Origin of the sequence: Nonomuraea fuscirosea (genome assembly GCF_003001935.1) — a bacterium.
Classification (GTDB): Bacteria; Actinomycetota; Actinomycetes; order Streptosporangiales; family Streptosporangiaceae; genus Nonomuraea; species Nonomuraea fuscirosea.
This window is the reverse complement of record NZ_PVNG01000002.1, coordinates 516,359-573,449: the sequence shown is the minus strand read 5'-3', so window position 1 is coordinate 573,449 and position 57,091 is coordinate 516,359. Positions and strand designations below refer to the sequence as shown.

Here is a 57,091-nt window from a genome sequence, read left to right as displayed (position 1 = left end):
GGCGAACGAGGCCGCCGCGGCGCGCGACCAGGCCCTGTCCCGTCAGCTGGCCGCGTCCGCGAGCACCGTCAGGGACACCTCGCTCGGCTCCCAGCTCGCCCTGGCCGCCTACCGCGTCTCGGCCACGCCCGAGGCCAGGGGCGCGCTGCTCGGCTCCCTGTCGCGCCCGGTCGGCGCCCGCATGATCGGGCACACCGGCCCGGTCGAGCGGGTCGCCTACCGCCCCGACGGCCGCGTCGCCGTCACCGCCTCCGGCGACGCCACCGCGAGGCTGTGGAACGTCACCGACCCCCTGCGCCCGAAGGCCCTGGGCGTGGCGAAGGGGCACACCGGCGGCGTGCTCGCGGCGGCGTTCAGCAAGGACGGCAAGACGCTGGCCACGGCGTCGGCCGACGGCACGGCCCGGCTGTGGAACGTCTCCGACCCGGCCGAGCCCCGCGCTTCGTCCACCCTCAAGGGGCACAAGGAGCAGGTCACCTCGGTGGCGTTCAGCCCGAAGGACGACGTGCTGCTCACCGCGTCCGCCGACGGCACCGGCCGGCTGTGGAACGTCGAGGACACCGCCAAGCCCGCCGCGGTCTCCGTGCTGAGCCGGCAGTCCGCCCTCACCAGGGCGGTGTTCAGCCCGGACGGCCGCCTGGCCGCGCTGGCCGGCACCGGCGGCACGATCGCCATCCTCGACGTACTCACGCCCGCGCAGCCGAAGAGCCTGGCCACGCTGACCTCGCAGGAGGGCGCCGTGCGCGGCGCGGCCTTCTCACCGAACGGGCTCAACCTGGTCACCTCCTCCGCCACGGGCGCGGTGCAGGTGTGGGACATCACGGCGACCAAGCTGCTCGGCACGGCCCGCGGCCACTCCGCCTCCGTGGACGACGTCGCCTACAGCCCCGACGGCAGCGTCCTGGCCAGCGCCTCGGCCGACGCCACCGTGCGGCTGTGGAGCATGGAGTCGCCGAGCGAGCCCGAGCTCACGGCGACGCTGGCCGGGTTCCCCGATCCGGTGACGGGTGTGGCGTTCAGCCCGAGCGGCCAGAACCTGGCCACCTCCGCCACCGACGGCATCGCCCGCCTGTGGAACGTCTCCAACGCCTCCCGGGTCGCCCCCCGCGCCCGGCTCGACCGGCACACCGCGCCGGTCAACGGGATCGCGATCGCCAAGAGCGGCCGCGTCCTGGCCACGACCTCGGACGACATGAGCGTCAAGCTCTGGGACCTGGCCGACCCGGCGGTGGCCGTCCCGCAGTCCACGCTGTCGGGGCACACCGGGAAGGTCATGGCGGCCTCGTTCAGCCCCGACGGGCGGCGCCTGGTCACAGCCTCGCTCGACCGCACCGCCAAGCTCTGGGACGTCTCGGAGCCGGCCACCCCCAAGCTGCTCGGCACGCTGACCGGGCACACCGACGGCCTGCGCTCGGCCGCGTACGGACCGGCCGGCAAGACCGTGGTGACGACCGCCCGCGACGGCAGGACGATGCTGTGGGACGTCGCCACCCCGGCCACCCCTAAGCGGCTCTCCACGCCGGGCGCCGCCGACAGGCGGCTGAACACCGCCGTGTTCCGCCCCGACGGCCGCGTGGTGGCGACGGGCTCGGGCACCTCGTCGGTACGGCTCTGGGACGTCGCCAAGCCCGCCAAGCCCCAGTCGCTGAAGACCTTCTCCGCGGCCTCCGGCGGGGTGCTCGACCTGAGCTTCAGCAAGGACGGCAAGACGCTGGCCGTGGCCGCCTCCGACGGCACGGCCCGGCTGTGGGACGTGTCCCGCCCCGCCCAGCCCAAGGCGCTGGCGAGCCTGCCCGGTCACACCGCCGACGTCTCCGCCGTCGCGTTCGCCGCCGACGACCGCACGCTCGTCACCGCCTCCCAGGACCGTACGTTGCGCGTGTGGAACGTCGCCGACCTCGCCCGGCCCTCGCTCTGGGCCGTTTTCGCCGGCTCCGACGCGGCCGGCGACGTGGAGCTCGGCCCCGACGGCACCGTGCTGGCCAGCGCGTCCGGCACGGCCGCGCAGCTCTGGGGGCTGAACGTGGAGCAGGCGAGCGCGAACGTCTGCGAGGCCGCCGGCACGTCGGTCACCAGGGCCGAGTGGGCCCAGTACGTCCCCGGCCGCCCCTACGCGCCGCCCTGCGCCGCCGCCACCACGACCGCCACCCCGGCCACCGGCTCGTAACGCCACCCGCACGGCGTCCCCCGCTCGAACCGCGCCCCGTTGTCGAAAGCGAGAGTCGAATGCAACCGCTTGTCGCACTCTGCCGAGGTTGCGCATGCGACGCCTCGTCCTCCCCCCACTGATCGCCCTGACGGCACTCGCGACTGCCGCCCCCACGGCAGCCCTCGCAGCGGCCCCGGCGGCGGCCCCGGCGGCGGCCGCGCCCCGCCCGCGAACGATCGTCGTCGCGGCCGACGGCTCCGGTGACCACACGAACGTGCAGGACGCCGTGAACGCCGTGCCGTCCGGCAACACCAGGCCGGTCACGATCCTGGTCCGCAAGGGCACGTACAAGCAGCAGGTGGTCATCCCCGCCGACAAGCCGCACATCACGCTGGCCGGTGACACCCGCGACCCGCGCGAGGTGGTGCTCACCTACGACGTCTCGGCCGCCACTCCCAAGCCGGACGGCTCGGGCCCGTACGGCACCTCGGGCAGCGCCTCGGCTACGTGACCGCCGCCAGCACCGAGGTGTCCCACCCGTACGGCATCCTCATCCACCGCAGTCACCTGGTCAGCGACGCCCCCGCCGGCACCTTCCACCTGGGCCTCCCCTGGCCGGCCGGCGGGTCCACCACGGCGCGCGGCCAGGTGCTGATCCGCGAGTCGTGGCTGGGCCAGCAGGTCAAGGACGCGCCCTGGACCGACATGTCCGGCCTGAGCTGGCGCGACGCCCGGCTGTCCGAGTACCGCAACCACGGCCCTGGCGCCGGCGTCAACGACGACGCGCGTCTGGATCGACCACAACACGCTGAACGACGGCGACAACCCGGACTCCGGTCAGCCGCGCTACTTCGGCCGCCCGTACCAGGTGCACGACGGCCTGCTCGACATCGTCCGCGGCTCGAACTTCGTCACCCTCTCCTGCAACCACCTGAGCGGCCACGACAAGGTGACCCTGATCGGCAACACCGACAACCCGGGCAGGTACGGCGAGCAGGACAAGCTCAAGGTCACCCTGCACCACAACCACTTCGACCGGCTCGGGCAGCGCGCGCCACGGGTGCGCTTCGGCCAGGTGCACGTCTACAACAACTACTACCGGGGCGGCGACGGGCACGGTTACAGCATCGGCGTGGGGTTCGGCTCGCAGGTGTACGCGGACGGCAACGCCTTCGACGGGATCGAGGCGGCGAAGGTGCTGACGGTGTTCAACGGCACGGCCATCACCGCCAGGGACAACCTGGTGGACGGCGTGCCGGTGGACGTGGCGGCCGCGTACAACGCCGCCAACGGCACGACGCTCGGCGGCGACGCCGGCTGGACCCCGACGCTGGTCCCGGCGGGCGCGGGGGCCGGCCACCTCCGCCAGCACCACCCGCCTCCGGAGCAGCGGCGGCTCCCAGCGGGTGGCCGCCGCACCGGAGGGTGGGTGTGGCGCGGCTACCCTGAGCGCCCCGACCTGCCCTTTTCTGGCCTAGCCTCGAAGCATGGACACGGAGAACCTGCTCGGGCAGTTCCTGCGGGCCCGCCGCGAGCTGCTCCAGCCCGAGGACCTGGGCCTGCCCGTCGGCGTCCGCCGCCGGGTGTCCGGCCTGCGCCGTGAGGAGGTCGCCCGGGCCGCGGGCGTGAGCACCGACTATTACGTACGACTGGAGCAGGGCCGCGAACGGCACCCGTCGGCGCAGGTGATCGACGCGCTGGCCCGCGCGCTGGAGCTGGAGGAGGACGCGACCGCGCACCTGCACGAGCTGGCCAGGCCCACCGCCGGCCGGCCGCACGGCCAGGGCGGTCAGGGTGGTCAGGGTGGTCAGGGTGGTCAGGGTGGTCAGGGCGGCGGTCCTGAGCAGGTCAGCCTCCGCCTGCTGCGGATGATGGACGCCTGGCCGCACACGCCCGCCGTGGTGCTCGGCCGCCGGATGACCGTGCTGGCCGCCAACATGCTCGGCGAGGCCCTGTTCGCCGGGCACGCCCACAGCGGCGACCTGGTGCGGCTGGTGTTCCTCGACCCGGACGCGCGCACCTTCTATCCCGAATGGGACCGGGTGGCGCTCAACACCGTCGCCGGGCTGCGCCAGTCGATCGGCGCCGACTACGACGACCCCGCGCTCGTCGAGCTGGTCGGGGAGCTGTCGCTCAAGAGCCGGGAGTTCCGCGAGCTGTGGGCCCGGCACGACATCCGCCAGAAGACCCACGAGACCAAGCGCTTCCGTCATCCGCTGGTGGGGGAGCTGACGCTGCACTACGAGGCGCTGACCGTCAACAGCGCGCCGGGTCAGCAGCTCGTCGTCTACCAGGCCGATCCGGGCAGCGCCTCGGAAGAGGCCCTCGGCCTCCTGGGCAGCCTGACCGCCTGATCCGGCCACCGGACGGCCGCACCGCCTGATCCATCCGCCGGGCGGCCGCACCGACCGAACCGTTCCGTCCCCCGCGCGGCGACCTTCGCCGGCGCGCCATTCGACCATGCCACGAAACCATCAGGAAGTACCTCACACCATGAACGACACGAACGTCTGGTTCATCACCGGCTGCTCGACCGGTCTCGGCCGCGCGCTGGCCGGCGCCGTCCTCGATCGCGGCCTGCGCGCCGTGGTCACCGCCCGCGACCCGGAGCAGGTGGCCGACCTGGTCGGACGCCATCCCGGCCGCGCCCTCGCCCTGCCGCTCGACGTCACCGACGGCAAGCAGATCGAGCACGCCGTGGCCGAGGCGCAGCGCGCGTTCGGCCGGATCGACGTGCTGGTCAACAACGCCGGTTACGGCTATCTGGCCGCGATCGAGGAGGGCGAGGACGAGCAGGTGCGGGCCCTGTTCGACACCAACGTGCACGGCCTGGTGGACGTCACCAAGGCCGTGCTGCCCGCCATGCGCGCCCGCCGCTCCGGCCACATCGTGAACGTGTCCTCGCTCGGCGGCCTGGCCGCCTTCGGCGCGACCGGCTACTACCACGCGACCAAGTTCGCCGTGGAGGGGCTGTCGGAGTCGCTGGCGGCCGAGGTCGGGCCGCTGGGGATCAAGGTCACGATCGTGGAGCCGGGCGCGTTCCGTACGAACTGGTCCGGGCCGTCCATGCGGCAGTCCGGGGTCGGCATCGGCGACTACGCCGAGACCGCCGGCGCGCGCCGCGCGTCGACCCTGGCCACCTACGGCCGGCAGCCCGGCGACCCGGAGCGCGCCGCCGCGGCGATCATCGCCGCGGTCGAGGCCGACGAGCCGCCGCTGCGGCTGCTGCTCGGCAAGGTCGCCTACGACGTGGCCACGGCCCGGCTCGGCACGCTCGCGACCGTCTTCGACACCTGGCGCGAGCTCACGCTCAGCGCCGACTACCCGTCCCAGGAGGGAACCTCATGAGCAAGGTCGTTCTGATCACCGGCGCGAGCAGCGGCATCGGCGAGGCCACCGCGCTGCGCCTGGCCGCCGACGGCCACCGGGTCGTCCTCGGCGCCCGGCGCGAGGACCGGCTGGCCGTGATCGCCAAGGCGATCGAGGCCGCGGGGGGCGAGGCCGACGTACGCCGCCTCGACGTGACCGACCGGCGGGACGTCGCCGCCTTCGCCGACGGCGCCGCCGAGCGGCACGGCCGCATCGACGTGATCGTCAACAACGCCGGCGTGATGCCGCTGTCCCGGCTGGACGCGCTGCTGGTCGACGAGTGGGACCGGATGATCGACGTGAACGTGCGCGGCCTGCTGTACGGGATCGCCGCCGCCCTGCCGCACTTCCAGCGCCGGGGGGAGGGGCACTTCGTCACCGTCGCCTCGGTCGGCGCCCATCAGGTGGTGCCGACGGGGGCGGTCTACTGCGGGACGAAGTACGCCGCCTGGGCGATCACCGAGGGGCTGCGGCAGGAGATGGACCCGGGCATCCGGGTCACCACCCTCTCGCCCGGCGTGGTGGAGTCGGAGCTGGCCGGCTCCATCACCGACCCGCTGGCCCAGGAGGCGATGCGGGACTACAGGAAGGACACCATCCCGCCCGGCAGCATCGCGGACGCCATCGCCTACGCGATCGGCCAGCCGGCGGACGTGGACGTCAACGAACTCGTCATCCGCCCGGCCCGCCAGCGCTGAGCCGGGCGGGCCGGGGGCCGCTCGGAGGAGCGGTGGCGGGGGTCAGCTGAACGGGTTGCCGTTGGGCAGGTCCTCGCCTTCGGGTTCGAGCGCGTACGCGATGCCCGCGTCGATGTCGCTGTCGAACCCCGTCCGGTAGGCCACCGTGTACGCGTTGTCGCCGAGCAGGTCGCGGGCCTGCGCCTCGCAGCCCTTCCTGGCCGCCACCCACGCGGGCACGCTGGCCTGGGCCTGGCCGTGGGTGCTCCAGATCCGCTGGGCCAGCCCGAGCAGCCGCGCGGCGCGCAGGCCCCGTCCGGCCGCGCCCGCCGCCAGGGCCAGCAGGTCCACGGTCATGCCGATGCCGAAGCTGTCGTGCAGCCGCCTCTTGGTGCGCAGCGCCGCCTGCCCGTAGGAGACGGCCGCGTCGAGGCGCCCGCCGCTCAGCTCGGCCTGGCCGCGCAGCAGGTCGCCGTGGGAGCGCATCAGCTGCTCGCCGCGCTCGTCGCAGAGCGAACGCAGGTCCTCCAGGACGGCGATCGCGTCGTCGACGCGGTTGTCGACGGTGTAGGCGTGGGCCCGGCACAGCAGCGCCAGCAGGCCGGCGATGGTCAGCGGCTCGCCGCTCCAGCGGGCGAGGTACGCGGGCTCCGACTCGGCCATCGCCTGCACCAGGTCGCCCCTGATGACCCCGGCGGAGGAGCGCAGGGCCTGGACGCACAGGGCGGCGTAGGGGTCGCCTTCGGGGGCGGCCCGCTCGCACTCCGCGGCCCTGGTCTCGGCTCCGTCGGCGTCACCCTGCGTGGCGGCGAGCAGGCCGTCGGCCCACAGCGCCTGCGCGAGCGCGGGGCCCGGCCTGGTGTCCAGGTCGAGGGCCTGGCGCAGGTAGTGGCGGCCCTCCTTGGCGTAGCCGCAGCCGTACCAGAAGAAGGCCAGCGTCCCGGCCAGCTCCAGCGCGGGCAGGCCGTCCTTGACGCCGAGGGCGACCTCCATGGCGGCGCGCAGGTTGTCGTGCTCGCCGATCATGCGGTCGTACCAGGAGATCTGGCCGGGCCCGAGCCAGCCGGCCGCGCCCTTGGTGGCCAGCGACAGGTAGTGCTCGCGGTGGCGCTGCTTGAAGCGCTCCTCCTCGCCGAGGCCGCGCAGCCAGCCCGCGCCGTATTCGCGCAGCGTGTCCAGCATGCGGTAGCGCTCTCCCGCGCCGGTCGGCAGCCAGGTCAGGATGGACTCCTCGGCCAGCGCGTCGAGGAGTTGCCCGATGTCGGCCTCGGCGAGCAGGTCGTCCGCGCACACCCGGCGTACGGCCTCGGCGTCGAAGTCGCCGGCGAACACCGACAGCCGCGCCCAGAGCAGCCGCTCGGCGGGCTCGCACAGCTCGTGACTCCATCCGATGGCGGTGCGCAGCGCCTGGTGCCACGGCGGTCCGGCCTCGCCGGACGCGCCCGATGCGGCCGCGTCTCCCGACGCGGCGGGATCGGTTAACGACGCGGCCGGGGCGGCGGGATCGTCGCGGAGGGTGGCGAATCTGTCGTCGAGCCGGTCGGCCAGCTGCGCCACCGGCATCTCGCGCAACCGCGCCGCCGCCAGTTCGATCGCCAGCGGGATGCCCTCCAGCCGCCGGCACAGCCGGATGACGGCATCCTGGTCCTGGTCGGCCAGGTCGAAGCCGGGCACGGTCTCGGCGGCGCGCTCGGCCAGCAGCGCCACCGCGTCACCGAGGCCGGCGCTCGTGCCGGGCGGCGGGACCGGCAGCGGGTCGACCACGTAGACGAGTTCGCCGGGCACGTCGAGCGGGCGGCGGCTGGTGGCCAGCACACGCAAGCCCGGCACGGCGTCGAGCAGCGTCTCGACCGTCCTGGCGCAGGCGCCGACGAGGTGTTCGCAGGTGTCGAGGACGAGCAGGATCTCCCGGTCGTACAGGTGCTCGGCCAGCACCTCGACCATCGGGCGGGTGGTCTGGTCGGTGAGCCTGAGCGCCTCGGCGATGGCGTGCGGCAACAACGAGCCGTCCACGAGCGGCGACAACTGCACCAGCCAGGCTCCACCGCTGAACTGGGGCCGCAGGCCGGCGGCGGCGCGCAACGCGAGGCGGGACTTGCCGACGCCGCCCACGCCGGTGAGCGTGACCAGGCGGGAGCGCCGGGCGGCCTGGCGCACCTGTTCCAGCTCGGCCCGGCGGCCGATCAGGCTCGTCAACTCCGCCGGGAGGTTGCCTGCCTGCCACTTGCCCACCATGCGATCGCCACCCATCGGCCGGATTTGTGACAGCAGCTTGCCCGACAGCGCCGCGCTACGTCACCGAAAGTGAGAATGTCATTACTCCGATGCTCGCGATGGTGCGCCCGTGGCACGGGCGCCGTCAAGAGGAGGAGCGCCCCCGATATCGGGAGCGCTCCTCACGATGAGGCCTCAGGTTCCGTAGGCTCTGACCTCCAGCAGGCCGACGGAGCTGGTGCCGGTCCCGGTGAGCAGCACCCGCAGGCGGGTGGTGGCGGTCGCGGTGAAGGTGACGGCGTTGTAGGCGTTCTCGGCCGGCGTGTACGCCGAAGCGCCGGGCACGTCCGCGTACGCGCTGCCGTTCCAGTACTGCAGCCTCCACGACGCCGGCATGTCGATGCCCTGCTCGTCGTCGAAGAAGTACACCTCGGCCCGGTTCAGGGTGCGGGCCGAGGACCAGGTCAGGTCCACCCACTGCTGGCCGGTCTGCGGCCAGCAGCCCCAGCGCGGGTTGACCGTGTCGTTGGAGGAGGGCGGGTCGATGCCGTCGTTGACGGCGTTCACGCTCTCCCATGACGAGGTGTAGGACGCGGTCGGCGTGGCCGACCGCGCCAGGTTGGACGGCGGCTGCACGCCGCCCCGGTGGTGCGCCTTGATCTCGGTGAGGCCGGTCCGCGCGCCGGAGGCGGCCGTGGCCAGCACCCGGACGCGCTGGGCGGTGATCGCGGGGAAGCGCACCAGGTTGTAGTTGGCCCGCGGCGCGGCCGGGGTCTTGGTCTGCGCGGGCACGCTGACCCAGGCCGAGCCGTTGTGGTACTGGAGGTCGTACGACGCGGGCGCCCGGTAGGTCGCGCTCGCCGGACGGCTGTCCTTGAAGTAGAGCCGGACCTCGTCGAGGGTGCGGGCGGTGCCGAAGTTGAGCTCGTACCAGTCCTGTCCGGCGGTGGTGCCGCCCCAGAACGGCTCGTTGATCGGGAAGCCGTCCACGGCGCCGGCCGCCGAGCTGCCGGAGGCGGTGGTGGAGGCCGTGGCGGTGGCGCCGGCGGCCAGGTCGGCCAGGTCGGCGGTCAGGTCGACGCCGGCCTTGGCGAGCAGGTCGACCATGCGGGCGCCGCTGTGGACGACCTGGGCCGGCGAGCGCAGCCCTGAGACGGCGACGTGGTGGGTGACGGTGCCGCTCGTGGTGACCGTTCCGGTGGCAGGGTCCCAGGTGAAGGGCACGAGTGCGGAGATCGTGGCGGCGCGCGCGCCGTTGACGTAGATGGAGTAGCCCTCGGGCACGCCGGGGTAGCGGACGACGCCGTCGGCCGGGTCGTCCCAGACGATGGTCAGGTCGGCGCCGCGGTAGCGCAGGTTGTTGACGGTGAAGTGGGTCCAGCCGATGTCGATCGGCGAGAGCTCCACCTTGGCGTCGTTGCGCGGCCGCAGCCCGGCGACGTCCTCGATCACGGTCCAGTTGCCGCTGCCCAGGATGTTGTGGTGGATCCAGGATCGGTAGGCGATGGAGGAGCCGTTCCAGTCGGCCCAGAACTCGTTGGCGTCCGGCCACTGGGTGTTGCCGCCCACGTACTGGGCCCAGGCGTTCCAGTAGAGGAGCTTCTTGTACCAGGTCGCGTCGATCCACTCGTTCGGGTAATCGCGCAGCACCGAGGAGAGCAGGCGGAACTGCACGGTGGAGTTGATCGTGGAGAAGTTGTTGCTGCCGGTGCCCGAGGCCGCCTTGTCGGCCTGGTTGGCGGTGTAGAAGGGGAAGATCGGATACTGGGCCGGATCGTCGAAGAGGCGCAGCGCCTGCTTGTAGGTGGCCGTGTCGGGGATCGCGCCGACGGCGAACGGGTAATAGTTGTTGATCTCCTTCCACGGCACCCATTCATGGGTGGACTTGAGCCGGTGCTCGAAGAGCTGCCTGCCCGGGTTCCACAGCACGCCGACGATGGCGTTCTGGATCTGCGTGGCCAGCGTGCGCAGTTCGGCGGCCTTGGCGGTGTTGCCGGCCGTCTCGTACGCCTGCGCGGCGGCCAGCGCGCCGCTGTACTGGTAGGCGCTCTCGGCCCGGTCCATCCGGCCCGGCTTCCAGTGGAAGGAGACGGCGTCGGCGTCGTTGCCGGTCAGGGCGCCCCAGTCGTACTCGATCAGCTTGTTGTTGTCGGTGTCGTAAAAGGACAGCTGCCCCTTGACGTCCTGCTCGGCGTAGCGGGCCAGGTTGGCCGCGATGGCGGGCTGGCCGCCGTGGATCTGGTAGCTCTTCCAGGCGGCCTCGCCGATGTACTGGGTGTAGCTGTTGGACCAGTTCTCCGGATCGCCGGGGTTGTCGAGGAAGCGGCCGTTCTTGGAGGTCTGTCCGACGCTCAGCCAGTCGCCGTAGGCGTAGATCGGGTCGCGCAGGTACTTGAGGTCGTCGATGTGCATGGGCTGGGTCAGCGCGATCGCGTTGTTGTAGCCGAGCACGCCCTCGGTCGAGGTGGGGAACTGGAAGGTCTGGCCGGGGATGTCGGCGTCGAGGTGGTTGAAGCGCATCAGCCACCAGCGGTAGTAGATGTTCTTCTTGATGGCCGGCTCGGGCACGTCGATGTAGGGGACGTTCTCGGCCCACCAGCGGTTGTAGGCGCGCACGTGGGTGGCGAACGCGGTGGCGGCCGAGTAGCCGGCGTAGGCGTCGTACTCGGTGCGGGAGGCCGGGATCTCGTCGGTGACGAAGCCCATGACGACCTTGACGGTGACGGTGGCGCCCGCGGCGATCGTGAGCGAGCGGTTGAGCCCGCCACTGGAGACGGCGCAGCCGTCGCAGGTGAGCCGCGGGCGCAGGGTGGTCAGGTCGTTGTAGGCGTTGACCTGGCCGGTCAGCTCGGCGCCCGAGCCGGTGGTGGCGTACGGGGAGGTGGCGCGCAGTTGCAGCGTGGCCGAGGCGGAGCCGCCGTTGGTGATCGCCAGGTTGGCCACGGCCACGTTGTTGTCGGTGATGAACTTCGTCTGGTTGACGGCGATCGAGCCGCTGGTGTGCCGGCTCTTCCAGTGGCTCGGCGCCTGCCGGCGCGAGCTCACCTGTTCGGTGAACGTGCCCGGCGTGAGCGCGACGGTGAACGCGTTGTCGTTGCTGATGCTCTCCCAGTACGCGGCCTGCCCGGCGAACCCGAGCGTGCCCGGCGTGTGCGTCTTCATGAACAGCGCCCGGCCGCGCGACATGAGCCAGGTGCCCGCCGGGTCGTTGCCGGGCCTGGCCAGCAGCCGGTCCATCCAGAAGTCAGTGCCGGAGCTCTCGGCTTCGTAGATCGCCCGCATCATGTCGCCGGTCGTGTACGCCCCCGGCGGCGCCGGGACGGCGGGACCGCCGAAGGAGGGGTAGCCGATGGTCTGGTCGGCGTGCGCCGGGGCGCCGGCCACGATCAGAGCCGCGATCAGCAGCAGGGCGGACAGGACGCGCCTCATGAGAAGGCCCTCCATTCGAGCACGCCGGTCGAGTAGCCGGTTCTTGAGGTGATGTTCAGCCGCAGCCGGGTCGTGCTGACCGGGCTGAACGTGATCGGGTTGAACGTGTCGCCGGCCACGCCGGTGTGGCCGTCGTTGATCGCGCCGAGCGTCTCCCAGGGGGAGACGTACGAGGTGGACGGGGTGGCGCTCGCGGCCAGGTTGCCCGGGGTGAGCGGGCCGCCGGTCCGCACGACCTTCCGCATGGTGCCATCGGCGTTGAAGGAGAGCCGGTCGATCGTCACCGAGCGGCGGAAGTCGCCCCCGCCGGGACTGGAGGCGTTGTGGTAGACCATGTACCACTGCCCCTTGAACTCGATGATCGCCGGATGGTTGGTCGTCGAGCTCACCTGGTCGAGCACGACCCCGCGATGGGTCCACGGGCCCATCGGGTCGCTCGCGGTGGCGTAGCGGACGCACGCGTAGCCGGGCGCCGAGCAGGCCGCGTCGTTGGCCGCGTAGGCGAGGTAGTAGACGCCGTCGCGCTTGAACATGCAGGGGGCCTCCCAGAAGTTCGACACGCCGCTCGGGGTGATGACCGGGCCGTTGATCGAGGTCATGTCGGCGTTGAGCCGGGCCGCGCGCAGCCCGTAGTAGGAGCCCCAGTACAGGTAGACCTGGCCGTCGTCGTCGGTGAAGACGTGCCAGTCGCGCATGACGAAGTCCGTGCCGCCGGTCGGGGCCACGTCGTGGCCGGTGTAGAGGTACAGGGTGTCGCCGACGACCAGCGCGGCCGGGTCGGCCGTGTAGATCGCGGTGGTGATCCCGCCAGTGCGGGCCGCGCGGTGCCGGGGAGGAGCAGGAGTGCCGCGGCTAGGGCCGCCGCCCATCGTCGTCTCATGAGTGGCCCCTTGTGGATGTGAGCGCTAACATGGCAGGCTCGGGACTACCTAAAAGGTTTTCGGGAACGTAGATCGCCGGAGGCGGGTCTGTCAATCGACTCCTGCATGTTGTTGCACGTGCCATGACCTGCTCGGAAGAGAATCCGGCGGCGCTGATCAGCCCAACCGCGTCTGATTACAGTTGGGTATCAACGAAAAGGATTTCGACGACTTTCTTCGCCTGATGTCACGACGTGGCCGCGCCGCGCGCCTGCGCGGAAAGTCCCCCGGCGCATGAGAGGTTCCGAGAAGTAGCTCCTGATCTCCAAGGACCTTCCGTGGTACACGATCGCGAAGACCGGCGGGTCAGCCGGCGACGGCTCATCACCGGAATCGGCACACTCAGCCTCGGCGGCCTGCTCACCGCCGGCGACCCCAGCTTCGGCGTCACCCTGACGGACGACCCGTCCACCGCCTTCGACCCCGGCACCCACGCCAAGGCGGACGCGCTGTTCGCCAAGGCCAGGACGTGCCGGCTGGCGCCCAGCACGATGCAGGGCCCCTACTACTTCGAGACCGGCGCGATCCGCAGCGACCTGCGCGAGGACCGGGAGGGCGTCCGGCTGCGGCTGGCGATCAAGGTGCAGGACGGCGCCACCTGCCGGCCGCTGCCCAGAGCCGTGGTGGAGATCTGGCACTGCGACGCCGCCGGGCTCTACTCGGGCGCCGAGTCCGAGTCGCGCGACGCGCTCAAGGACCGGGGCGAGGACGGCAAGGCGCAGATCAACCCCGACACGAAGTTCGCCGACATGAGGCCCACGGACCGCAAGCGTTACCTGCGCGGCGTCCAGATCGCCGACGCCGGCGGCGTGGTCCGCTTCACCACCATCTGGCCGGGCTGGTATCCGGGGCGCACCGTGCACATCCACGCGATGGTGGTCGTGGACGACCGGCGCGCCCTGTGCACGGAGCTCATGTTCGACGAGAGCCTCAACAGGAAGGTGCTGTCCCGCCCCCCTTACCTCGGGCACGACCAGGCCCGCGACACCCACAACGGCAACGACCCCGTCTTCAAGGACGACATGCTGGCCCACGTCGTCCAGGACGGCGACGGCTACCTCGCCGTCATCGTGGTGGCCACCGACCCCGACCTGCGCCAGGTCTGACCGGCCCTTGCCCGGCAGGCGGTCGGCCCGACTTCCGGCCGCTCAGTGCGAGCGGCGCGGGCTCGGGTGCGTCAGACGCGGCGCACCACGTGCAGCAGGTACTCCTTGCGGTCGAGCGGGTTGTGGTCGGTGCGCGGGCGGCGCGGGATCGGGCCGCGTACGCGCTCGTACCGGTCGAAGCCGGACTCCAGCACGGCCTCGCCCTGGGTCAGCCCCGGCAGCCGCCGCTCCAGCTCGTGCACCTTGGCCGCCGGGATCAGCCCCTCCACCAGGGAGGAGCGCTGGGTGCGCGGGGTCGCGCCGAGCCGGGCCAGCACGGGCAGCACCGGGCCCAGCGTCTCGGGCGGCAACTCCAGGCGGAAGCGGTGCATCGGCTCGTGCACCGTGGTCCCGGCCTGCCGCAGCGCGTCCATCAGCACCAGCGGGACGAGGTTGCGGAAGTCGCCCGCGGTGCTCGACATGCTCTTGTCGAAGCCGCCGCCGGCATGGCTCTGCCTGGCCCAGTAGCCCGAGTGGGTCAGCGTGACCACGCAGTCCCGCACCTCCAGCCGTGCAGGCCCTGGTGGAGCGTCTCGTGCACCGTCTCCTCGATGGCGCTCATGAACGCGTACGGCAGCGACCCCAGCTCCACCTCCAGCCGGAACTCCACTCCCCCGCCGGTCGGGTCGCCCGCCCCGCCCGGCTCGACGCGCAGGCCGACGGTCGCGAGGAACGGGTTCGGCTCCTTGCCGATCAGCTCGAACGCCGCGCCCGTGCCGGCCGGGCGTTCGACGCAGATGGTGGTGGTCTCGCGGAAGGTGACCTCCAGGCCGAAGTCGTCCAGGAGCGTGGCCTGGATGACCTCCTTCTGCACCTCGCCGTAGAGCGAGACCGACACCTCCTGGCGCACGTCGTCCTGGCGCAGGCCGATCAGCGGGTCCTGCTCGGCGAGCCGGCTCAGCGCGAGGTGCAGCGCGCCCCGGTCGGCGGCGCGGCCTGGCGACACGACGGTCTCCAGCGTGGGCGGCGCGAAGTGCCCGTCGAACGCCTCCTCGCCGCCTGACCTCCGCCCGTCTCCGGACGGCCACTCGTCTCCGGAGGCCCGCCCGTCTGTGGAGGCCCGCCTGGCTCCGGGGTCCGTGTCCTGCGGGTCCCGGTCCTGTGGGCGGGTCAGCCGATCGCCGATGCGGACGTCGGCCAGGCCCCAGAGGCGGGCGATCCGGCCGGCGGGCGCCTCCTGGCAGCGCACGGCCGTGCCCCCGTCGAAGACGCTGATCGCGGTGACCCTGCCCTCGCGGCCTTCGACACCTTCCCGGCCCCCGGAGTGCTCGCCGTCGTGCGCGCCCCCGCGTCGGTCGTCGAAGCGGAGGCGGTCGCGGGTGCGCAGGGTGCCGCTGAAGATGCGCGCGTAGGCGACCTTCTCCCCCGCCGGGCCGCGCTCGACCTTGAAGACGGTGCCCGACATAGGGATGTCCGGGTCGTCCTGGGCGGGCGGCAGCAGCTCCCTGACGCCCGCCATCAGCGCCTCCACCCCGGCTCCCGTGATGGCCGAGCCGAAGAAGACCGGGTGCGCCAGGGCCCGGCCGGTCTGGTCCGCGAGCTCGGCACGCAGGCGGGCGGCGGAGATCGAGCTCTCGTCGTCCACGTACGCCGCCAGCAGCGCGTCCTCCTGGGTGGCGAGCACGTTCACCAGCTCCTCGGCGAACGCGGCCTGGCCGTCGAACGGCGTGAACGCGGCGGCGCCCGTACCGAGCCCTGAGACCGAGCCCATGGCGACGACGGACGGGGACAGCTTGGCGGCGAGCTCGCGCAGGAGGCCGTCATAGCGGGCGCCACGGCGGTCGATCTTGTTGACGAAGACGAGCGTGGGGATGCCGAGCCGGCGCAGCGTGCGCATGAGCACGCGGGTCTGCGCCTGCACGCCCTCCACGGCGGAGACGACCAGGACGGCGCCGTCCAGGACGTTCAGCACCCGCTCCACCTCGGCGATGAAGTCGGGATGGCCCGGCGTGTCGATCAGGTTGACCGTGGTGCCGGCGACGGCGAAGGACACGACCGCGGATTTGATGGTGATGCCGCGCCTGCGTTCCAGGGCCAGGGTGTCGGTCTGGGTGTTGCCCTCATCGACGCTGCCGACCTCGTCGATGATCCCGGCGGCGTGCAGCAGCCGCTCGGTCAGGCTGGTCTTACCGGCGTCTACATGCGCCAAGATTCCCAAGTTGAGCGTACGCAACGAACGTCATGTCCTCTGATCGGCCTACTCCTTCTTTCGTGTGGGACATGGACGTCTGGCGCATCGGGGCTCCTCCGGGTCACTCGGCCACGACGGTGATCGCCGCGGTCGCGGCGGTGAGGCGTTCGGCCGCCTGACAGCACATCAAACCGTCTCTGCGATCGGCAACCGATTTATGCCACGCCGGTCCGCCATGGGGTAGGGTTTGGACAGTTGCCCAAGTCGACCGACCAAGGCACTCGCCCAAGCCGTTCGTCCGAAGAGGAGACCATGGCGACCCGTTCCGCCGAACGCGGCAGGACCACCCGGCAGCGGCTGCTCGACGCCGCCGTCACCCTCGTCCCCGAGGTCGGCTGGGGCGGCGTGACGACCAGGATGGTCGCCGAGCGGGCGGGGGTGGCGCCCGGCGTGGTCCACTATCACTTCGCCTCCGTCACCGACCTGCTCGTCGCGGCCGGGCTCGGCTTCACCACCGCCCTGCTCGACGGCCTCGCCGCCGAGCTGGCCGCACGACCGGGCATCGGCGAGGGGATCGACTGGCTGCTCGGCGAGCTGTCGCAGTACAGCGGCGCCGACCCGGCCTCGCTGCTGGTCATGGAGATGTTCCTCGCCTCGACCCGGCTGCCCGAGCTGCGCGAACGGCTCGGGGTGCAGATCGGCGGCTTCCGCGCGGTCGTGGCGTCCTGGCTGACCGCACACGGCTACCGGGGCGACGCCGAGGCCGCGGCCGCGCTGCTGGCGGCCTCGCTCGACGGGATCGTGCTGCACCGGGCGCTCGACCCCGGCCTCGACCCGGCCGCGCTGGCCGCGCCGCTGCGGGCCATGTTCGCCGCCGGATAGACCGCTCCCGACCCGGTGAGCGGCCCCCGTACCAGAACGAGGAGGACGGAAGCGTGAAGGCTCTGATCTGCGGCGCCGGCATCGCCGGGCTGACCCTGGCCTGGCATCTCGAACGCGCCGGCTGGGAGGTGGAGCTGGTCGAGCGGGCGGAGGCGTTCCGCGAGGGCGGCTACCTGATCGACTTCTACGGCGCCGGTCTCGTGGTGGCCGAGCGCATGGGGCTGAGGGAGCGGCTGACGGAGGCGCGCCACCCGGTCGACGAGGTCCGTTACGTCGACGGTTCTGGGCGGCCCCGCAGCCGGCTCAAGCTCGGGGCGGGCGGGCTGGAGGGGGTGCTCAGCCTGCTCCGGGGCGACCTGGCCCGGATCATCGCCGACGACGTGCGCGCGCCCGTCACGTACGGGACCAGCGTCGAGGCCGCCGAGCAGGACGGCCGCCGGGTGTCGGTGCGGCTGACCGACGGCACGTCCCGCGAGGTCGATCTCCTGGTGGGCGCGGACGGCGCGCGTTCGCGGGTGCGTGAGCTGGCGTTCGGCGACGTGGCGCCGCGCTATCTCGGGCATCAGGTGGCGGCCTGCGTCCTGACGGACGCGGAGCTGAGCCGCCGGGTGGGCGTCCGCTACCAGATGCTCACCGAACCGGGGCTCATGGCGGGCGCGTACGCGCTGGGCGACGACCGGCTCGCGCTGCTGTTCCTGCGCCGCGAGCCCGACCCCGAGTTGCCCGCCGACCCCGCCGCCGCGCTGCGCCGCCACTTCGGCCACCTCGGCTGGATCCTGCCGGACGTGCTGGCGCGCTGCCCCGAGCCGCCCGCCCTCTACCACGACACGGTGACGCAGGTGGTGATGGAACGCTGGCACCGGGGCCGGATCGTGCTCCTGGGCGACTCCTGCCAGGCGGTGTCGCTGTTCGCCGGGCACGGGGCGTCCATGGCCATGGCGGCGGCGTGGATCCTGGCCGACGAGCTGACGTCCGACGCGATGGATCCGGCCAGCGCGCTGGTCCGTTACCAGGCGCGGATGGAGCCGGTCATCTCGGAGGTGCAGCGGTTCGGCCGGCGGTTCATACAGTGGATGGCCCCCTCACACCGGTGGCGCATCGTGGCCCGCGACCTGATCCTCAGGCTGGCCGGGCTCCCCGGGGGCGAGCGCCTGTTCGTCAACGCGCTGAGCCAGGGCGGGCACAACCTCATCCCGCCGCAGCACACCACCGTCTCACCCTCCTGACCCCGCGCCACGCTCCCGGTCTCACCTTCGTGACCCCGCGCCACACCCTTGTTCTCACCCACCTTCACCCGCCGCCCAGCGGGTGCGCAGCCAGGCGGCGTCGCCTTGACGAACACGCGCCGCCCGCCGTCGAGGGTGAGCACGCCGAGGACGCCGTACGAGCAGCCGCCCCGCCGCGGCTCGAATCCCCGTACGGCGCCCAGCCGGCGCTCGGCCTCCGCTACCAGCGGGGCGGGCAGGCCGGCCCGGTCATGCCGCCGGTCCCATCTCCCCGGGACGCTCAACCTCCTCCTCCCGGTCCTTGCGCTCCAGCGCCTGCTGGGCGTTCCGGAATCGGGCACAACGCGCTTCGAGTTCACGCTCGTCTTCGAGCCACTGTTCGATCATGGTCCTCGACGGGATCACACGCCAACGGCCTTCGCGAGCGACTTGGCGCGAACTTTTCACGCCAGCAACTCGACCGTGCCCCGTTCCCCGTCCACCCTGATCCGGTCCCCGTCGCGCAGCCGCATGGTGGCGTTGCCGGTGCCCACCACGGCCGGGATGCCGAGCTCGCGAGCCACGATCGAGGCGTGCGACAGCGGGGCGCCCATGTCGGTCACGACCGCGGCCGCGCGCGGGAACATCGGCGTCCAGCCCACGTTCGTCAGCGTCGTGACCAGGATCTCGCCCGGTTTGAGCCGTTCGCCGTCCTCGGGGCCCGCGATCACCCTGGCCACGCCCTCGACCACGCCGGGCGCGCCGGGGAAGCCGGTCACGGTGTCGCTCACCGGCGTCCCCGGGCCGCGGGCGTCGTACACGTCGGCCCTGCGTCCGGGGTCGGCCGCCCAGCGCACGGGGTCGAAGTGGCCGACGATCAGCACGGGGTAGGGCGGCAGAGCGGCGTAGCGCTCGTGGGTGGCCCGCCGCGACGGCACCCGCTCCAGCACGGCCCGGTCGCCGCGCAGCAGATCGAGCAGTTCCTCCAGGTAGAGGTGGAACACGTCGTCGCCGGCCCCGGTCAGCTCGCCGGCGCGGACGGTGAACGCCCGCAGCACCCAGAACGCGCGCATCGTCTCCGACCGGGTGCTCTCCCGATCGCGTACGACGGCGTTCCAGCGCCGCACCCTGGCCCGCATCCGATCCTCCTTGCCCGGATGCCGCTGGGCGAAGCGCGCCCAGGCCGCCTCGCGCGCCTCCCGTTGCCGGGCGAGCAGCGCCTGGGTGTCGGCCCCGAGGTCGCGCAGGCCCGCGAGCTGGGCGTCGATCCAGGCGGGGTCCTCGCCGGGCCGCGGGATGGAGACCTCGAACTCGTGGGGGCCGCGATGCCCGTAACCCCGGGCGAACTCGTCCCTGGTGATCTCGCCGCGGGCCAGCCTGGACAGGCCCATGACCGGGCCCATGCTGGCCAGCTCGCCCTCGGCGTTGACGCCGGTGAGCATGGCCTCGGCGTCCGCCTCGCCCATCATCCGGTAGAGCCGGTCGCGGGTGTAGACGAGCGTGGAGCCGCCCTGGCGGCCGGCCGCCTCCAGCATGCGGCAGGCGGTGACCAGGTGCGGCCGGATCTCCCGTTCCCACAGGCCGGCCAGCTCGGCGCCGGACGTGGTGGCGGCCACGCGGTCGCGCAGCTCCTCGCAGCGCCGCCGCGAGGTGTCCAGGAACGCGCGCATGCCCTTGAGGTTCTGCCGCACCCGGCCCTGCAGGCGTACGGCCATGGGCAGGACCCGTCTGATGATCTCCCAGCGGGACGCCGGCACGCGCGGCACCTCCAGGCCGGGCGGCAGCTTGCCGAAGACCTGCTCGACGGCGCTGAGCCGGCCGCTCATGCCCAGGGCGCCGGCGATGGAGTGGACGACGCTCAGGTTCATGTAGAACCGGCCGCCGATGTTGCCCACCAGGTCGAAGCCGGGGATCGAGGCGGCGGACATGGCCTCGCCGATGAACAGCCGCACGTACGACCAGGTGATCGGGGTCATCACGTCGGGGATGGCCTCACCCAGGTTGCCGCCGGTCCACAGGTAGTCGCCCTTGAGGCTGTCGTTCCACTCCTCCAGCGGAGGCCTGATGCCGGTGATCGGGCGGGCCTGGACGATCGCGAAATCGCCGTCGCGCCGGGTCCATTCCACGTCCATGGGGGTGCCGTACAGGTCCTGGACGCGCGCGCCCAGCGCGGCCAGCCGCACGGCCTCGGCGTCGTCGAGCACGGCCGCGTCGCGCAGGCCGGCGGGGACCGGCCGTTCCTCGGTGCCCGCCTCGGTGCGTACGGTCATGACCTGCTTGTCGCCGACCCGGGAGGAGGTGACCGCGCCGCCGGACACCACGATCGTGTCCGGCGTGACCTGGCCGCCGACGACCGCCTCGCCCAGCCCCCACGACGCGTTGATCACGGTGTCGTCGCGGGCGCCGGTGACGGGGTCGGCGGTGAACATGACGCCGGCCGCGTCGGCGTAGACCAGCTCCTGCACCACCACGGCCAGGGCCACGTCGTCGTGCGGCACGCCGTTCGTGTCGCGGTAGGCGATGGCGCGCGGGTTCCACAGGGAGGCCCAGCAGCGCCTGACCGCGTCGAGGAGGGCGTCGCCGCGGATGTTGAGGTAGGTGTCCTGCTGGCCGGCGAACGACATGTCCGGCAGGTCCTCGGCGGTGGCCGACGAGCGCACGGCCACCGGGACGTCCCGGCCGAGCGCCTCGTACGCGCGCAGAATCTCGCCGGCGATCGGGCCGGGCACCTCGTGGGCGGCGAACAGCGCCGGGATGGAGCCGGGATCGGCGGCGGCGGCCCGCAGGATCTCGTCCTGGAAACCGGCCACGAACGCGCGGTAGGCGGCGGTCGTGACGTGGAAACCGCCGGGTACGGGCAGCCCGGCTCTGGTCAGCCTGGCCAGGGAGGCGCCCTTGCCACCCGCGGTCGCGAGGTCGGCGGCGGCGTCGTCGAGGGGGATGACGGCCTTCATCTCGCCCGCTCCCCCGTGCTCGGTGACCCGGTTCTCTGCGGCTCGGCGCCCAGGGACGCCGCGAGCTTGCGCCCGGCCAGGTCGGCCGCGGCGTCGAGGAAGTCGAGGGTGGCGCCCGCGACGGCCTTCGCGGCGGCGGCGTCCAGGGGCCGGCCCGTGCTCACGGCCCGCTCGATGGTGTCGGCCACCAGCTCGGCGATGCGGTCGTCGGACGGCCTGCCCCCGTCGGGCAGCTCCTCGGGCGGCCCGTCGGTCAGTCCGCCAGGAAGGAACAGGAACCCGTACACGATCGAGGTGATCACCCGCACGTGGTGGCCGGGCTGCTCGCGCACCGCGCCGAGCTCGATCAGCCGGGCCACGTAGTCCTCGAAGGGCCCGTCGATGCGCAGCCGCGCCGTGTTCGCCCGCTTCTGGCGGGTCAGCTTGCCGAGCACCTCGGAGTCACCGCTCAGCACCGCGTGCAGCAGCGGCCGGCGCAGCAGCGCCCGGGAGAACTCGCCGAACAGCTCGGCCGGCGTGGCCGGCTCCCGGCCGCGGACCGCCTCGACCAGGCTGACCCGCTCGCGCCGCAGCAGCGCGGCGAAGATGTCGTCGCGGGTCTTCCAGTGCAGGTAGATGGTGCCCTTGGCGACCCCCGCCCGCTGCGCGATGTCATCGATCGTGGTCTTGTCGTAGCCCCAGCGCAGCACCAGCTCGGCGACCGCGTCGAGGATCCGGTGCGCCCGTTCGATCTGGCGCGCCGGATCCTGCGGCGGTCTTCCCGCTCTCGCCATACGTCTCACCCCATTTGTTTGACTGGATGAGACTATTTGGTCATTTAATTAACGGCAAGTTTGCTGAGCAACGTCTCGGCCTGCGGGGCGAAGGCGGTGTCCCCGGTGTCGACGGCCGTGGCCAGCAGCCGGCGGGCCAGATCGAGGTCGCCGCGCTCGTACCGGATCTCGCCGAGCCGGTACGCGGCCTCGGCCACCAGGTCGTCCTGCCGGCTCAGCCCCAGCGTGAGCTCGTAGTAACGCAGCGCCCCGTCGCGGTCCCCCAGCCAGTAGCACAGCTCGCCCAGGTGCGCCGCGGCCATCCCCGACTCCGAGTCGCCCGCGTCGATGACCCGCTGGTACCAGGTGAGCGCCTCGGGGAAGTCCCGCTCCCGCTTGGCCAGCGCGCCCAGGTACATCGCGCCCAGCGCGCTGGTGTGCCCCTCGCTCTCCTCGACGGCCCTGCGGTACCACTCGCGCGCCCGTTCCTCGTCCTCGTCGTGGTAGGTCCGGCCGATCGCGACCATCGCCCGCGCGGCGAGGTCGGCGTCGCCGGCGTCCAGCACCCGCAGGTACACCTGCCGGCCCTCCTCCACCTCGCCGGTCTCGACCAGCGTCTGCGCGAAGACGCTCAGCGCGGTCGGCTCGCCGCTCTCCGCCGCCGCGCGCAGCGTGCGCAGCGACGCCTCGGTGTCGCCCTGGCTGCCCTGCAGCATGCCGAACAGGCTGCCGAACACCCCCTGCCCGGGGCTGTCGGCGTCGCCCGCCTGCCGCTCGGCCAGGTCGTAGAAGGCCGCGGCGTCGCCCTCCGCGTCGAGCAGCGACAGCAGCCTGCCGCCGGCCACGAACCTGACGTCGGGGTCGTCGTGGTCCTTCAGCCCCTCGTAGATCGCGCGGGCCTGGTCGGTCCGCTCCAGCTCCTCCAGCCGCGCGGCGATGCGCAGCTCGGTGAAGGGTCCCGGGCCGGCCAGCTCGTAGTACGCCCGCACGGCCGCCGGGTCCTCGCACAGGTCGCCCAGCTCCCAGGCCTGCTCCTTGACCTGCTCGCCGGCTCGCTCGCCGGTCGGGCCCGTCATCGACAGCACCTCGACGGCCAGCGCGTGCTCACCGCGCCGGCACGCCTGGTAGGCGAGCGCCTCGAGGTTGTTCATCGCGGTCTGGGCGAAGTCGCCGTGGCCGCCGGCGACCACGGTGGCGAACGCCCGCGCCGCGCCGAGGTGGTCGCCGTCCTCGTGCAGCCAGACGCCCAGCAGGACGCCGCCTCTCGCCGCGGTGCCCGGGTCGCCGGACTCCACGGCCAGGCGCAGCTCCCGGTCCGCCCCGGCGGCGTCGCCCAGGTCGCGCAGGGTCACGGCGAGGTCGACCCGGATGGGCGGCGTGGTGCCGGGGAACCCGGTCTCGACGCCCTTGACGTACAGCAGGGCCGCGTCCGGCAGGTCGCCCATGGCCTTGCGGGCGTCGCCCCAGGTCCAGTAGGCCAGCGCCACGGTCTCGGGATCGCCGGTGCCGGCCGCCAGCTCGGCCTGCGCCACGAGGGCGTCGAAGTCCTCCCGCTGACGCAGGTGGACGAGCAGCCTCTGGTGGCAGTCCAGGTCGCCGGCCGCCGCGCCCTCGGTCAGCAGCCGTCGTGCCTCGCCGTACTCGCCGCGTTCCTCCAGCAGCTCGGCGACGAGCGAGGCGGTGGCGGGCAGGGCGGCGCGGGCGGCCTCGATCGCGCCGCCGAGGTCGCCGCGGCGGCGGCGGACGGTGGCGAGGTAGCGCCAGGCGGTCTCGGCCGTCGCCTCGACCTCGGTGGCCGGCAGCAGCCACCGCTCGGCCCGGCACTGGTCGCCGGCGTTCGACAGGATCCCGCCCAGCTCGATCCCGGCCCGCGCGGCGAGCTCGGGCTCACCCAGCTCGGCCACCAGCCGGAAGAGCGGCTCGGCCGCCTCGGCGCCGGACTCCAGGCCGTGCGCCAGCAGCTCGCGCAGGGCCTCCGACCGGTCCGGCACGGGCAGCTCGGACAGCGGGCCGCGCAGGCCGTCCACCTCGCCGGTCTGGACCGCGAGCAGCACCTGCGCGATGAGCTCTGAGCCGGTCCGCCCGGCCAGCGCCGCCAGCGCGCCCTCCCGGTCGCCCTCCGCCGCCAGCACCCAGGGCAGGTCCTCCTCGTCACCTCTCCCGAGCAGGTACGCGGCCACGGCGGCGCGGAACGGATCCTCCTCCTGCGCCGCGGCCCGCTCCAGCGCGAAGCGCGCGGCGTCGGTCTCGGGCGTCCCCAGCAGGCAGCGGCCGGCGGCCAGCATCGTCTCGGGCTCGGACCCGGGATCGACGGCCGCCCCCAGCTCGAACGCCGCCTTCGCCCCCTCCAGGTCCCCCGTCTCGGCCAGCAGGCCGCCGAGCAGCCGCTGGGACTCGCCGCTCACGTGCGGCGGCGCGGCCTTCATGGCCGCCAGCGCCGCCCGCGGGTCACCGTGGTCGCGCAGGAACGTGGCCAGGTGCAGCGTCGCGTCCGCGCCGAACCTCCCGGCCAGCAGCTCACGCGCCTCCTCCGCCCGGCCGCAGGCCACGAGGGAGTCGCCGATCATCAGAGTCAGGTCACGGTCGCCGTCCGCTCCCGGCACCCGGGTGAGCGTCTCGACCGCCTCGGCGTGCTCGCCCAGCTCGCGCAGGATCTGGCCGGCCGAGCGCAGCGCCACGCCGTTCAGGTGCTCGTCGTCGCCCAGCGCTCCCATGAGCGCCGCCATCGCGCCGCGCCGGTCCCCCGCGTCGGAGCGCAGCGCGCCGAGGTAGCAGCCGGCCCGCTGCCGCTCGTCCCGCGGCTCGCCGACCGCGGCGGCCAGCGCGAGCGCCCCGTCCGCGGCGGCCGTCGCGCCGAGGCGCCGCCAGGCGTGCGCGCTCTCCATGGCCAGCGCCGTCGCCATCACGGCCGGGACCTCCTCCTGCGGGAAGGCCCGCCGCGCGGCCTCGAAGTCCTCGTCGAGCAGCAGCGCGCCGAACGCGCCGACCTCGTCGGAGGCCAGGGCGAGCGCGGCCCGGGCGGCCTCGACGTCGTCGAGCCTGACCCGCGTGAACGCCAGCGGCAGCGCGGCGCGGTCCTGCCTCCCCTCCGCGATCAGCCGTTCGTGCAGGCGGCAGGCGGCCAGCAGGTCGCCCTGCCGCTCGTACACGCCGACCAGCCCGGCGGCGGCCTCGACCCGCAGCCCCTTGTGCGTCGTGCTCTCCAGCACCGACTCGTACGCGGCCCGCGCCTCGGCCGGGTCGTCCTCCTCGACCAGCCCGCCCAGGTGGTGCGCCACCCACGGCGCGAGCACGGGATGTCCGCCCGCCCTGGCCCGGCGTAGCAGCTCGACGGCCTGGTCCGCGCCCGTGGGCAGGTCCTTGCGGAGCAGCGCCGTGTACGACAGCGCCAGCGGGTCCCCGCTGTCCGCCGCCCGGGTGAACATCTCCGACGCCTCCGACAGGTCGTACCCGATCGAGGCCAGCACCTGGGCGAACACGGCGGTGCCGATCGCGGCGACCGCCGGGTCGGGATGCGCGGTGGCGGCCTCGTAGCGGACCAGGCCCTCCTCCCTGCCGAGCCGCTGGTGGGCGAGTATCGCGGCCAGCACGGGATGCGGCTCCTCACCTGACTCGCGCACCAGGTGCAGCAGGAACGTCGCGTGCAGCCCCTCCAGCACGTCCTCGCCCTCGGCCACGTACGCGAGCAGCTCGTCCGCCTGCTCCCGGTCCCCTTCGCCCATCTCCAGCTCGGCCAGCACCACCATGGCCCGCGACGACTGGACGGGCGCGCCGGAGTCGACGGCTCCGCGCAGCAGCCGCCTGGCCTCGCCCAGGTCCCCCTCCCGCAGCCGGGCCAGGCCGTCGTCGATGTCCTGGAACGCCTGCTCCTCGACGGGGTCGGCCAGCGGCTGCTGCCTGGCGGCGTGCTCCAGCAGCAGCGCGGCCTTGAACGAGGTGTCGGGGTCGTCGCTCCCGGCCGCCAGCCGGACCAGCTCCATGACCTCGTCGCGTGCCTCCGGATGACCGTCGTGCAGCAGGCCGAGCAGCGTGACGCAGATCGAGGCCCACTCGTTCTCGCCGGCCTCCAGCACGGCGCGCAGCTCGGTCAGCGCCTCGGCGGCCTCTCCCGCCTCGGTGTGCATCTGGGCCAGGCAGGCGTGCGCCTCGACGGCGTACTCGCGCTGGCCGCTGGCGATCACCCGGTGGAAGATCCCCCTGGTCTCGGCCACGTCCCCGAGCTGCGCGGTCACCTTGGCCAGCTCGATCAGCGAGGGGAGCCGGAACTCGGGCCTGGGGTCCTCGGCGGCCACCCGGTAGGCGGCCGCGGCCTCGGCGTACTCGCCGAGGTCCACCAGCACCGCGCCGAGCAGGCTGTGCGCCATGGCCAGGTGGTCGGGGTGGCCGACGGCGATGGCGTGCTCGCACACCTCGCGGGCCGCGCCGAACTCGCCGTCGTCGGCGTACGCCCGGTACAGCTTGAACGCCGACAGCGACACCACCTCCGGGTCGCCGCAGGTCAGCAGCGCCCGGTAGTCGTCCTCGTCCTCGGCCACCTCGTACAGGTCCCTGGCCGAGGCCGGATCCTGCTCGAAGTCGGGCAGCTCCAGCCGGGCGGCCAGCTCCGCCACCGAGGGGCTGTCGGACCTGCGGGCCCGCTCCAGCGCCGCCTGCGCGCCGGGTTCGTCGCCCAGTTGCGTGAGCACCAGCACGAGGGCGGTGTCCGCGAGCGCGGCCACCTCGAAATCCGCCCCGTCCGAGGCGATCATCAGCACCCGGTGCGCGGCCGCCCACTCCTTGGCCGTCACGAGCATCATCCCCATGGCGATGGCCGAACGCTGCCCGAACACCGGGTCGCCCGACTGGATCACCGACCGGTGCGCCGCCTCCGCGCCCTCCAGGTCCCCCTGCTCGTGCAGCAGCCCGGCCAGCAGGTGGGACGCCTCCGGGTCACCCGTGGCCGCGATCTGCCTGAACAGCACGGCGGCCTGGTCGAGATCTCCCGCTTTCCAGTGGCTCATGGCCGCGTCAAGCTGCTCCGACGCCATCATTCACTCCAAGGTCATCCAACAATGTGAAAAAGCTACACATGTGTCACGCGCGTCACAGCGCATTCCGAGATCTCCCGTCCTCACGCGGGGAGCCCGGGGAGCGCCGTAGCGTAGGGCTCATGGGCAAGGCGTTCTGGATCGATCAGGAGTTCGACAGGGACCGCGACGGGCGCTATGCCGTACACGTTCGCAAGAACCTGGACGAGTTCGAGTGGGGTGACATCGCGCCGGTGCGCTTCGCCTGCACGGCGTGGCGGCTGGCCGCGCCGCCGTTCCTCGACCCCGGCTACGTGCGGTGGGACCGGCGCGTCCTGGAGGCGACCTGCCACCGCAACACCTGGGACGGCACCCTCTACGCGCGGGTCAGGGTCGTCTCGCCGCTGCCGGAGGAGCTGCGGCGCTCGCGGACGTGGTGGCGCGACCGCGGCTGGCTGGGCTGGCAGGAGACCTTCGGCCAGTACGTCGAGCCGACCCAGCAGGACCTGGCCAGGATCCCGTTCCTGCGCGCCTCCCTCCTCGTCGAGGCGCCGGTGCCGCTGGACGACCTGCCGCCCGAGCCCGAGGGGCCGCACGAGGAGGTCGAGCGACGCGCGCACCGAGCGGTGACGGTGCTGGCCCGCGAGCTCGACGCGCTGGTGTCGCCGGTGCTCGACCAGCTCGGGCCGATGTACTGATCCCCGAGGGCAGCGCTACTCCGAGCATGGCCGATACTCCTGTGGGTAACAGAGGCCCATGAGAAAGCCTCTCGTGGTACTGGCGCTGGTCCTCGTGCCGGTCTCGGCCGCCACCGGCTGCGCCGTGGACACCCGGTCCCCCGCACGAGCGGCCGAGCGCTTCCACGCCGCGATCTCCGCCCACCAGGAGGCGGCCGCGTGCGCGATGCTCACCCGCCAGACCGCCGAGAAGCTGCCCGACCGCGGCCAGACCTGCGCCGACGCGCTGAAGGAGCTGGGACTCGGCCCCGGCGGCGGGGTCACCGCGGTGAGCGTGTGGGGTGACGAGGCGCAGGTCCGGCTGCGCGGTGACACGCTCTTCCTGCGCCACTTCAGCGACGGCTGGCGGATCAGCGCGGCCGGCTGCAGCCCGGTGCGCGACCTCCCGTACGAGTGCGAGGTGGAGGACTGATGCGGGTGATGTTCGTGCTGACCCTGCTGGTGATCGTGCTCGGGCTGGCGAGCTTCTTCGCGATCGGATGGTCGAGACTGTGAGACGGGTCAAGGAGAACGCGCTATCGCTGACGTTCCTGGTGCTGTTCCTGCTGGCGCTGGGCGGGCAGGCCGTGGCCGGGCTGCTGCAGTTCAACGACCAGCAGGTGGCCGAGGGCGCCGAGCCGGTCTCGCTGGCGCGGTTCGTGCTCTCCTCGTCGTTCGCGGTGGACGTGGCCGAGAACTGGCAGTCCGAATACCTGCAGTTCTTCCTGTTCATCATGCTCACCGTCTGGCTGGTCCAGAAGGGCTCGCCCGAGTCCAAGGAGCCCGGCGAGGAGGGGGCGGAGTCGGACGAGGAGCAGCGGATCGGGCCGCACGCGGGGCCCGACTCCCCGCGCTGGGCCAGGGCCGAGGGGATGCGGCTGTGGTTGCTCAGCAACTCGCTCGGGATGGTGATGGGCGCCGTCTTCCTGCTGTCGTGGCTGGCGCAGTCGGTGGCGGGGCAGGCGGCGTACAACGCCGAGCGGCTCAGCGACCTGCGCGATCCGGTCACCTGGGGCTCGTACGTCACCTCGGCCGAGTTCTGGAACCGGAGCCTGCAGAACTGGCAGTCGGAGCTGCTGGCCGTGCTGTCGATGGTGGTGCTGTCGATCTATCTGCGTCAGCGGGGCTCACCGGAGTCGAAGCCGGTCGGGGCGCCGCACGCGTCCACCGGGGTCGAGGGCTGACCGGTGACCACGGCGACGACGCGGGTGCCCGGCGCGAGGACGCCCCGCCGGGCCAGGTCGACGATCCCGTAGAGCATCTTCGCCACGTAGATCCGCTCGACCGGATGCCGCTCGACGAACGCGTCCAGGGCCGGCGTCGACCGCGCGTACCCGCCGAAGTGGTAGCCGAGCTCGATCGACCAGTTCGGCCATGTACGTCCATATGCCTCCCGCTGCAGCCTGGCCACCTCCTCCCGCAGGAAGCCGCCGCCCTTCAGCACCGCGAACCCGAGCGCCCGCCTGCCTGCGGCGAGCCCCGCCGAGAGGCCCGCCAGGGTGCCGCCGGTGCCGACCGGGCAGCAGATGACGTCGTAGTCGCCGTCGATGTCGCCGTCGATCTCCCCCGGCAGCTCGGCGCAGCCGCGTACGGCCGCCGCGTTGCTCCCGCCCTCCGGCAGGATCACCACGTCCTCGCCCCACCGCGCCCGCAGCTCCGCCTGCAGCTCCTCGGTGTGCTTGCGCCGGTAGGAGGCCCGGTCGAGGTAGGTGAGCGTCATGCCGCAGGCCGCGGCGCGGGCCAGTGAGGGGTTGAGCGGCAGGTGCTCCTCGCCCCTGATGACCCCGATCGTCTCGATGCCGTGACGCGCCCCCGCCTCGGCCACGGCCCTGATGTGGTTGGAGTAGGCGCCGCCGAACGTGAGCAGCCGCGCGTGCCCGAGGTTGTAGCGGAGTTTGCGCGGTTTGTTGTCGTCGTGCCGCAGGAACACGCGGACCTGACCGAGCCCTGGGTCCAGCAGCTCCTCCATGGCGCTAGTCTACGGTCGGGCCTTTGTTGAGGAGTGTTCGATTATGGGCGTTGTTGAAGCTTTCCGTGCCGCGTACGGCGCGTCCCCTCAGACCGTCTGGCGTGCGCCCGGCAGGGTCAACCTCATCGGCGAGCACACCGACTACAACGACGGCTTCGTGCTCCCGTTCGCGGTGCCGTGGGGCGTGACGGCGGCCCTGACCCCGCGTACCGACGGCACCATCCGCCTGCTCTCCCTCCAGGCCCCCGGCGAGCCGGTCACCATGGCCACCCGCGAGGAGTCCGAGGGCTGGACCCGCTACGTCGTCGGCGTCCTCGCCATGCTCGGCGACCGGGTCGAGGGCGCCGACATCGCGATCGACGGCGACGTCCCGCGCGGCGCCGGGCTGAGCTCCAGCGCGGCCCTGGAGGTGGCCGTCGCCTCCGCGCTCAACGACGTGCACGAGCTGGGCCTGACCCCGATGGAGCTGGCCCTGCTCAGCCAGAAGGCGGAGAACGACTTCGTCGGCATGCCCTGCGGCATCATGGACCAGGCCGCCTCGGCGCTGGGCCGGGAGGGGCACGCGCTGTTCCTCGACTGCCGCTCGCTCGGCTCCCGCAACATCCCGCTCGACCTGGCCGCGCACGGCCTGAGCGTGCTCATCATCGACACGCAGGTGCACCACGAGCACGCGGGCGGCGAGTACGCCAAGCGCCGCGCCGAGTGCGAGTCCGCGGCCCGCAAGCTCGGCGTCCCCGCCCTGCGCGACGTCACCGACCTGGCCGGGGCTCTCGACCAGCTGCGCGGGGACGAGCGCAAGCGCACGATGCACGTCGTGACGGAGAACCACCGCGTCGAGGCGCTGATCGGCCTGCTGCGGGCCGGCCAGGTCACCGAGATCGGCGCCCTGCTGAACGCCTCCCACCTGTCGCTGCGGGACCAGTACGAGGTGTCGTCGCCCGAGCTGGACCTGGCGGTGGAGGCCGCGATCAGGGGCGGCGCGCGCGGCGCGCGGATGACGGGCGGCGGCTTCGGCGGCTCGGCCATCGCGCTGGTGCCGGACGAGCGGCTGGACGACGTGCGGGCCTCGGTGACGGCCGCCTACGCGGAGCGGGGCTTCCAGGAGCCGCGCTTCCTGCCCGCCACCCCGGCCGCCGGCGCCCACCGCCTCTCTTGACGCCGCCTCTCTGATCAGTGTCCGGTTTCGCCTAAACTAAGTGGAGCGTTGTTCCGATCGATCGATCGTCGGAGCCCGGTCCGCTTCGTCGGCGAAGGAGAGCACGGTGCCCACCACAGGCCAGCCCGGCGAGATGCCGGTCAGGAGCAAGCGGGCCGACGCGCGGCGCAACCAGCAGACGCTGCTGGCCGCCGCCGCCGAGGTTTTCGTCGCCTCGGGTGTCGACGCGCCGATCCGGGAGATCGCCGCGAAGGCGGGCGTCGGGGTGGGGACGATCTACCGTCACTTCCCGTCCCGGGCGGACCTCATCGTCGCCGTCTACCGTCACCAGGTCGAGGCGTGCGCGGAGGCGGGCCCGGTGCTGCTGGCGGAGACCGGCTCCCCGTACGAGGCGCTCCGCCGGTGGATCGACCTCTTCGTCGACTTCCTGGTCACCAAGCACGGGCTGGCCAAGGCGATGCAGTCCGACAGCAACGGCTTCGCGACGCTGCACGCCTACTTCCTCGACCGTCTGGAGCCGGTCGCCGCGCACCTGCTCGACGCCGGGGTGGAGGCGGGCGAGATCGAGCCGGGCACGCGCGCGTACGAGCTGATGCGCGGCGTCGGCGACCTGTGCGTCGACCACGGCAGCGACCCGCGCTACAACCCCCGCCACCTGATCGACCTCGTCTTCAGAGGACTGCGGCGCACCTCCTGAGCGCCGTCGTCACCGCGGATCTTCGAGAACCGCGGTCATGGCACGACGACCAGACGTCTGCCGCGCAGGTCGGTGCGTCGCCAGGCGGACTCGACCGCGCTCAGCGGGACCTTCTCCACCCCGAAGGTGAGCTCGCCGGAGCGGGTCCACGCGACGATCCGCCCGTACACCTCGCCCATGGTGCCGGGGTCGAGGTTTCTGGCCGCGCCGTAGATCTCGACCCCTGAGGTACGCAGGCTGTCGGCGGAGAGGGTCAGCCGCGCCCCGGCCGACTCGCCGACCTGCACCACCCGGGTCGGCTTCGGGAAGGCGAAGGACTCCGGTGTCAGCGAGCGCAGCAGGATCTCGGTGGGCCTGCCCCAGAGGAAGTCCACGACGATGTCGTAGCCGTCGCCCCTCGCCTCCGTGTACGCCCGCGCCAGCGCGTCGTCCTGGACGGCCGTGTTGATCACCGTGTCGGCGCCGAGGTCCAGCACCTCGCGCAGTTGCCCCTCGTCGCGGCCGGTGGCGACGATCCGGCCGGCGCCGAGCAGCCGGGCCACCTGGACCGCGAGCCGCCCGGCCACCCCCGTGGCGCCCTGCACCAGCACCGTCTCGCCGGGCACGAGACCCGCCGCGGTCGCCATGGACATGCCGGTGACGGCGGAGCCGAGCACCGCCGCGACCTCCGGCTCGATCCCGTCGGGGACGGGAACGTACGCGCCGCGCGCCACCACGGTCCGCTCGGCCAGCGCGCCGTAGGGGGCGCGCGGGCGGCCGAAGCCGACGAGGGTGCCGTCCGGCAGCGTCCCGATGCCGTCGAAGACGGGGATCAGCGGGAACCGGGCGAGGTATCCGCCGCCGGCGTAGTGGGTCCCGGCCGCGAAGGCCTTGTCGACGTTCTCGACCGCGACCGCCCTGACCTCGACGATCACCTCGTCCGCGGCGGGCACCGGGTCGGGGAAGTCCTCGAACCGGGGCACGCCGCCGATCTCGTGGAGCACCGCTGCCTTCATGTCAGCTCCTCTCTATCACTGATAGGGAGGACCCTAGCACTGATAGAGTGCGCTGGGAGGTGCCGACTTTGGCCTTGGACAGACAGCGGATCGTCACCGAAGCGATAGCACTGCTGGACGCGGAAGGTCTCGACGGCGTGACCACGCGCAAACTGGCCACCCGGCTCGGGGTGCGGTCACCGACCCTCTACTGGCACTTCCCGAACAAGGCGGCCCTCGTCACCGCCATCGCCGAGGAGATCCTCGAAGAGCAGTTCCCCGAGCTGACCCGGCCCGGGCCGGAGGAACGCTGGCAGGACTGGCTGAGCGGCCTGGCCACCCGGCTGCGCCGCGCGCTGCTGGCCCATCCGGACGGCGCCAGGATCGTCTCGGCGTCCCAGCTCTCCCTCAAGATGGCGGCGATCTCGGAGCTGGCGATGAGCACGCTGATGGAACGGGGCTTCGCGCTGCGGCAGGCCCGTCTGATCGTGCTGACGGTCGAGCGCTTCACCCTCGGGTTCGTCCTGGAGGAGCAGTGGCCCCGGCCCGAGGCGGGCAGCGGGGAGGACTTGGACCTGGCCGCGTACGGCGCGATGTTCCCGACCGTCATGGCCGGCGTGACCGACTACTTCCAGCCCGGCCGCACCGTCGACGACCTGTTCCAGGACTGCCTGCGGATGGTCATCGAGGGACCTCCGGCGGCGCCCTGACCGGCGGTGGCGTCACAGGGGGTGGGAAGTGCGGCGGGCGACTCTGTTACGGAGGCGGGAAGGTGGGCGGGCGGCGCTGTTACAGAGGCGGGAAGGTGGGCGGGCGGCGCTCCAGGAAGCTGGCGACGCCCTCGGCGAAGTCCGGCCGGCCGAAGGAGGCGAGCATCTCCTGGGTGGCCGCCTTGGCCGACTCCTCCAGCGTGGTGTCCCAGTCGTGCCACACCTGCCGCTTGATCACCGCCATGGACGCCGGCGAGCTGTGCACCGCCAGTTCGGCGGCGTAGGCGCGGGCCTGGTCCAGCAGTTCGGCCCCCGGCACGGCCCGGTTGGCCAGCCCCAGCTCGTACGCCTCCCGCCCGGAGAACACCCGCCCCGACAGCAGGATGTCCATCGCCCGCTGCTGCCCCATGACGCGTGGCAGCACCCAGGACAGCCCGTACTCGGCGACCAGCCCGCGGCGCGGGAAGGCCGTCGTCCACTTGGCCTCCTCGGCGGTGAAGACGAGGTCGCAGACGAGGGCGTGCACCATGCCGAGGCCCGCGCAGGCCCCGTTGACGGCGGCGATGATCGGCTTGGCGATGGTCGTGGGGAAGGTGTTGGGACGGGGGTCGGGGGCCTCGTCGTACGAGCCGGTCTGGATGGCGGTCAGCGTCTTGAAGTCGGCTCCCGAGCAGAACCCCCGGCCCGCGCCGGTGACCACCACGGCCCGCACCCCGGGATCCTGCTCCGCCTCCGCCAGCAGGTCGAAGTAGCGCCGCCCCATCGCGTCGGTCCACGCGTTGAGCGTGTCGGGCCGGTTGAAGGTCAGCGTGAGCACGCCCTTGTCGTCGAGCGTCGAGAGCACCAGATCCGCCATGCCCCTAACAGAACCATGTTCTAGCCCGGGAAGGCAAGGATACGGTGGTCCCATGGAGCGGCATCTGGCGTGGGAGGGCTGCCACAACGTCCGCGACCTGGGCGGCCTGGCGGCGAGCGGCGGACGGCGGACGCGCTGGGGAGCGGTGGTGCGTTCCGACACGCCCGACCGGCTCACCCCGGCCGGCTGGGCGGCCGCGGCGGCCCACGGCGTACGCACGATCGTCGACCTGCGCACTCCCGGCGAGCACCGCGCCGCCCCCGGCCACCGCCCGCCCGGGATGACGATCGTCAGCGTGCCCCTGCACCGCCACGACGACCCCGCCGTCACCCGGTACGGCGGGACGCCCCTCTACCTGGGCCCGTTCCTCGACCGGCGGGCCGACCAGTGCGTCCTCGCCCTGCGCGCCGTCGCGCGGGCCGAGCCCGGCGGGGTGCTCATCCACTGCGTGGCCGGCCGCGACCGCACCGGGCTGATCGCGCTGCTGCTGCTCGCGCTGGCCGGGGTCGGGCCCGCCGACATCCTGGCCGACTACGCCTGCTCGGCGGCCCGGCTCGGCCCGCTGTACGCCCTGCTGGGCGAGCCCGACGACGACCTGCGCGTACGGGCCCGCCTGGCGGAGGCCGGGACCACCACGGAAGAGGTCGTCTCGGCTCTGCTGGCGCGCCTCGACGTGGAGGCGCGCCTGACGGCGGCCGGCCTGACCGCCGCCGAGCTCACCACCCTCCGCGACCGCCTGACCGAGCCCTGCCCCTGACGCCTTGCGGGTCTCCTACCGGTGGTGGACGAAGGCCGGAGTCAGGACGCGGGTGTCGTAGTAGCGGTGGAAGACGGGCGTGGCGCTGCCCGACAGCGGTGGCACGATCCACGACCAGTCCGCCGGGCAGACCCGACCCGCCTGCTCCTCCCGCGACAGATGCGTCAGGAAGCGCCGCGACTCCGTGTGGTGATCGGTCATGCTCACTCCAGCCTGCTCGAACGAGTGCAGCACCGCCACGTTCAGCTCCACCAGCGCGTGATCACGCCAGAGCGTCCGTTCGCTGGAGGTGTCCAGCCCGAGCCGCTCCGCCACCACTCCGAGCTGGTCGTACCTGTCCGCGTCCGCCAGGTTGCGCGCGCCGATCTCGGTGCCCATGTACCAGCCGTTGAACGGCGCGCAGGGGTAGCAGATTCCGCCGATCTCCAGGCACATGTCCGAGATGGCCGGTACGGCGTGCCAGCGCAGGCCGAGCTCCTCGAACCAGGGATAGTCGGGATGCGTCAGCGGCACCTCCAGCACGGCGTCCCCCGGCAGGTTGCACAGGAGCGGCTCGCCCGCCGGGGGCCGGATGACGAGCGGCAGCACGTCGAACCGGCCGCCCCGGCCGCGCCAGCCCAGGCGGGTGGCGGTCTCGGTGAGCGCGAGGTTGGCCGGGTCGCCGCGCACGCCATCTGGGGTGCGGTAGCCGGCGTACCGGATGAGCTGGTCGTTCACGATCCGGAAGGCGGGCAGGGCGGGGGTGTCGGGCGGCAGCACGGTGACCGTGGGCCTGATCTTGCCTCGGCCCGTGGCGTCGCGCAGGTGGGCCACGCATTCGAGGGCGATCCCCTCGGCCGTGCTCACCTGGCGGCGGTCACGTACCTTGAGCGAGCGCCAGTACAGCCGCCCGATGCACCGGTTGCTGTTACGCCAGGCCACCCGGGCCCCGAACTCCAGTTCCTCGTACGTGTGCGTGTAGGTCCCGCGCCGGGCCACCTCCCTGGCGACGTCGCGCAGGCGGGTGTACGGGTTCCCGGCGGACGGGTTCTCGGTGTGGAAGAGCCTGATGAAACGCTCGGCCTCGCCGAGGTCGGTGGTGCGCCTGACCACCGTGCGGGCGGCGGGCGCGTCGAAGGGTCGAAGGGATTTGATCCAGGTAGGCACGCGGCAGTCAGCACTTCTCCGTCAGCGGAGCGCCCCGCCGATTCCGGGTCGGCGACACGTCCTGGTGGCGCCCTCTCCACGCCTCCGTCACGGTTCCCGCGGCTCCGGCCTCAACGACCGGCCCTTCCATCCTTGCGCGCCATGCCTGCCTTGTCCCAGGAACGGGAAAACGGGTGATGGTCGAGTCACATAGCGTGAAATGCCACACGCCCCCGGAAACCCTGCCGGGGGCGCGTGACACCGTCCGGGCTACCGGCGGAGGCCACGTGACCGCATCCCGCCTGCCGGCGAGGGCGCGCGGCTACCGGCGGGGGCGCGTGACTCCATCCCGGCTACCGGCGGACGTGCCCCTCCCATGCGCAGGTGAGACGGATGACGCGCGCGTGACGCCACCGCTTGCCGGCGACCTTCCCGCCCGCGATCTCCCGTGCCGGAACGCGGATCGTCAGCCGCTCGGGCGTCGCCCGCCGCACGTCGTCCTCGGCGGCCCGCGCGGGCACGGCCTCGACGTACTCGTCGTCGATCAGCTCGGCCACCTTGGCCCTGGAAAGGGCTACGACCTCGCCGTCATCCGTCCAGCACACGAGCCTGCCGCCGTGCCGCGCACGTTCCGTATGCCCGCCGTGCCGCGCGCGTTCGCCGTGCCCGTCGGGCCGCGCACGTTCGGCGTGCCCGTCCTGCCCGCCGAGCACTCTGACGGGCCCGTCAGGGCGTTCGCCGGCCAGTGCGGGCCCGGCCATGCCGCCGAGTCCGAGCGCCGCGACCGTGGCGACGATCGCCAGATGTCGCTTCATCATTGGGATCTCCCTCCCCGAGGGGGTTTCGACACCCCCGAGGGTCCCCCGCGGCACCTGAAGCCAGGCTTAAGACAGCCGAACCGATCTTCAGCTTCAGCCCCGGCGGCGCGCCACCACGATGGCCACCACCGCCTGCACCAGGGCGAAGAACACCCCCAGGATGATGAACGCGAAGCCGACGAGCAGGTTGTAGTTCCCCAGCTCGGCGAGGACCGGCAGAGCGGGGTTCAGGTAGAACACGACGATCCACAGAACGCCGACGACCCAGCAGAGACCCATCGCCACCACCGGCCACATGGGCGTACGCGCGGGCCGCCGCGACGAACGGCCGGGCGAGTCGGGCGAGCCGGGTGAAGAGGCAGACACTCGTTCACTCCTGTGATGGGGGCCAGGAAACGCGCCAGTCCGAAGCACCGCCATCAAAGCACAACGACCGCCCACCGCCGACCCCTCACGCGCGTCCGTACCTCCGGGCCAAGGCCGATCCTGCTCGGGCGCGGGCTTCATGATCGGCGCCGTGGCTCTGGCCATCGGATCGGGCGCCCCGCACCGCAGGCGCCCTCAGCGGGAGGACCGGCCGACACACCCGAGCCATGGGGTACGACTCTGAGCCACCTGATCACCCATGTCGCCGGAAACGACTCAGGCCCCCTTCCCAGAGGAAGAGGGCCTGGCGGACTGGCTCCCGCGATAGGACTCGAACCTATAACCTGCCGGTTAACAGCCGGCTGCTCTGCCGTTGAGCTACGCGGGATCGAACTGTTTGCCCACCTCGGCGGGGCCCTGGGCCCTGTCGCTGTGCGCAGGAATAGATTAGCGCACTCCGGGAGTGCGTGTCGCATCGTCAGCGGGGTAGGCCCGGAGACAGCGGAGGTGAAAAATGCGTTATCGACTGACATTCGCTGTTGGGCTGGCTGTGGGCTACGTGCTGGGCAGCCGGGCCGGGCGCGAACGGTACGAGCAGATCAAGCGGACCGCGCAGCGCGTGGCCGACAATCCCCGGGTGCAGGAAGCGGCCGGGGTGTTCGGGGCGCAGGCGTCGAGGTTCGCGGGGATGGCCAGGGAGAGGGTGGGTGACACGCTGCAGCAGCGGATCCCGTTCCTCCATTCCGACGAGCACGGTTCGGCGAACGGCACCGGCTGGCCCGAGGAGGACGCCGCGGAGCGGAAGGCCCGGGAGAGCGGCATCCCCTACTGAGGCACACGCCGACCCCGTGTGGGTTGAGAGCGGCCGTACACCCCCGCACGCCTGCGGCCGCGCCCACGCCGGAGCCGGGAAGGTCAGACGCCCATGCTCCGGCGTACGCCTTCCAGGGCCTGTTCGGCCTGGGCGCGCAGGCCGGGGTCGGCGGGGTCGAGGCCGTCGTCGAAGACGAGGGTCCAGCCGAGCAGCTCGCCGCCGGGCCTGCGCCTGGCCACCAGCCGGACACCACCCCTGCCGGGCAGCTGCACGTGCTTGTTGACCACGATCGTGGAGTTGACCCGCTCGCGCACGGTCTCGGGCATCATGCGCGGCTCGGCGATCCGCTCGAAGTGCCGGACGCCGTCCGTGGTGATCACGTGCAGGCCGTCCTCGTCCCACGAGGCCCGGTCGATCTCCTCGTACGGCAGGCGCGTGCCGCCGGGCAGGTGGAGCGCGAGGTTCGTGGCCACCAGGTGACCCGCCTCCGCGGCGGCGAACGTCAGCACCCGCTCCCCCTTCTCGAAGTCCAGGGAACGGCGCACGTCAGCGGGCAGCCGGCGGAAAAGGCTCATTCGACCACGATATCGGCGAGCAGATCCAGGGTGAGCGCCGCACTCCAGGAGAAGTCCCTGCAGCCCCGCCCGCTGCCGTCGAACGGGTCGAAGCACTCGCGGAAACCGGCCTGGCGGACCAGGCGTAAGGTGCCGTTGGTGAGTTGCTGGCCGAGCTGGTCGAGCGAGTGCACGGCCGCGGCCCTGCGCAGCAGCCAGTTGGTGTTCACCCAGGAGGGGCCGCGCCAGTAGCGGGTGCGGTCGAACTGGGCGGCGCGGATCTCACAGCTCGGCACCGGATAGCCGGTCGCGCCCATGAACCTGGCCGACTCCAGCACGTCGACGACGGCCCGCAGCCGGTCGGCGGGCAGCCCCGGGTCGAGCAGCGGCCCGAACGCGCCGACCGTGCACACCCGGATGAGCCGGTCCGCGCGCAGGTCCCTGGCGTAGAAGCAGCCGTCCCAGAGGCGGTCGAGCAGCGCCCGCCTGATGCGTTCCGCCTGCTCGGCGTGCGGCGCGGGATCGACGCCGGCGAGCGGGGCGAGCTCGGCCATGGCCTGGCAGGAGGCCAGCCAGATCCCGTTGAACATCGGGTCCTCGATGGCGAACGGATGCTCGTCGCGCAGGTAGCCGGGGCTGTAGCCGGCGTCCCGGTAGCGCATCGCGAGCCAGACGTAGCGGTCGTGGTCGCTGTCGGGGTGGCGTTCTTCCATCTCGACGTTGTGGTAGCCGTACCGGATCGAGGGCAGCGCGTTGAGCGGCTCGTCCCAGGCCGGGCTGTCGTCCATGCCCGACTCCCAGGGGTGCACGATCGCGGCGAGCCCGGCGCCGCCCAGGTCGCGGGCCGAGGCGAGGTAGTCGTGCTGGGCGGCCAGCGCCGGGTAGGCCTGCCTGACGAACGTGGCGTCGCCCGTGTGGCGGTAGAGCCACCACAGCGCCAGCCCGTGCAGGGGCGGCGCGGTGAGTCCCGAGGTGAGCACGCGGGGCGCGGCCTTGTGCTCCTGCGATCGCCACACGGAAGGACCGGGGAAGTACGCTTCGCGGGTATGGAAGACGATGTGCGGCACCATCCCGGTGGCCCACTGCCCGCGCAGCAGGCTGAGCAGCTCGTCGCGGGCCCGGTCCGGCCGGTGCCTGGCCAGGCCGATGACGACGAAGGCGGAGTCCCAGCTCCATTGGTGCGGATACAGCCCTGGCGCGGGCACGGTGCCGGTGCCCGTCCAGTTCGCCTCGAGCACGGCCAGGGCCTCGCGCCCGAGCGCGGCATCGTCGACCGCCGGCCGCGCCTCCATCACCTCACTATGACTGCGGATGCCTCAGGAAGCTATGTCCGCTTGAGCCACTTCGAGGCGAACATGACGGCGAACGCGACGGCGCCGATGACGAGCCCCCACTTGAGCAGCGTGAGGGCGAAGCCCACGAGGGGGCCGAGCAGCAGGAGCGCGGCGATGACGGCCGCGACGATCAGAAGAATTCGTCCCATGACCACCACGCTAAGAGATCCTTAAGTGGTTTGCAGGCGAGGCAGGGTTAGATCAGGGACAAGTCAGGGGTCACCCCGAGCCAAAGGAACTAAAGCCCTCAAACCCGCCGTTGAGGCGGTATAAACGGGGCAGCGGGGGGCCTCTTCACGGGGAGCGTGATGAGCCTGGGACCACCAATGAGCAGGGAGGGCGCCGAGCACGCGCTGCGCGCTCGGGCCGACGAACGTGACCGGATCTCCGGCGACCTGCTCGATCTCGAATCCCACACCACCTACCAGTTGCTGCGGGGCGCCTCCTTACGCGGGGCGACCGAGCGGCGCTGGGCCGCCGCGCAGGAGGCGCTGTCCGGGTTGTGGGCGCTGAACGACGCCTACCGCGCCGTGCTGCGCGACGCCGAGCAGCTCAGGGCCTCCCGGCCCCGGCTCGGCGCCGACCAGCTCGCCCGGCTCACCGAGCTGCTGGCGGGCCCGTCCGTGGTGCTGCGTGCCGCCGCCAAGCCGGTCGAGCAGCGTTCGCTGCTCCCGCAGGCGGACGCGCGCCTGACGCTCGACGAGACCGTGACCCGGATGGACGCCGCGTTCCGCGAGGTCACGGCCGCGCTGAACGAGATCGACGCGGTGTGGAACGCCGTGCTGCCTCGCCTCGACGACGCCGAGGCCCGCCTGCGCCGGATCCGCGAGCTGGAGAGCCTGCTGGGCGAGACCTCCGACCTGGCCGCCCAGGAGGCGGAGCTGAAGCGGATGCGCGCGGCGGCGGTCGAGGACCCGCTGGGCCCCTCCGTCGTGCAGGACCTCGACCGGGTGACCCGGCTGCTGGCCGGCTCGCTGGCGGAGGTCGAGCTGGCGATCGTGGTCAAGGACGAGTACGCCGGGCGCAGGGAGGAGCTGGTGGCCGCGCTCGACCGGGTGCGGGCCGCCGAGAGCGAGACCCGGCTGGCCCACGGCTCGGTCGTGGTCAAGATCGCCCTGCCGCCGCAGGCCCAGCCGCGCAGCAGGGTCGAGGCGCTGGCCGGTGAGCTGGACGCGCTCGACGCCTCCGCCGATCCGTGGGTGCTGCGGGCCAAGCGGCTGTCGGCCCTGGAGGGCGAGACCCGCAGGGTCGCCGACCAGGCGCGGGCCACCGCCAAAGCGCTTTACGGCCTCGTCGGCAGGCGCGACGAGTTACGCGGCCGGCTCGGCGCCTGCCAGGCGATGGCGGTGCGCAAGGGCCTGGCCGAGGACCCGGCGACCTCGGAGCTGTACGAGCGGGCGCGGGTGCTGCTGTGGAGCGCCCCCTGCGATCTGACGAGGGCGGCCGAGGCCGTCGAGAACTACCAGCGCGCGATTTCCGGAGGTAGGCGATGACCCGCTGCGCGCAGCCCGGCTGCACAGGGACGATCGAGGAGGGCTACTGCGACCAGTGCGGGAACGCGGCGAGCCCGTCACCGCTGCCGCCGTCGGCGCCGTCGTCGGTGCCCCTGCACACGCAGCCGGTGAGCAGATCGATGAGCTCCCCGTTGAGCAGCGGCAGGTCGCGGGCCGGGGTGCTGGCCACGATCGCCGACCTGCCGTCGGTCCCCTACCGCGACCCGTCCACCGCGGTGATGGCCAACCCCGAGGTGCCGGAGGAGAAGCGCCACTGCGCCAACCCCGACTGCGGGAAGCCGGTGGGCCGCTCGCGCGAGGGCCGCCCCGGGCTGACGGACGGGTTCTGCCCGCACTGCCGCACCCAGTTCTCCTTCGCCCCGAAGCTGGCCAAGGACGACCTGGTCGCCGGCCAGTACCGGGTGCTGGGCTGCCTGGCGCACGGCGGTCTCGGCTGGATCTACCTGGCCTCCGACGAGAACCTGGACGGCCGGTGGGTGGTGCTCAAGGGCCTGCTCAACACCATGGACGCCGAGGCGCTGGCGGCGGCCGAGGCCGAGCGGAAGTTCCTGACCACCGTCGACCACCCCAACATCGTCAAGATCTTCAACTTCCAGCGCTCGGCCGGCCTGGGCTACATCGTCATGGAGTACGTCGGCGGCCAGTCACTGCACGAGCTGCGCCGCCAGGGCCCGCTGCCGCTGCGCGAGGCCCTGATGTACGGCAGGGAGATCCTGCACGCCTTCGGCTACCTGCACGAGAACGGCCTGGTCTACTGCGACCTCAAGCCGGCCAACGTGATCAGGGTCGGCCGCCGGCTCAAGCTCATCGACCTGGGCGCGGTGCAGCCGTTCGGCTCGCCGGTGGGCTCGTCCTGGGTCACCGTCGGCTACCACGCCCCCGAGCTGGAGACGCAGCCGTCGTCGATCGCCTCCGACCTCTACACCGTGGCCAGGACACTGGCGGTGCTGGCGATCCAGGGGTTCAGCCCGGCCTCGGGCGGCGTGGCCAGCCCGTTGCCGGCCGACTGCGGGCATCCGTCGTTCACCCGGCTGCTGCGCAAGGCGACCGCGGCGAACCCCGCCGACAGGTTCCAGAGCGCGTGGGAGATGGAGGAGCAGCTCGTCGGCGTGCTGCGCGAGGTCAGCGCGCTGGAGAGCGGGGTGCCGCACCCGGCCCTGTCGACGTTGTTCGGGCCGGAGCGCACCGCCGTCGGGACGGCGCTGTCGCAGCGGGACGGCGAGGTGTTCGAGCCGCTGGACCCGATGGCGGTCGCCCGCGCGCTGCCGGTGCCCCTGGTGGATCCGACCGACCCGGCGGCCGGCGCGCTCGCCGGGCTGCTCGGCCGCGACGGCAAGGAATTACTGGACCAGGTCGCCGCGATGCCGGCGACTCCCGAGACGAAGCTCATGCGGGTCAGGCTGCTGGCCGAGTCGGGCGCGGCCGAGACCCCCGTCGCCCTGAACGAGCTGGACCGCGAGCTGCCGCGCGACTGGCGGCTCACCTGGTACCGCGGGGTGCTCGCGCTGACCACCGGGCAGGCGGACCAGGCGGTGTCGCTGTTCGAGGCGTGCCTGTCGCACCTGCCCGGCGAGACGGCGCCGAAGCTGGCGCTGGCCTTCGCGCTGGAGTGCGCGGGCAAGCCCGCCGCCCCCTGGTACGACCTCATCTGGCGCACCGACCACACCTACGTCAGCGCGGCGTTCGGGCTGGCCAGGACGGGCCGGATCGACGTGCTGGACGAGGTGCCCGCGTCGTCGGTCTACCGGGTGGCGGCGCAGGTGGCGCTGGCGGCCTCGGTGGTGCGCCGGGCCGACCTCAGCGTGCTGAGGCCGGACGAGCTCGTGGGCGCCGCCGACCGGGTCGCGAACCAGGCCGACCTCGACCCGCGCCGCCGCGACCTGCTCACGGCCGAGGTGCTGGGCGGGGCGCTGGCCTGGCTGGACGACAACCCGCCGCCGCAGGGTTCCGTGCGGCTGGCCGACGCGCCGTTCACCGAGCCGGGGCTGCGCAAACGGCTCGAATCCATCTATCGCAGGCTGGCCGTGGCGGCGGAGACGCGCCAGGAGCGGCACGCGCTGATCGACCAGGCCAATGCCGTACGACCGAGGACGTGGTTGTGATCTGTCCCGTTTGCGAGGCTCCCGTGGTGGCCGGAGACACGTACTGCGAGGCGTGCGGCCACGCGCTGGGCGCGCCCACCTGCTCCTCCTGCGGCGCGGCGGCCGTGGACGCGGAGGGCTACTGCGAGCGGTGCGGGCTGCGCCAGCCCACCGGCCGCGACCACGCCGAGATCGTGCTGCCCGGCGGCGCCGCGGCGGTGACCGACAAGGGCCTGCGGCGCAGCAGGAACGAGGACGCGGTGTCCCTGCTCGAAACCGGCGGAACCGTGGTGACCGTGGTCTGCGACGGCGTGGGCAGCTCACCCAGGGCCGACGAGGCCTCCGCGGTGGCGGTGGAGACCGCGGGCGCGGCGCTGGCCAGGGGCCTGCCGCAGGAGGAGGCGTTCGAGCTGGCCGGGCGGGCCGTGGCCAAGCTGGCGACGTCGCTGGACGACGCCCCGGCCTGCACGTACGTCTCGGCCGCGGTCGCGCGGGACGGCCGGGTCACGCTCGGCTGGGCCGGCGACACGCGGGCGTACCTGCTGCCCGGCGGCTCCCTGCTGACCGAGGACGACGTGGTGGAGACCGGCGAGATCACCGCCTGGCTCGGCGCCGACGCCGGCGACGTGGACCTGCACCTGCGCGCCTTCACCCCGGAGCGGCCGGGGATGCTGCTCGTCTGCAGCGACGGCCTGTGGCGCTATCTGGACGGCTACGCCTTCCCCGCCACCGGCACCCCCATCGAGATGGCCCGTGAGATGCTGCGCCACGCGCTGGACTCCGGCGGCCAGGACAACGTGACGATCGTTTTGATCCCCTTAGGAGAGTCGCATGGCTGACCAGCCCGTTTTCACGCTGAACGTCGACCAGAACAAGTACCTTCCGCTTGACGGCCGCGAAGTGCACGCCATTCTCACCGTCGGCTCCACCGGCGGCGCGACCGTGCAGGCGGCCCCGTCCGCCGAGGCGGCCGAAGTGATCATCATTGACACGTCCGGCTCGATGAGCGGCAGCAAGATCCGTGAGGCGCGGCAGGCGGCCGCGACCGCCGTGCGGACGCTGCGCGACGGTGTCTATTTCGCGGTGATCGCCGGTACGGAGTCGGCCAGGGTCGTCTTCCCCGGTGGCCACGCCAATCTGGTCAAGGCGAGCCCGGCCACCAGGGCCGAGGCGGAGCGCGCCATCAGCCGGCTGACCGCGCACGGCGGCACCGCGATGGGCGAGTGGCTCAAGCTGGCCGGTCACCTGCTGACCGCACATCCCTCGGCGATCAGGCACGCGCTGCTCATGACCGACGGGCAGAACAACGAGCGGCCCGAGGTGTTCGCCTCGGTGCTGGCGGGCTGGAGCGGCAAGTTCGTGGCCGACTGCCTGGGCGTCGGCGACGACTGGGTGCCCGCCGAGCTGCGCAAGGTGGCCGAGGCGCTGCTCGGCACGTTCGACTTCGTGCGCAACCAGGGCGACCTGCCCGAATACTTCCGCCGGCTCACGCAGACGTCGATGAGCAAGACGGTGGCCGACCTGTCGCTGCGGGTGTGGGTGCCGCAGACCGCGCGGCTGAAGTTCGTCAAGCAGGTCTCCCCCACGCTGCTCGACCTGACCGGCAAACGCACCGACGTCAATCCGCTGACCGGCGACTACCCCACCGGCTCCTGGGGCGCCGAGGAACGCGAATACCACATCTGCGTCGAGGTGCCGCCCGGGCAGGTCGGGCAGGAGATCAGGGCGGGCTGGGTCAAGCTCGTCCGCCCCGACACCCAGGAGACCGTGGCCTCCGGCAACGTGCTGGCCCAGTGGACCGACGACCTGGCGCAGTCCACCCGGATCAACAGGAAGGTCGCCCACTACACCGGCCAGGCGGAGCTGCACGAGCTGATCCAGGAGGGCCTCAACGCCCGCTCCGTCGGCGACGTCGACACCGCCACCGCCCGCCTGGCCAAGGCGCGGCAGATCGCCACCGACTCCGGCCGGGAGGACACCGCCAGGCTGCTGGAGCGGGTGGTGGAGGTCGACCCGGCCACCGGCACGGCCCGGCTGCGCAGGAACGTGGACAAGGCCGACGAGATCGAGCTGGACACCGGCTCCGTGCGGACGAGCCGGCTGCGTAAGGAAGGAAACTGATGGCGACCTGCCCGCAGGGGCACGCGTCGGGCGCCGACGACTACTGCGACACCTGCGGCGCCCAGATGGCCGGCCCGCCTCAGCCCGTGTCCCATCACTCCGCTCCCCCGCCCCAGCCCCAGCCCCAGGGAGCGGCTTCGGGGCCGGCCGCGGAGACCTGCCCCGTCTGTCAGACGCCGCGCGCAGGACAGTTCTGCGAGGTGTGCGGCCATGACTACAGCGGCAGCGGCTCCGCCGTCCCCCTGCCCGCGACGGGAGCGCGCTACGAGGCCGTCACCGGCGCCGACCGCACCTACTACGAGAAGGTCATCGCCGAGGGCGGTCCCGACGCCGCCGCGATGGCGTTCCCGCCGTACTGCCCCGAGCGCTCGTTCGCGCTGCACGGCGAGCAGGTACGCATCGGCCGGCGCAGCCGGGCCAGGAACGCCGCCCCCGAGATCGACCTGACCGGGCCGCCCGAGGACCCGGGCGTCTCCCACCTGCACGCCGTGCTGCTGGGCCGGCCGGACGGCTCCTGGCTGCTGGTGGACCCCGGCTCGTCCAACGGCACCCAGCTGAACGGCCGGCCCCTCACGGTGAACGTCCCGGTCAGGATCGGCCCCGGCGACCGCATCCACCTCGGGGCGTGGACCGTGATCACGATCAGGGAGGGCACGCCGTGACCATGGTGCAGGTGCGCCCCGCCCCTGCGCCGGCGCGCCGGAGCGTGCCGGGCCGGATCCGCGTCATCTCCGGCATCACGGTCGCGTCGCTGGCCCTGCTCTTCGCCGCGCTCGCGGTCGGCAGTTCCAGCGCCCGCGACGGGCTGCGCGTCATCGGCCGCGACGCCGGCCCGCAGGTCGTCGCCTCCGCCGGCCTCTACCTCGCGCTGAGCGACATGGACGCGCAGGTCGCCAACCTGCTCGTGATCGGCAGGGACTACGGACCGCGGCGGGCCGAGGCGCTGAAGCAGTACGACGCGCGGCGGGTCGAGGCCCACCGGGCGCTGCTGGAGGCGTTCGAGCTGTCGGGCGACAACGAGGCCGAGCGCCAGACCGTCCGGTCGGTGCTCGACGGGCTCGGCCGCTACGAGCGGCTGGCCGGGCAGGCCCTGCTGCTGAACGACCAGGCGAATCACGCCGCCGGGCCGCCGCCGGACGACGTGGTGCGCACCTACCGCACCGCCACCGACCTCATGCGGCTGGTACTGCTGCCGCAGGCGTACAACCTGACCCTGGAGAGCGGCACGATCGTGCGCCGCACCTACGACGAGAAGGCCCTCATGGTGCCGCTCGTGCGGGTCGCGGTCGCGGTGGCCGGGCTGGTCGCGCTGGGCTGCCTGATCTGGCTGCAGGTCTTCCTGGCCCGGCGCTTCCGCCGGGTCTTCGGGCCGGCGCTGATGGCGGCCACGGTGACGACCGCGGTGGCGATGATCTTCGGCGTGAACGTGCTCAGCCAGGACGAGCGGGCCCTGCGCACGGCCAAGTCGGACGGGTTCGACTCGGTGCTGACGCTGGCCAGGGCGCGGGCGATCAGCAACAGCATGCAGGGCGACCAGAGCCGCTACCTGCTGGACAAGGAACGGGCCGACACCTACGAGCACACGTATCTGGACAAGTCGCTGTCGGTCGTCTACTACGAGGCGGGCAACCTGAGCACCTACCACCAGCAGGTGTCCAGCGGCACGACGGGAGGTCTCGGCATGCTGGGGCCTGAGCTCGTCGGCCGGGACGGCGCGAAGGTGATGCGGGCGTACCAGGACTTCCAGCGCGCCGACGCGGCCTTCCGCCGGCTCGTCACGGACGGCCGGGCCAACGAGGCGGTCGCCGAGCGGCTCGGCCGGACCATGACCGCGTTCGGCTCCTACGACCAGGCGCTGCAGTCCATGGCCAAGTCGCACGAGCAGGTGTTCGAGCGGGCGATCGGCACCGGCGAGAACGCGCTGGACAACCTGTGGCGGCTGATGCCGTTCGCCATCGGCGCGATCGGGCTGCTGGTGATCGCCGGGGTGTGGCCACGACTCAAGGAGTACCGGTGAAGCGGGTGCTGGCAGTGGCGCTGGTCCTGGTCGCCCTGGCGGCCGCGGGCTGCGGGATGAGCGGGCGCGAGTCGATCCTGGACAAGGACGAACTCGTCATCGGGGTGCGTACGGACCTGCCCTCGGTCGGGTTCCGCGCGGGCGGCAAGTTCGACGGCTTCGACGTGGACGTGGCCCGTTACGTGGCCGGCCGGCTGGGCAAGGAGGTCTCCTTCCTGGGCGTGCTGGCCGCCGACCGGGAGAAGGTGCTCACCCAGGGGCGGGCCGACCTGGTGGTGGCCACGTTCACGATCGACCAGGACCGTAAGCAGCGGGTGCTGTTCGCGGGGCCGTACCACGTCTCGTACCAGGACATCCTCACCCGGCGCGACGACACGATCTCGAACGTGCGCGATCTCAAGGGCCGGAAGATCTGCGAGGTGCAGGGCGCGAACGCGGCCAAGCGAGTCGTCGAGGAACGCGGGGTGGCGGCGCAGGTCGTGCCGTTCCCCGACTACAAGAGGTGCCTGGCGGCGCTGAAGGACCGGCAGGTGGACGCGGTCACCACCAACGACGTCATCCTGGCCGGGCTGGCCGCCGAGGACGGCTCGGGGCTGCGGCTGGCCAACGCGCAGTTCAACGAGCAGCGCTCGGGGATCGGGATGGCCAAGGGCGACGTGGCCGGATGCGAGGCGGTGAACCGGGCGATCACCGACATGTACCAGAGCGGGACGGCGAAGAAGCTGCTGGACAAGTGGTTCGGCAAGTCCGGGCTGGATCTGTCCACGATCGCGGTGCCGCAGTTCGAGGGCTGTTCGTGACCACTCGCCGGTGACAGGGGAAGCGGAAAGGGGACGGCGGTGGCCGTCCCCTTTCCTCGTGATCGGTCCCGTCTCCTCGTGATCAGTCGCGGCGGCGGTCAGTCCAGGTAGTCGCGCAACATCTGCGCCCGCGTCGGGTGGCGGAGCTTGGCCAGGGTCTTCGACTCGATCTGGCGGATGCGCTCCCGCGTGACGCCGAACTCCCTGCCCACCTCCTCCAGCGTGCGCGGATGCCCGTCGGCCAGGCCGAACCTGAGCTGGATGATGCGCTGCTCGCGGTCCGACAGCGTGGCCAGGATGTCGTCGAGCTGATCCTGCAGCATGATGAAGGCCGCGGCCTCCATGGGCACGACGGCGTCGGCGTCCTCGATGAAGTCACCGAGGTCGGAGTCCTCCTCACCGATCGGCGACTGCAGCGAGACCGGCTCCTGGGCGATGCGCTGGATCTCCACCACCCGATCGACGGGGAGATCCATCTCCTTGGCGATCTCCTCCGGGATCGGCTCGCGGCCGAGATCCTGGTGGAGCTGGCGCTGCACCCTGACGAGCTTGTTGATGGTCTCCACCATGTGCACGGGGATGCGGATCGTCCGCGCCTGGTCGGCGATGGCCCGGGTGATCGCCTGACGGATCCACCAGGTCGCGTAGGTGGAGAACTTGTAGCCCTTGGTGTAGTCGAACTTCTCCACGGCCCGGATGAGCCCGAGGTTGCCCTCCTGGATCAGGTCCAGGAACAGCATGCCGCGGCCGACGTAGCGTTTGGCGATCGACACCACGAGCCTGAGGTTGGCCTCGATCAGCCGTTGTTTGGCCCGGGTGCCCTGCCAGACGAGCTCCCTGAACTCCGGGAAGGCCAGACGCGAGACCCCGTTGGCCAGCTTGTCCTCGGCGAACAGGCCGGCTTCGATCGACTTGGCGAGCTCCACCTCCTCCTCGGCGGTCAGCAGCGGCACCCGGCCGATCTCGCGCAGATAGATCCGGACGAGATCACTGGTCGGCGCCCGCTTGCCTACGTCTTCCTCATCGGCGCGGGAGGTCTCCTCGTCGCCCTGGGGCTCGAGGACCTCCACACCGTTCTCGGCGAGCATCCGCACGACGCGTTCCAGCGCGTCGGACGGCAACTCGGATCGGTCAAGCGCGGCTGCGACGTCATCGACGGTTACGCTCCCGCGCTCCCTTCCCTTCGCGACGAGGTCCGCCACCTGATCTACCGATGGCGGCCCGCTTGGCAGCACCGATGCACCCACGGGAGACAGTCTGCAGTATTGGTTCCATCAAATGGCAGACCCATTTTTGTCACCGAAGGTAAGACGATCGTCCTTACCGAATTGAGATCGCAATAAGGTTTAGCCTGAGTTTGATCAGGAAAGTAAAGTCAATTACGCGGTCTGGATTCACGCGCCCGGCGACACCCCCCGGTCGGACGCCGCCGTTCCGCTGCCCCGACGTGGCCGTCCGTCGCCCGTCGCGGATTGTGGACCGGGCCAAGTTTCCGGGTCTACCACCCTGAATTGCGGTCGCGATCGCGTCCTAACTGTTACCAAACGCGAGTGATGAGACGGCACGACAGAGCCGTTCCGGCGTCGGCTCGGAGGCGCGGAAGCGGCGGTCCGGAGGCGCGGAAGCGGCGGCCTGGAGGCACGCCAGTAGCTCCCTGGAGGCGCGGCAGCGGCGGTCGCGGGTCAGCTGCCGGCGGCGCGGTCGCGCAGGACGCGGCGCTGCTGCTCCAGCGCCACCAGCTCCCCGAACAGCTTGTTGTACTCCTGCTGCTCCTCCACCGGGTTGAGCCGCTGGATCCGCGACTTGACCTGCGCGATGGCCCGATCGACCGCGATGGCCTCGATGGCGGCCAGCATCGCGCCGGCGTAGCGCTCCTCGGCGTGGGCGTCGGCCTGGATCGGGTCCACCGCGAAGCGGGTCACCAGCGCCCGCGCCCCCTCCTCGTGCGCGTGCTCCAGCAGGCGGTCCACCCACTCGCGGCCGCCGTGCCCGGCCGCCGCGAGCCCGCCCGCGGCGGCGATGACCTTGTGCAACGCCACGTGCTCGACGGCGGTGAACGCCTGCGCGTCGAGCGCGTCGAAGCGGGGCCCGATCAGCGCGGGGCGCTGCACGGCCAGCTTGAGCAGCTCGCCCTCGACCCGCACGCCCGGGTCGTGCGGGGCCGCCTTGGGGGCCTGCCTGCGGCGGCCCTGCTGGGTGCCGGACACCTCGGAGATGCGCTGCATGACGAAGCGCTCGTCCATGAACCCCAGCCACCGGTCCAGGTCGATGGCGTAACGCTTGCGCAGCCCCACGTCCTTGATGCCGGCCACGATCGGCGCGGCGGCGTCGAGCGCGGCGATCTTGCCCTCGTTGCTGCGCAGGTCGTAGCGGGAGATCGTGCTCCTGATCGCGAACTGGAAGAGCGGCTCGCGGCTGGCGATCAGATCGCGCACGGCCGCGTCGCCCTGCTTGACGCGCAGATCGCACGGGTCGAGCCCGTCGCCCTGCACCGCCACGTAGGTCTGCGTGACGAACTTCTGCTCGTCGGCGAACGCGCGCAGCGCCGCCTTCTGCCCGGCGGCGTCGCCGTCGAAGGTGAAGATGACCTCGCCGCGGAATTCGGCCTGATCGAGCAGGAACCGGCGCAGGATCTTGATGTGCTCCTCGCCGAAGGAAGTGCCGCAGGTGGCCACGGCGGTCGGCACGCCGGCGAGATGGCAGGCCATCACGTCGGTGTATCCCTCGACGATCACGGCCTGCGCGCGCTTACTGATCTCCCGCTTGGCAAGATCAATTCCATAAAGGACCTGGCTCTTCTTGTAAAGCGGAGAGTCAGGCGTATTCAAGTATTTCGGACCGTCGTCGGAATCAAGCAACTTGCGCGCGCCGAAGCCGATCACATCGCCGGTGGCGTCCCTGATCGGCCAGATCAGCCGCCCGCGGAACCGGTCGATCGGGCCGCGCCGCCCCTCCCTGACCAGACCGCCTTTCACCAGCTCGTCGGCGCTGAAGCCGCGGCCCAGGAGATGGCGGGCCAGCGCCTCCCACTCGGCCGGCGCGTAGCCGACCCCGAACGTCTCGGCGTCGGCCCGCTCGAACCCGCGCTCCGACAGGAAGCGCCGCCCCACCGCCGCGTCCGGCGACATCAGCTTGTCGGCGTAGAACTCAGCCGCCGCCCGGTGCGCCTCGATCAGCCGGGCCCGCTCGCCGTGGTCGCGCCGGGGCACGTAGCCGCCCTGCTCGTACTGGAGCTGGATGCCGGCCCGCTGCGCCAGCCGCTCGACGGCCTCGCCGAACGACAGATGCTCGATCTTCTCGACGAACGTGATCACGTCGCCGCCCTCGGAGCAGCCGAAGCAGAAGTACATCCCCCGCTCGGGGGTGACGTTGAACGACGGGCTCTTCTCGTCGTGGAACGGGCACAAGCCCTTGAGGTTGCCCCCTCCGGCGCTGCGCAACTGGATGTGCTCGCCGATCACGTCGGCGATGGGGGAGCGCTCGCGTACGAGTGCGATGTCGACATCACGGATCCGGCCAGCCACGCCGGGAAGTCTATTCCGCCCCACCGACGGTTCCCGACCGACCGGGTGTCCCCGGTATCGGGAGCGGGGAGGTAGCCCACGGTTACCTTGCGGCTGCTAAAGGGGGAAAGCGGCCATGCGGGGGCTCCCGGTCGGCTACAAAGGTAAAGGTTGTCGGTGGAAACGGTGACACGGGTGGAGAACATGCGATCGGGGCATATCGGACGATGGGCGGCCGTCACGGGCGCTGTGCTGCTGACCGGCGCCTGCACCCAGGCCACCGGGCTGGCGGGCATCGGCGCCGGGGCCGGAGCAGGGGCCGGATCGCCCTCCACGGTCGCCGTCTCGGGGACCCCTTCGGCCACCGCCACGACCCCGAGCCCTACTCCCCAGCCGCAGGCGGCCGAGCAGCCGCCCCAGGGCGACGACCCGGTGAACGTCCCGCCGCCGAAGCTGTCGAAGTACAGTTACGCCTTCCCGGTGAAGGGCTGCAAGACCACCTACCAGCGCAAGCTGCTCGTGCTGCCCAAGACGACGATCTGGGCGCCGCAGGGCTGCTCGTTCGTGTCGCCCGTCGAGGGCGTCGTGGACGAGGTGAACAACCAGGACAGGTGGCAGCCGGGCACCGACGCGGGCGCCGACCGCGAGGGCAGGTTCGTCACGATCATCGGTGACGACGGCGTACGGTACCTGGGCGGCCACCTCGACTCGATCGCCGACGGCGTCAAGCCCGGGGCCAAGGTCAAGAAGGGCCAGGTGCTGGGACGGGTGGGCCGCTCGGGCAACGCCCGCGACACCGGGTCCAACCTCTACTTCGCGATCTCGTGGAAGACCGGCCCGGCCTTCTGGTGGGTGCGCAGGGGCATGGTCGAGCCGTGGGACTACCTCGACGCCTGGAAGAAGGGCAACCGCACGTACTCGCCGCGCGAGGAGACGATGAAGCTGCGCGGCAAGCTGGGCGAGACGCCGCCCTGCTCCGTGCAGTGCGTGTCGCGGCAGGCGACGCCGCAGAGCAGCAAGCCCACCAAGACGCCGAGGCCGCGCAGGAGCTCCGACAGTGACGCCGACCGCAGCCCGACGGCGACGGACCCCCTGACCGACAGCGGCGTCACGGCCGGCTGAGCAGGGCGAGCGGGCGCGCCGGTCGTGCGGCGGGGGTGCGGCGAGGGCCGTCCCGGGGCCGCGTAGGGTGTGCTGGTGACTGCCAGCCGCCGTGACCAGCTCAAGGAGTTCCTGCGGGCCAAGCGGGAAGCGCTCACGCCGGCCGAGGTCGGCATGCCCGCCGCGGGGCGCCGCCGCACTCCCGGACTGCGCCGGGAAGAGGTGGCGGTGCTCGCCGGGGTCGGGGTGTCCTGGTACACCTGGCTGGAGCAGGGGCGCGACATCAAGGTCTCCGACGCCGTGCTGGACGCGATCGCCCGCGCGCTGCGGCTCGACGAGGCCGAGCGGGCGCACCTGTACGTGCTCGCCGGGCTGAATCCACCGGACCCCGCGGGCCGCCCCGGCGCGCCGGTGAGCGAGCAGCTGCGCGCGGTGCTGGCGGCGTGGATGCCCCAACCGGCCCACGTCCTGGACCGGCACTACAACCTGGTGGCGATGAACGACGCGGCCAGACGGGTGTTCGGGTTCGACGACGAGGTCCGCAACTGCATGGTGGCGTTCTTCACCCACCCCACCTACCGCGGCAGGTTCACCGAGTGGCACGAGTTCGCCCCGGACATGGTGGCCGACTTCCGTGCCGGCGCGGCCCGGTACCCCGACGATCCGGTCTTCGGGCGGATCGCAGCGGAGCTGTGCGCGGCCAGCGCGGACTTCGCCGGGTTGTGGGCGCGGCCGGACGTCCGTTCCCGCTCGCAGGGAATCAAGGCGATCACCCACCCCGAGGCCGGGGACCTCACCTTCGAGTACTCGCTGCTGCGCCTGCCGGATCGCGCGGACCTCAACGTGGTGCTGCACACGCCACTCCCCGGCACCGGCACCAAGGAGAAGGTGGAGAGCCTGGTGGTGGCACACCCAGGATGAGCTGACACTGCCGTGGCCGGCGTCGTCCCCGCACGATGGACGGCATGAGAGCGATCACGATCCCCCAATTCGGCAGCGCCGACGTCCTGCGTCTCGACGAGGTCGAGGTCCCCGAGCCCGGGCCGGGGCAGGTCTCCATCGACGTGGCCTACGCGGGCGCCAACTTCGCCGAGATCCTCTACCGGCGCGGTGTGGTGGACGTCCCGCTGCCGTTCGTACCCGGCATCGAGGTGTCAGGCCGCGTCAGGGCGCTCGGCCCCGGCGTCGAGGGGCTGCGCGCGGGCCAGCCGGTCGCCGCGCTGACGATCGTCGACGGCGGCGGCTACGCCGAGGTGGTGACCACCTCCGCCGACCTGGTGACGCCGCTGGACGGCTACGACCTCGACCTGGGCACCGCGGCCGCGCTGCCGTCCAACAGCGCCACCGCGTTCCTCGTGCTCGACCGGGTGGCCCGCATCGAACCGGGAGAGGACGTGCTGGTGCACGCCGCCGCCGGAGGCGTGGGCAGCCAGCTCGGTCAGGCCGCCCGGCTGCTGGGCGCGGGCCGCGTGGTGGGCGCCGTGGGCAGCCCGGCCAAGATCGAGGCGGCCAGGGCGTTCGGCTACGACGAGGTGGTCCTGCGCGAGCAGGTGGCCGGGGCCGGTCGATTCGACGTCGTGGTGGACATGGTCGGCGGCACGGCCCGCCGGAGCGGCCTGGACCTGCTCGCGCCGATGGGCCGGCTGGTGGTGATGGGCAACGCCTCCGGCGCCGAGGACGTCGGGATCTCGGCCGACGAGCTGTGGTTCGCCAACAGGACCGTCTCCGGGTTCAACCTGGCCGCGTTCTCCGCCGCGTTCCCGCAGGAGGCGGGCCGGGCGCTGCGCCGGGCCGTGGCCGCGGCCGCGAGCGGGGAGCTCCGGGTACGGGTCGAGTCGCTGCGGCTGGAGCAGGCCGCGCGGGCGCACCGTCGCATCGAGGCCGGCCGTACCACCGGCAAGCTCGTGCTCGAAGTCGAACGGAGCTGAGGCGTCCACGACGGCGTGCGCCGGCCCGCGCTCAGCCCGACGACAACTCCTTGGCGTCGACCTGGACCCCTGATCTGATCAGCTCCTGGATGCCGTCCACGACGTCCCAGGTGTTGACGTTCATGCCGGCGATCACCCGGCCGCCGCGCAGCCAGTAGACGATGAACTCCAGGCTCTCGGGGTCGCCCCGGTAGACGATCTCGTCGTGGCCCTCGATGTCGCCGGAGAACTCCATGCCCAGCTCGTACTGGTCGGTGAAGAAGTAGGGCAGCCGGTCGTGCACCACTTCCTGGCCCAGCATGGACCGGGCGGCCACGGGGCCGCCGTGCAGGGCGTTGGCCCAGTGCTCGACGCGGAGATGGCGGCCGTACACCGGGTGCAGGAACTCGGCCACGTCGCCGGCCGCGTACACGTCGGGGTGCGAGGTGCGCAGGGAGGCGTCGGTGCGGATGCCCTGGCCGACGTCGAGGCCCGCGTTACGGGCCAGACCGACCTCAGGCGCCGCCCCGATGCCGGCCACGACCAGGTCGGCGCTCAGCCGCTCACCGGAGCTGAGCCGCACGCCGTCCTCGGTGATCTCCGCCGCGGCGATGCCGAAGCGCAGGTCCACGCCCTTGCTCGCGTGCAGGCGGGCGAAGAGGGCGCCGAGCTCGGGGCCGAGCGCCCGGTTGAGCGCGGTGGGCTCGGGCTCGACGACGGTGACAGCGCAGCCGGCCGCGCGCGCCGCGGCGGCGGTCTCCAGGCCGATCCAGGACGCGCCGACGACCAGCACGGAGCCGCCCTCGGCGAAGCGCCGCCGCAGCGCCTCGCTGTCCGCCACGGTACGCAGGTAGTAGGCGGGCCCCGGCAGCCGTCTGGGCACGGCGCCGGTGGCGATGAGCAACTTGTCGTACGGCTGCCGGGAGCCGTCCCCGAGCCGCACCACGTGGTGCTCCAGCTCGATTGTGGTGACCGGCGTGCCGAGCCGCAGATCCACGCCGTTGCCCGCGTACCAGTCGGGGGCGTGGACGAAGATGTCGTTCCGCTCGCTCCTGCCCTGGAGGTACTCCTTGGACAGGGGTGGTCTCTCGTAGGGCCGTTCGCTCTCCGCGCCGATCAGCACGATCTCGCCGTCGAAGCCCTCTTCCCGCAGTGTCTGCGCCGCCTTGGCCCCGGCCAGCCCGGCACCGACGATCACATATGTGGCCATGGGCGCAGTATCCGCCCGGCGGGGGTCCTCGCGAAAGCGGCTCGTCCCGGCGACCCCGGCTCGTTGACGAAGCCTTAACCAGAAGATCGGCCGGCGGGGCCCGTCCGGGATCGGTCAGCGGGAGAGACGGCGGTGCCAGGTCACCGCCGAGGTGTCGGTGAGCGAGGCGATCTGGTCGATCACCACGCGCACGCGGGCGGCGTCGTCCGGGGCCTCCAGGAAGGCGGGCCTGAAGGCGGGTTCGAGGGTGCCGGGCGCGCCGAGCGTGATCAGCGAGGCCAGCTCGGTGATGAGGTCGCGCTGCCTGGCCTGGTTGGCGTGGTGGTCCTCGGTGGTCATCACGTAGTGGGCGGTGACGCCCTTGAGCAGCGCGCACTCCAGCCTGGTGGCGTGCGGCACGACGAGGTCGGCGCGGTGCCGCGAGCCGTACACCTCCCTGGTGGCGGCCTGCGCGGACCTGCAGAAGCGGCCGATGAGGCCGCTGGTGAGGGCCTTGAGCCCGGCCAGGTCGGCGATCGTGGCGGCGAAGTGGCGCGGCCAGAGCGGGTCGTCGATCAGCTTGGCGAAGACCTCCTCCAGCTCGTTGAGGTCGGCGCCGGGGGCGTACCAGGTGCGGGTGATCTCGCACACCTGGGCGCGTTCGGCGGGCGACTGGAGCGCCTCGGGGGTGACGTGGCCGGAGTGCAGGGCGTCCTCCAGGTCGTGCACGGAGTAGGCGACGTCGTCGGCCCAGTCCATGATCTGCGCCTCGAAGCTCACCCGCCCGGCCGGCGCGCCCTCCCTGATCCACTCGAACACCGGCAGGTCGTCGTCGTACACGCCGAACTTGGGCGATTCGCGGCAGGTCCACGGATACTTCACGGAGGCGTCCAGGGCGGCGCGGGTCAGGTTGAGACCGGCGCTGCGCCCGTCCTCGGTCAGCACCTTCGCCTCCAGCCTGGTGAGCAGGCGCAGGCTCTGCGCGTTGCCCTCGAAGCCGCCGCACGAGCTCGACAACGCGTTGAGCGCCACCTCCCCGTTGTGCCCGAACGGCGGATGCCCCAGGTCGTGCGCCAGGCAGGCGGTCTCCACCAGGTCGGGGTCCACGCCGAGCGTGGCGCCCATCTCCCTGCCGACCTGGGCGCACTCCAGGGAGTGGGTCAGGCGGGTGCGGGGGAT

The 57,091-nt window shown here is 72.4% G+C and carries 50 protein-coding genes and 1 tRNA gene (2 of these 51 cut by a window edge); 27 read left to right on the top strand and 24 right to left on the bottom strand.

The features are described from left to right. The 6 genes from B0I32_RS06110 to B0I32_RS06080 form a co-directional block, all read left to right on the top strand. Positions 1–2,167 carry the 3' portion of a caspase, EACC1-associated type gene (locus B0I32_RS06110; protein ID WP_106235710.1) on the top strand. The gene continues 2,330 nt to the left of window position 1, outside the view, so the window shows 2,167 of its 4,497 coding nt (coding positions 2,331–4,497); its start codon lies beyond the left edge, outside the window; its stop codon occupies positions 2,165–2,167. 94 nt (positions 2,168–2,261) lie between these two features. Further along, the gene (locus B0I32_RS06105) at positions 2,262–2,660 is read left to right on the top strand and encodes a pectinesterase family protein (RefSeq protein ID WP_106235708.1); all 399 of its coding nucleotides are present in this window, start codon (positions 2,262–2,264) and stop codon (positions 2,658–2,660) included. A gap of 249 nt (positions 2,661–2,909) precedes the next feature. Further along, entirely contained in the window at positions 2,910–3,752 is an 843-nt protein-coding gene (locus B0I32_RS06095) for a pectate lyase family protein (RefSeq protein ID WP_146178059.1), read from the top strand. After that, complete coding sequence (locus B0I32_RS06090) at positions 3,637–4,503, top strand: helix-turn-helix transcriptional regulator (protein ID WP_106235705.1); 867 nt, start codon at positions 3,637–3,639, stop codon at positions 4,501–4,503. The genes B0I32_RS06095 and B0I32_RS06090 overlap by 116 nt, the downstream gene beginning before the upstream one ends. A gap of 139 nt (positions 4,504–4,642) precedes the next feature. After that, the gene (locus tag B0I32_RS06085) at positions 4,643–5,497 is read left to right on the top strand and encodes an oxidoreductase (RefSeq protein WP_181307070.1); all 855 of its coding nucleotides are present in this window, start codon (positions 4,643–4,645) and stop codon (positions 5,495–5,497) included. Beyond that, positions 5,494–6,216, top strand: coding sequence for an SDR family oxidoreductase (locus B0I32_RS06080; RefSeq protein ID WP_106235701.1), 723 nt, complete (start codon positions 5,494–5,496; stop codon positions 6,214–6,216). The genes B0I32_RS06085 and B0I32_RS06080 overlap by 4 nt, the downstream gene beginning before the upstream one ends. A 42-nt stretch (positions 6,217–6,258) precedes the next feature. Here the strand turns inward: B0I32_RS06080 and B0I32_RS06075 are convergent, their stop codons facing one another. The 3 genes from B0I32_RS06075 to B0I32_RS06065 form a co-directional block, all read right to left on the bottom strand. After that, the gene (locus tag B0I32_RS06075; protein WP_146178058.1) at positions 6,259–8,445 is read right to left on the bottom strand and encodes an ATP-binding protein; all 2,187 of its coding nucleotides are present in this window, start codon (positions 8,443–8,445) and stop codon (positions 6,259–6,261) included. Between the two features lie 159 nt (positions 8,446–8,604). Then, positions 8,605–11,838 (bottom strand): MGH1-like glycoside hydrolase domain-containing protein, encoded by a 3,234-nt coding sequence (locus B0I32_RS06070; protein ID WP_106235698.1) that lies wholly within the window; start codon positions 11,836–11,838, stop codon positions 8,605–8,607. Next, entirely contained in the window at positions 11,835–12,707 is an 873-nt protein-coding gene (locus tag B0I32_RS06065; RefSeq protein ID WP_245955628.1) for a family 43 glycosylhydrolase, read from the bottom strand. The genes B0I32_RS06070 and B0I32_RS06065 overlap by 4 nt, the downstream gene beginning before the upstream one ends. A 329-nt stretch (positions 12,708–13,036) precedes the next feature. Between B0I32_RS06065 and B0I32_RS06060 the strand changes: the two genes are divergently transcribed. Then, on the top strand, positions 13,037–13,864 hold the full coding sequence (locus B0I32_RS06060; protein ID WP_106235696.1) for a peptidase associated/transthyretin-like domain-containing protein: 828 nt from the start codon (positions 13,037–13,039) through the stop codon (positions 13,862–13,864). Between the two features lie 71 nt (positions 13,865–13,935). Here B0I32_RS06060 and B0I32_RS58755 read toward each other — a convergent pair whose 3' ends face one another. Further along, the gene (locus B0I32_RS58755) at positions 13,936–14,394 is read right to left on the bottom strand and encodes a hypothetical protein (protein ID WP_219911662.1); all 459 of its coding nucleotides are present in this window, start codon (positions 14,392–14,394) and stop codon (positions 13,936–13,938) included. Beyond that, positions 14,382–16,061 (bottom strand): GTP-binding protein, encoded by a 1,680-nt coding sequence (locus B0I32_RS06055; RefSeq protein ID WP_425438082.1) that lies wholly within the window; start codon positions 16,059–16,061, stop codon positions 14,382–14,384. Before B0I32_RS06055 ends, B0I32_RS58755 begins: the two co-directional genes overlap by 13 nt. Positions 16,062–16,346: 285 nt before the next feature. Here B0I32_RS06055 and B0I32_RS06050 point away from each other — a divergent pair, with 285 nt between their 5' ends. Further along, positions 16,347–16,916: a TetR/AcrR family transcriptional regulator gene (locus B0I32_RS06050; RefSeq protein WP_106235694.1), complete on the top strand. Its 570-nt coding sequence runs from the start codon at positions 16,347–16,349 to the stop codon at positions 16,914–16,916. Between the two features lie 53 nt (positions 16,917–16,969). Then, positions 16,970–18,142: an FAD-dependent oxidoreductase gene (locus B0I32_RS06045; RefSeq protein ID WP_181307068.1), complete on the top strand. Its 1,173-nt coding sequence runs from the start codon at positions 16,970–16,972 to the stop codon at positions 18,140–18,142. 249 nt (positions 18,143–18,391) lie between these two features. On the opposite strand, the gene B0I32_RS57470 is transcribed toward B0I32_RS06045, so the two are convergent. Genes B0I32_RS57470 through B0I32_RS06030 form a run of 4 tightly spaced genes read right to left on the bottom strand, consistent with a single transcriptional unit; the run spans position 18,392 to position 26,827 of the window. Further along, positions 18,392–18,529, bottom strand: coding sequence for a hypothetical protein (locus tag B0I32_RS57470; RefSeq protein ID WP_181307066.1), 138 nt, complete (start codon positions 18,527–18,529; stop codon positions 18,392–18,394). A 56-nt stretch (positions 18,530–18,585) separates the two neighbouring features. After that, positions 18,586–21,075: a PEP/pyruvate-binding domain-containing protein gene (locus tag B0I32_RS06040; protein WP_106235691.1), complete on the bottom strand. Its 2,490-nt coding sequence runs from the start codon at positions 21,073–21,075 to the stop codon at positions 18,586–18,588. After that, positions 21,072–21,848, bottom strand: a complete 777-nt coding sequence (locus B0I32_RS06035; protein WP_106235689.1) for a TetR/AcrR family transcriptional regulator — start codon at positions 21,846–21,848, stop codon at positions 21,072–21,074. Before B0I32_RS06035 ends, B0I32_RS06040 begins: the two co-directional genes overlap by 4 nt. 44 nt (positions 21,849–21,892) lie before the next feature. Further along, on the bottom strand, positions 21,893–26,827 hold the full coding sequence (locus B0I32_RS06030) for a tetratricopeptide repeat protein (RefSeq protein ID WP_181307064.1): 4,935 nt from the start codon (positions 26,825–26,827) through the stop codon (positions 21,893–21,895). Positions 26,828–26,976: 149 nt separating this feature from the next. Here B0I32_RS06030 and B0I32_RS06025 point away from each other — a divergent pair, with 149 nt between their 5' ends. The 3 genes from B0I32_RS06025 (at position 26,977) to B0I32_RS06015 (ending at position 28,733) form a co-directional block, all read left to right on the top strand. Then, positions 26,977–27,531: a hypothetical protein gene (locus tag B0I32_RS06025; RefSeq protein ID WP_106235686.1), complete on the top strand. Its 555-nt coding sequence runs from the start codon at positions 26,977–26,979 to the stop codon at positions 27,529–27,531. A 58-nt stretch (positions 27,532–27,589) separates the two neighbouring features. Then, positions 27,590–27,982, top strand: a complete 393-nt coding sequence (locus B0I32_RS06020; RefSeq protein ID WP_146178057.1) for a hypothetical protein — start codon at positions 27,590–27,592, stop codon at positions 27,980–27,982. A 79-nt stretch (positions 27,983–28,061) separates the two neighbouring features. Then, on the top strand, positions 28,062–28,733 hold the full coding sequence (locus B0I32_RS06015; protein ID WP_219911660.1) for a DUF6766 family protein: 672 nt from the start codon (positions 28,062–28,064) through the stop codon (positions 28,731–28,733). Here the strand turns inward: B0I32_RS06015 and B0I32_RS06010 are convergent. After that, positions 28,667–29,518 (bottom strand): 1-aminocyclopropane-1-carboxylate deaminase/D-cysteine desulfhydrase, encoded by an 852-nt coding sequence (locus B0I32_RS06010; RefSeq protein ID WP_106235680.1) that lies wholly within the window; start codon positions 29,516–29,518, stop codon positions 28,667–28,669. The two genes, B0I32_RS06015 and B0I32_RS06010, sit on opposite strands and share 67 nt — an antisense overlap. Positions 29,519–29,561: 43 nt before the next feature. On the opposite strand from B0I32_RS06010, the gene galK reads away from it, so the two are divergent. Continuing rightward, on the top strand, positions 29,562–30,674 hold the full coding sequence (gene galK / locus B0I32_RS06005; protein ID WP_106235679.1) for a galactokinase: 1,113 nt from the start codon (positions 29,562–29,564) through the stop codon (positions 30,672–30,674). Between the two features lie 106 nt (positions 30,675–30,780). Further along, positions 30,781–31,371: a TetR/AcrR family transcriptional regulator gene (locus tag B0I32_RS06000; protein WP_106235677.1), complete on the top strand. Its 591-nt coding sequence runs from the start codon at positions 30,781–30,783 to the stop codon at positions 31,369–31,371. A gap of 35 nt (positions 31,372–31,406) precedes the next feature. Here the strand turns inward: B0I32_RS06000 and B0I32_RS05995 are convergent, their stop codons facing one another. After that, a complete protein-coding gene (locus B0I32_RS05995) occupies positions 31,407–32,366 on the bottom strand; it encodes a quinone oxidoreductase family protein (protein ID WP_106235675.1) in 960 nt (319 codons plus the stop codon). Positions 32,367–32,434: 68 nt separating this feature from the next. On the opposite strand from B0I32_RS05995, the gene B0I32_RS05990 reads away from it, so the two are divergent. Next, positions 32,435–33,055 (top strand): TetR/AcrR family transcriptional regulator C-terminal domain-containing protein, encoded by a 621-nt coding sequence (locus B0I32_RS05990; protein ID WP_106235674.1) that lies wholly within the window; start codon positions 32,435–32,437, stop codon positions 33,053–33,055. 79 nt (positions 33,056–33,134) lie between these two features. Here B0I32_RS05990 and B0I32_RS05985 read toward each other — a convergent pair whose 3' ends face one another. Then, positions 33,135–33,911 carry an enoyl-CoA hydratase-related protein gene (locus tag B0I32_RS05985; RefSeq protein ID WP_106235672.1) on the bottom strand — a complete coding sequence of 259 codons (777 nt, stop codon included), beginning with the start codon at positions 33,909–33,911 and terminating at the stop codon, positions 33,135–33,137. A 52-nt stretch (positions 33,912–33,963) separates the two neighbouring features. On the opposite strand from B0I32_RS05985, the gene B0I32_RS05980 reads away from it, so the two are divergent. Beyond that, entirely contained in the window at positions 33,964–34,668 is a 705-nt protein-coding gene (locus B0I32_RS05980) for a tyrosine-protein phosphatase (protein WP_181307062.1), read from the top strand. A 15-nt stretch (positions 34,669–34,683) separates the two neighbouring features. On the opposite strand, the gene B0I32_RS05975 is transcribed toward B0I32_RS05980, so the two are convergent. The 4 genes from B0I32_RS05975 to B0I32_RS05960 form a co-directional block, all read right to left on the bottom strand. Beyond that, positions 34,684–35,814, bottom strand: coding sequence for a nitric oxide synthase oxygenase (locus B0I32_RS05975; RefSeq protein ID WP_106235670.1), 1,131 nt, complete (start codon positions 35,812–35,814; stop codon positions 34,684–34,686). Between the two features lie 332 nt (positions 35,815–36,146). Beyond that, positions 36,147–36,611 (bottom strand): hypothetical protein, encoded by a 465-nt coding sequence (locus tag B0I32_RS05970; protein ID WP_106235668.1) that lies wholly within the window; start codon positions 36,609–36,611, stop codon positions 36,147–36,149. Positions 36,612–36,704: 93 nt separating this feature from the next. Further along, positions 36,705–36,977 carry a cell division protein CrgA gene (locus B0I32_RS05965; protein ID WP_245955627.1) on the bottom strand — a complete coding sequence of 91 codons (273 nt, stop codon included), beginning with the start codon at positions 36,975–36,977 and terminating at the stop codon, positions 36,705–36,707. A gap of 313 nt (positions 36,978–37,290) precedes the next feature. Next, a tRNA-Asn gene (locus tag B0I32_RS05960) sits at positions 37,291–37,365 on the bottom strand. 126 nt (positions 37,366–37,491) lie between these two features. Between B0I32_RS05960 and B0I32_RS05955 the strand changes: the two genes are divergently transcribed. After that, entirely contained in the window at positions 37,492–37,809 is a 318-nt protein-coding gene (locus B0I32_RS05955) for a hypothetical protein (protein WP_106235665.1), read from the top strand. Between the two features lie 83 nt (positions 37,810–37,892). On the opposite strand, the gene B0I32_RS05950 is transcribed toward B0I32_RS05955, so the two are convergent. From B0I32_RS05950 to B0I32_RS57465, 3 genes are read right to left on the bottom strand one after another with little or no spacing between them, the layout of a single operon-like run. Then, entirely contained in the window at positions 37,893–38,366 is a 474-nt protein-coding gene (locus B0I32_RS05950; protein WP_106235664.1) for a hypothetical protein, read from the bottom strand. Beyond that, positions 38,363–39,637, bottom strand: a complete 1,275-nt coding sequence (locus B0I32_RS05945; RefSeq protein ID WP_181307060.1) for an amylo-alpha-1,6-glucosidase — start codon at positions 39,635–39,637, stop codon at positions 38,363–38,365. Before B0I32_RS05945 ends, B0I32_RS05950 begins: the two co-directional genes overlap by 4 nt. Before the next feature lie 32 nt (positions 39,638–39,669). Then, the gene (locus B0I32_RS57465) at positions 39,670–39,828 is read right to left on the bottom strand and encodes a hypothetical protein (protein WP_181307058.1); all 159 of its coding nucleotides are present in this window, start codon (positions 39,826–39,828) and stop codon (positions 39,670–39,672) included. Between the two features lie 177 nt (positions 39,829–40,005). On the opposite strand from B0I32_RS57465, the gene B0I32_RS05940 reads away from it, so the two are divergent. Further along, positions 40,006–41,172 (top strand): coiled-coil domain-containing protein, encoded by a 1,167-nt coding sequence (locus tag B0I32_RS05940; protein WP_106235660.1) that lies wholly within the window; start codon positions 40,006–40,008, stop codon positions 41,170–41,172. Between the two features lie 43 nt (positions 41,173–41,215). Here B0I32_RS05940 and B0I32_RS59660 read toward each other — a convergent pair whose 3' ends face one another. Then, positions 41,216–41,362, bottom strand: coding sequence for a hypothetical protein (locus tag B0I32_RS59660; RefSeq protein WP_245955626.1), 147 nt, complete (start codon positions 41,360–41,362; stop codon positions 41,216–41,218). Here B0I32_RS59660 and B0I32_RS05935 point away from each other — a divergent pair. Genes B0I32_RS05935 through B0I32_RS05910 form a run of 6 tightly spaced genes read left to right on the top strand, consistent with a single transcriptional unit; the run spans position 41,352 to position 48,212 of the window. Then, positions 41,352–43,295 carry a serine/threonine-protein kinase gene (locus B0I32_RS05935; protein ID WP_245955625.1) on the top strand — a complete coding sequence of 648 codons (1,944 nt, stop codon included), beginning with the start codon at positions 41,352–41,354 and terminating at the stop codon, positions 43,293–43,295. The two genes, B0I32_RS59660 and B0I32_RS05935, sit on opposite strands and share 11 nt — an antisense overlap. A 26-nt stretch (positions 43,296–43,321) precedes the next feature. Next, entirely contained in the window at positions 43,322–44,113 is a 792-nt protein-coding gene (locus B0I32_RS05930; RefSeq protein ID WP_245955624.1) for a protein phosphatase 2C domain-containing protein, read from the top strand. Next, on the top strand, positions 44,106–45,395 hold the full coding sequence (locus B0I32_RS05925) for a vWA domain-containing protein (RefSeq protein ID WP_106235655.1): 1,290 nt from the start codon (positions 44,106–44,108) through the stop codon (positions 45,393–45,395). The genes B0I32_RS05930 and B0I32_RS05925 overlap by 8 nt, the downstream gene beginning before the upstream one ends. After that, on the top strand, positions 45,395–46,057 hold the full coding sequence (locus B0I32_RS05920) for an FHA domain-containing protein (RefSeq protein ID WP_106235653.1): 663 nt from the start codon (positions 45,395–45,397) through the stop codon (positions 46,055–46,057). Before B0I32_RS05925 ends, B0I32_RS05920 begins: the two co-directional genes overlap by 1 nt. Positions 46,058–46,059: 2 nt before the next feature. After that, positions 46,060–47,412 (top strand): hypothetical protein, encoded by a 1,353-nt coding sequence (locus tag B0I32_RS05915; protein ID WP_425438086.1) that lies wholly within the window; start codon positions 46,060–46,062, stop codon positions 47,410–47,412. Beyond that, positions 47,409–48,212: a glutamate ABC transporter substrate-binding protein gene (locus tag B0I32_RS05910; RefSeq protein WP_106235650.1), complete on the top strand. Its 804-nt coding sequence runs from the start codon at positions 47,409–47,411 to the stop codon at positions 48,210–48,212. Before B0I32_RS05915 ends, B0I32_RS05910 begins: the two co-directional genes overlap by 4 nt. A gap of 98 nt (positions 48,213–48,310) precedes the next feature. On the opposite strand, the gene rpoD is transcribed toward B0I32_RS05910, so the two are convergent. Both rpoD and dnaG read right to left on the bottom strand, forming a co-directional pair. Further along, positions 48,311–49,414: an RNA polymerase sigma factor RpoD gene (rpoD, locus tag B0I32_RS05905; protein WP_393264463.1), complete on the bottom strand. Its 1,104-nt coding sequence runs from the start codon at positions 49,412–49,414 to the stop codon at positions 48,311–48,313. Positions 49,415–49,894: 480 nt separating this feature from the next. After that, entirely contained in the window at positions 49,895–51,736 is a 1,842-nt protein-coding gene (dnaG, locus tag B0I32_RS05900; RefSeq protein WP_106235647.1) for a DNA primase, read from the bottom strand. 183 nt (positions 51,737–51,919) lie between these two features. On the opposite strand from dnaG, the gene B0I32_RS05895 reads away from it, so the two are divergent. From B0I32_RS05895 to B0I32_RS05885, 3 genes are all read left to right on the top strand, one after another. After that, entirely contained in the window at positions 51,920–52,837 is a 918-nt protein-coding gene (locus B0I32_RS05895) for a M23 family metallopeptidase (RefSeq protein WP_181307056.1), read from the top strand. A 75-nt stretch (positions 52,838–52,912) separates the two neighbouring features. Then, complete coding sequence (locus B0I32_RS05890) at positions 52,913–53,737, top strand: helix-turn-helix transcriptional regulator (protein WP_245955623.1); 825 nt, start codon at positions 52,913–52,915, stop codon at positions 53,735–53,737. Between the two features lie 44 nt (positions 53,738–53,781). Then, positions 53,782–54,744, top strand: coding sequence for a quinone oxidoreductase family protein (locus tag B0I32_RS05885; RefSeq protein ID WP_181307054.1), 963 nt, complete (start codon positions 53,782–53,784; stop codon positions 54,742–54,744). Positions 54,745–54,775: 31 nt separating this feature from the next. Here B0I32_RS05885 and B0I32_RS05880 read toward each other — a convergent pair whose 3' ends face one another. Both B0I32_RS05880 and B0I32_RS05875 read right to left on the bottom strand, forming a co-directional pair. Then, on the bottom strand, positions 54,776–55,933 hold the full coding sequence (locus B0I32_RS05880; RefSeq protein WP_181307052.1) for an NAD(P)/FAD-dependent oxidoreductase: 1,158 nt from the start codon (positions 55,931–55,933) through the stop codon (positions 54,776–54,778). Between the two features lie 114 nt (positions 55,934–56,047). After that, positions 56,048–57,091 carry the 3' portion of a deoxyguanosinetriphosphate triphosphohydrolase gene (locus B0I32_RS05875; RefSeq protein WP_106235640.1) on the bottom strand. It continues 177 nt past the right edge of the window, so 1,044 of the gene's 1,221 nt are visible here — the last part of the coding sequence; its start codon lies off the right edge, out of view; it ends in the stop codon at positions 56,048–56,050.

Coding starts and splice junctions, on each gene's coding strand:
- B0I32_RS06080 (WP_106235701.1), top strand. CDS start 5,494: ATGAGCAAGGTCGTTCTGATCACCGGCGCGAGCAGCGGCATCGGCGAG.
- B0I32_RS06010 (WP_106235680.1), bottom strand. CDS start 29,518: ATGGAGGAGCTGCTGGACCCAGGGCTCGGTCAGGTCCGCGTGTTCCTG.
- B0I32_RS05985 (WP_106235672.1), bottom strand. CDS start 33,911: ATGGCGGATCTGGTGCTCTCGACGCTCGACGACAAGGGCGTGCTCACG.
- B0I32_RS57470 (WP_181307066.1), bottom strand. CDS start 18,529: ATGATCGAACAGTGGCTCGAAGACGAGCGTGAACTCGAAGCGCGTTGT.
- B0I32_RS06050 (WP_106235694.1), top strand. CDS start 16,347: ATGGCGACCCGTTCCGCCGAACGCGGCAGGACCACCCGGCAGCGGCTG.
- B0I32_RS06065 (WP_245955628.1), bottom strand. CDS start 12,707: ATGGGCGGCGGCCCTAGCCGCGGCACTCCTGCTCCTCCCCGGCACCGC.
- B0I32_RS05945 (WP_181307060.1), bottom strand. CDS start 39,637: ATGGAGGCGCGGCCGGCGGTCGACGATGCCGCGCTCGGGCGCGAGGCC.
- B0I32_RS06105 (WP_106235708.1), top strand. CDS start 2,262: ATGCGACGCCTCGTCCTCCCCCCACTGATCGCCCTGACGGCACTCGCG.
- B0I32_RS06090 (WP_106235705.1), top strand. CDS start 3,637: ATGGACACGGAGAACCTGCTCGGGCAGTTCCTGCGGGCCCGCCGCGAG.
- B0I32_RS05915 (WP_425438086.1), top strand. CDS start 46,060: ATGGTGCAGGTGCGCCCCGCCCCTGCGCCGGCGCGCCGGAGCGTGCCG.
- B0I32_RS05885 (WP_181307054.1), top strand. CDS start 53,782: ATGAGAGCGATCACGATCCCCCAATTCGGCAGCGCCGACGTCCTGCGT.
- B0I32_RS05980 (WP_181307062.1), top strand. CDS start 33,964: ATGGAGCGGCATCTGGCGTGGGAGGGCTGCCACAACGTCCGCGACCTG.
- B0I32_RS06075 (WP_146178058.1), bottom strand. CDS start 8,445: ATGGGTGGCGATCGCATGGTGGGCAAGTGGCAGGCAGGCAACCTCCCG.
- B0I32_RS06070 (WP_106235698.1), bottom strand. CDS start 11,838: ATGAGGCGCGTCCTGTCCGCCCTGCTGCTGATCGCGGCTCTGATCGTG.
- B0I32_RS05995 (WP_106235675.1), bottom strand. CDS start 32,366: ATGAAGGCAGCGGTGCTCCACGAGATCGGCGGCGTGCCCCGGTTCGAG.
- B0I32_RS06085 (WP_181307070.1), top strand. CDS start 4,643: ATGAACGACACGAACGTCTGGTTCATCACCGGCTGCTCGACCGGTCTC.
- B0I32_RS05970 (WP_106235668.1), bottom strand. CDS start 36,611: ATGATGAAGCGACATCTGGCGATCGTCGCCACGGTCGCGGCGCTCGGA.
- B0I32_RS06025 (WP_106235686.1), top strand. CDS start 26,977: ATGGGCAAGGCGTTCTGGATCGATCAGGAGTTCGACAGGGACCGCGAC.
- B0I32_RS06020 (WP_146178057.1), top strand. CDS start 27,590: ATGAGAAAGCCTCTCGTGGTACTGGCGCTGGTCCTCGTGCCGGTCTCG.
- B0I32_RS06035 (WP_106235689.1), bottom strand. CDS start 21,848: ATGGCGAGAGCGGGAAGACCGCCGCAGGATCCGGCGCGCCAGATCGAA.
- B0I32_RS57465 (WP_181307058.1), bottom strand. CDS start 39,828: ATGGGACGAATTCTTCTGATCGTCGCGGCCGTCATCGCCGCGCTCCTG.
- B0I32_RS05895 (WP_181307056.1), top strand. CDS start 51,920: ATGCGATCGGGGCATATCGGACGATGGGCGGCCGTCACGGGCGCTGTG.
- B0I32_RS05955 (WP_106235665.1), top strand. CDS start 37,492: ATGCGTTATCGACTGACATTCGCTGTTGGGCTGGCTGTGGGCTACGTG.
- galK (WP_106235679.1), top strand. CDS start 29,562: ATGGGCGTTGTTGAAGCTTTCCGTGCCGCGTACGGCGCGTCCCCTCAG.
- B0I32_RS05920 (WP_106235653.1), top strand. CDS start 45,395: ATGGCGACCTGCCCGCAGGGGCACGCGTCGGGCGCCGACGACTACTGC.
- B0I32_RS05925 (WP_106235655.1), top strand. CDS start 44,106: ATGGCTGACCAGCCCGTTTTCACGCTGAACGTCGACCAGAACAAGTAC.
- B0I32_RS05950 (WP_106235664.1), bottom strand. CDS start 38,366: ATGAGCCTTTTCCGCCGGCTGCCCGCTGACGTGCGCCGTTCCCTGGAC.
- B0I32_RS06040 (WP_106235691.1), bottom strand. CDS start 21,075: ATGAAGGCCGTCATCCCCCTCGACGACGCCGCCGCCGACCTCGCGACC.
- B0I32_RS06030 (WP_181307064.1), bottom strand. CDS start 26,827: ATGAGCCACTGGAAAGCGGGAGATCTCGACCAGGCCGCCGTGCTGTTC.
- B0I32_RS05940 (WP_106235660.1), top strand. CDS start 40,006: ATGAGCAGGGAGGGCGCCGAGCACGCGCTGCGCGCTCGGGCCGACGAA.
- B0I32_RS05880 (WP_181307052.1), bottom strand. CDS start 55,933: ATGGCCACATATGTGATCGTCGGTGCCGGGCTGGCCGGGGCCAAGGCG.